Annotated in this window: 52 protein-coding genes, 4 pseudogenes and 1 riboswitch (2 of these 57 cut by a window edge); of the genes and pseudogenes, 32 read left to right on the top strand and 24 right to left on the bottom strand. The window is 58.7% G+C overall.

What is annotated here, in order from left to right:
• The 3 genes in view from ACOYW1_RS14815 to ACOYW1_RS14805 are tightly spaced (at most 31 nt apart) and all read right to left on the bottom strand, a layout consistent with a single transcriptional unit that may run on beyond the window.
• On the bottom strand, nucleotides 1–1243 hold the 5' portion of the coding sequence (locus tag ACOYW1_RS14815) for an FAD-dependent oxidoreductase (protein ID WP_482423396.1). It extends 71 nt beyond the left edge of the window; only the first 1243 of its 1314 coding nucleotides appear in the window; the start codon lies at nucleotides 1241–1243; the stop codon falls past the left edge of the window.
• A 31-nt stretch (nucleotides 1244–1274) separates the two neighbouring features.
• Nucleotides 1275–2228 carry a hypothetical protein gene (locus tag ACOYW1_RS14810; protein ID WP_482423395.1) on the bottom strand — a complete coding sequence of 318 codons (954 nt, stop codon included), beginning with the start codon at nucleotides 2226–2228 and terminating at the stop codon, nucleotides 1275–1277.
• A complete protein-coding gene (locus ACOYW1_RS14805) occupies nucleotides 2215–2871 on the bottom strand; it encodes a DUF6064 family protein (RefSeq protein WP_482423394.1) in 657 nt (218 codons plus the stop codon). The genes ACOYW1_RS14810 and ACOYW1_RS14805 overlap by 14 nt, the downstream gene beginning before the upstream one ends.
• 655 nt (nucleotides 2872–3526) lie before the next feature.
• Here ACOYW1_RS14805 and ACOYW1_RS14800 point away from each other — a divergent pair.
• Nucleotides 3527–4276, top strand: a complete 750-nt coding sequence (locus ACOYW1_RS14800; RefSeq protein WP_482423393.1) for a DUF4197 domain-containing protein — start codon at nucleotides 3527–3529, stop codon at nucleotides 4274–4276.
• A 126-nt stretch (nucleotides 4277–4402) separates the two neighbouring features.
• A complete protein-coding gene (locus ACOYW1_RS14795; RefSeq protein WP_482423392.1) occupies nucleotides 4403–4885 on the top strand; it encodes a hypothetical protein in 483 nt (160 codons plus the stop codon).
• 72 nt (nucleotides 4886–4957) lie between these two features.
• On the opposite strand, the gene ACOYW1_RS14790 is transcribed toward ACOYW1_RS14795, so the two are convergent.
• The 3 genes from ACOYW1_RS14790 to ACOYW1_RS14780 form a co-directional block, all read right to left on the bottom strand.
• Complete coding sequence (locus tag ACOYW1_RS14790; protein WP_482423391.1) at nucleotides 4958–5503, bottom strand: phosphoribosyltransferase family protein; 546 nt, start codon at nucleotides 5501–5503, stop codon at nucleotides 4958–4960.
• Nucleotides 5504–5583: 80 nt separating this feature from the next.
• Entirely contained in the window at nucleotides 5584–5970 is a 387-nt protein-coding gene (locus tag ACOYW1_RS14785) for a hypothetical protein (RefSeq protein ID WP_482423390.1), read from the bottom strand.
• Between the two features lie 56 nt (nucleotides 5971–6026).
• The gene (locus ACOYW1_RS14780; RefSeq protein ID WP_482423389.1) at nucleotides 6027–6830 is read right to left on the bottom strand and encodes a hypothetical protein; all 804 of its coding nucleotides are present in this window, start codon (nucleotides 6828–6830) and stop codon (nucleotides 6027–6029) included.
• A 112-nt stretch (nucleotides 6831–6942) separates the two neighbouring features.
• Nucleotides 6943–7041: riboswitch (purine riboswitch) on the bottom strand.
• Nucleotides 7042–7375: 334 nt separating this feature from the next.
• Here ACOYW1_RS14780 and pbpC point away from each other — a divergent pair.
• The 4 genes from pbpC (at nucleotide 7376) to ACOYW1_RS14760 (ending at nucleotide 12394) form a co-directional block, all read left to right on the top strand.
• Nucleotides 7376–9484 (top strand): penicillin-binding protein 1C, encoded by a 2109-nt coding sequence (gene pbpC, locus ACOYW1_RS14775; protein WP_482423388.1) that lies wholly within the window; start codon nucleotides 7376–7378, stop codon nucleotides 9482–9484.
• Nucleotides 9481–9732 (top strand): hypothetical protein, encoded by a 252-nt coding sequence (locus ACOYW1_RS14770; RefSeq protein ID WP_482423387.1) that lies wholly within the window; start codon nucleotides 9481–9483, stop codon nucleotides 9730–9732. Before pbpC ends, ACOYW1_RS14770 begins: the two co-directional genes overlap by 4 nt.
• A 126-nt stretch (nucleotides 9733–9858) precedes the next feature.
• Nucleotides 9859–11250 (top strand): alkaline phosphatase, encoded by a 1392-nt coding sequence (locus ACOYW1_RS14765; RefSeq protein WP_482423386.1) that lies wholly within the window; start codon nucleotides 9859–9861, stop codon nucleotides 11248–11250.
• A gap of 100 nt (nucleotides 11251–11350) precedes the next feature.
• Nucleotides 11351–12394: a CehA/McbA family metallohydrolase gene (locus ACOYW1_RS14760; RefSeq protein ID WP_482423385.1), complete on the top strand. Its 1044-nt coding sequence runs from the start codon at nucleotides 11351–11353 to the stop codon at nucleotides 12392–12394.
• Here ACOYW1_RS14760 and ACOYW1_RS14755 read toward each other — a convergent pair.
• The 3 genes and pseudogenes from ACOYW1_RS14755 to ACOYW1_RS14745 all read right to left on the bottom strand — a co-directional run.
• The gene (locus ACOYW1_RS14755) at nucleotides 12357–12770 is read right to left on the bottom strand and encodes a hypothetical protein (RefSeq protein ID WP_482423731.1); all 414 of its coding nucleotides are present in this window, start codon (nucleotides 12768–12770) and stop codon (nucleotides 12357–12359) included. The genes ACOYW1_RS14760 and ACOYW1_RS14755 overlap by 38 nt on opposite strands.
• A gap of 5 nt (nucleotides 12771–12775) precedes the next feature.
• Nucleotides 12776–13369, bottom strand: coding sequence for an MATE family efflux transporter (locus ACOYW1_RS14750; protein ID WP_482423384.1), 594 nt, complete (start codon nucleotides 13367–13369; stop codon nucleotides 12776–12778).
• A gap of 40 nt (nucleotides 13370–13409) precedes the next feature.
• Nucleotides 13410–13634 (bottom strand): annotated as a pseudogene (locus ACOYW1_RS14745) (MATE family efflux transporter); the annotation flags it as partial.
• A 688-nt stretch (nucleotides 13635–14322) separates the two neighbouring features.
• Here ACOYW1_RS14745 and ACOYW1_RS14740 point away from each other — a divergent pair.
• Nucleotides 14323–15632: pseudogene (locus ACOYW1_RS14740) on the top strand ((Fe-S)-binding protein).
• A 263-nt stretch (nucleotides 15633–15895) separates the two neighbouring features.
• Here ACOYW1_RS14740 and ACOYW1_RS14735 read toward each other — a convergent pair.
• Nucleotides 15896–16228, bottom strand: coding sequence for a hypothetical protein (locus tag ACOYW1_RS14735; RefSeq protein WP_482423383.1), 333 nt, complete (start codon nucleotides 16226–16228; stop codon nucleotides 15896–15898).
• On the opposite strand from ACOYW1_RS14735, the gene ACOYW1_RS14730 reads away from it, so the two are divergent.
• Both ACOYW1_RS14730 and ACOYW1_RS14725 read left to right on the top strand, forming a co-directional pair.
• On the top strand, nucleotides 16227–16511 hold the full coding sequence (locus ACOYW1_RS14730) for a DsrE family protein (RefSeq protein WP_482423730.1): 285 nt from the start codon (nucleotides 16227–16229) through the stop codon (nucleotides 16509–16511). The genes ACOYW1_RS14735 and ACOYW1_RS14730 overlap by 2 nt on opposite strands.
• Nucleotides 16512–16563: 52 nt before the next feature.
• Nucleotides 16564–17472 (top strand): Ntn hydrolase family protein, encoded by a 909-nt coding sequence (locus ACOYW1_RS14725; RefSeq protein WP_482423382.1) that lies wholly within the window; start codon nucleotides 16564–16566, stop codon nucleotides 17470–17472.
• Between the two features lie 129 nt (nucleotides 17473–17601).
• Here the strand turns inward: ACOYW1_RS14725 and ACOYW1_RS14720 are convergent, their stop codons facing one another.
• The 3 genes from ACOYW1_RS14720 to ACOYW1_RS14710 form a co-directional block, all read right to left on the bottom strand.
• The gene (locus ACOYW1_RS14720) at nucleotides 17602–19398 is read right to left on the bottom strand and encodes a hypothetical protein (RefSeq protein ID WP_482423381.1); all 1797 of its coding nucleotides are present in this window, start codon (nucleotides 19396–19398) and stop codon (nucleotides 17602–17604) included.
• A 1023-nt stretch (nucleotides 19399–20421) separates the two neighbouring features.
• Entirely contained in the window at nucleotides 20422–22035 is a 1614-nt protein-coding gene (locus ACOYW1_RS14715; protein ID WP_482423380.1) for a hypothetical protein, read from the bottom strand.
• 340 nt (nucleotides 22036–22375) lie between these two features.
• Nucleotides 22376–23893 (bottom strand): hypothetical protein, encoded by a 1518-nt coding sequence (locus ACOYW1_RS14710; RefSeq protein ID WP_482423379.1) that lies wholly within the window; start codon nucleotides 23891–23893, stop codon nucleotides 22376–22378.
• A gap of 839 nt (nucleotides 23894–24732) precedes the next feature.
• On the opposite strand from ACOYW1_RS14710, the gene ACOYW1_RS14705 reads away from it, so the two are divergent.
• Nucleotides 24733–25362 carry a methyltransferase family protein gene (locus tag ACOYW1_RS14705; protein ID WP_482423378.1) on the top strand — a complete coding sequence of 210 codons (630 nt, stop codon included), beginning with the start codon at nucleotides 24733–24735 and terminating at the stop codon, nucleotides 25360–25362.
• 128 nt (nucleotides 25363–25490) lie between these two features.
• Nucleotides 25491–25844 (top strand): DUF6125 family protein, encoded by a 354-nt coding sequence (locus ACOYW1_RS14700; protein ID WP_482423377.1) that lies wholly within the window; start codon nucleotides 25491–25493, stop codon nucleotides 25842–25844.
• Between the two features lie 200 nt (nucleotides 25845–26044).
• Here ACOYW1_RS14700 and ACOYW1_RS14695 read toward each other — a convergent pair whose 3' ends face one another.
• On the bottom strand, nucleotides 26045–26986 hold the full coding sequence (locus ACOYW1_RS14695) for a YceI family protein (RefSeq protein WP_482423376.1): 942 nt from the start codon (nucleotides 26984–26986) through the stop codon (nucleotides 26045–26047).
• Nucleotides 26987–27597: 611 nt separating this feature from the next.
• Here ACOYW1_RS14695 and ACOYW1_RS14690 point away from each other — a divergent pair.
• The 5 genes from ACOYW1_RS14690 (at nucleotide 27598) to ACOYW1_RS14670 (ending at nucleotide 36003) form a co-directional block, all read left to right on the top strand.
• A complete protein-coding gene (locus ACOYW1_RS14690) occupies nucleotides 27598–28767 on the top strand; it encodes an efflux RND transporter periplasmic adaptor subunit (protein WP_482423375.1) in 1170 nt (389 codons plus the stop codon).
• 176 nt (nucleotides 28768–28943) lie between these two features.
• The gene (locus tag ACOYW1_RS14685) at nucleotides 28944–31997 is read left to right on the top strand and encodes an efflux RND transporter permease subunit (protein WP_482423374.1); all 3054 of its coding nucleotides are present in this window, start codon (nucleotides 28944–28946) and stop codon (nucleotides 31995–31997) included.
• Between the two features lie 24 nt (nucleotides 31998–32021).
• Entirely contained in the window at nucleotides 32022–34001 is a 1980-nt protein-coding gene (locus ACOYW1_RS14680) for a TolC family protein (RefSeq protein ID WP_482423373.1), read from the top strand.
• Complete coding sequence (locus ACOYW1_RS14675; protein ID WP_482423372.1) at nucleotides 33944–34384, top strand: TolC family protein; 441 nt, start codon at nucleotides 33944–33946, stop codon at nucleotides 34382–34384. Before ACOYW1_RS14680 ends, ACOYW1_RS14675 begins: the two co-directional genes overlap by 58 nt.
• A gap of 23 nt (nucleotides 34385–34407) precedes the next feature.
• On the top strand, nucleotides 34408–36003 hold the full coding sequence (locus ACOYW1_RS14670) for a cation:proton antiporter domain-containing protein (RefSeq protein ID WP_482415882.1): 1596 nt from the start codon (nucleotides 34408–34410) through the stop codon (nucleotides 36001–36003).
• A 52-nt stretch (nucleotides 36004–36055) separates the two neighbouring features.
• Here ACOYW1_RS14670 and ACOYW1_RS14665 read toward each other — a convergent pair whose 3' ends face one another.
• The gene (locus tag ACOYW1_RS14665; RefSeq protein WP_482415883.1) at nucleotides 36056–36469 is read right to left on the bottom strand and encodes a winged helix-turn-helix transcriptional regulator; all 414 of its coding nucleotides are present in this window, start codon (nucleotides 36467–36469) and stop codon (nucleotides 36056–36058) included.
• A gap of 161 nt (nucleotides 36470–36630) precedes the next feature.
• Between ACOYW1_RS14665 and ACOYW1_RS14660 the strand changes: the two genes are divergently transcribed.
• Entirely contained in the window at nucleotides 36631–37269 is a 639-nt protein-coding gene (locus ACOYW1_RS14660; RefSeq protein WP_482423371.1) for a flavodoxin family protein, read from the top strand.
• Nucleotides 37270–37527: 258 nt separating this feature from the next.
• Here the strand turns inward: ACOYW1_RS14660 and ACOYW1_RS14655 are convergent, their stop codons facing one another.
• The 9 genes from ACOYW1_RS14655 to ACOYW1_RS14615 form a co-directional block, all read right to left on the bottom strand.
• Nucleotides 37528–38397 carry a DMT family transporter gene (locus tag ACOYW1_RS14655; RefSeq protein WP_482415885.1) on the bottom strand — a complete coding sequence of 290 codons (870 nt, stop codon included), beginning with the start codon at nucleotides 38395–38397 and terminating at the stop codon, nucleotides 37528–37530.
• 251 nt (nucleotides 38398–38648) lie between these two features.
• Nucleotides 38649–38969: a DoxX family protein gene (locus tag ACOYW1_RS14650; RefSeq protein ID WP_482423370.1), complete on the bottom strand. Its 321-nt coding sequence runs from the start codon at nucleotides 38967–38969 to the stop codon at nucleotides 38649–38651.
• A gap of 35 nt (nucleotides 38970–39004) precedes the next feature.
• Entirely contained in the window at nucleotides 39005–39223 is a 219-nt protein-coding gene (locus ACOYW1_RS14645) for a hypothetical protein (RefSeq protein WP_482423369.1), read from the bottom strand.
• Nucleotides 39220–39762, bottom strand: coding sequence for a 4Fe-4S binding protein (locus tag ACOYW1_RS14640; RefSeq protein ID WP_482423368.1), 543 nt, complete (start codon nucleotides 39760–39762; stop codon nucleotides 39220–39222). Before ACOYW1_RS14640 ends, ACOYW1_RS14645 begins: the two co-directional genes overlap by 4 nt.
• Before the next feature lie 18 nt (nucleotides 39763–39780).
• A complete protein-coding gene (locus ACOYW1_RS14635) occupies nucleotides 39781–40383 on the bottom strand; it encodes an FMN-binding protein (protein WP_482423367.1) in 603 nt (200 codons plus the stop codon).
• A 13-nt stretch (nucleotides 40384–40396) separates the two neighbouring features.
• Complete coding sequence (locus ACOYW1_RS14630; RefSeq protein ID WP_482423366.1) at nucleotides 40397–40639, bottom strand: hypothetical protein; 243 nt, start codon at nucleotides 40637–40639, stop codon at nucleotides 40397–40399.
• 116 nt (nucleotides 40640–40755) lie between these two features.
• Nucleotides 40756–41529, bottom strand: a complete 774-nt coding sequence (locus tag ACOYW1_RS14625; protein ID WP_482423365.1) for a 4Fe-4S dicluster domain-containing protein — start codon at nucleotides 41527–41529, stop codon at nucleotides 40756–40758.
• On the bottom strand, nucleotides 41480–42472 hold the full coding sequence (locus ACOYW1_RS14620; protein ID WP_482423364.1) for a hypothetical protein: 993 nt from the start codon (nucleotides 42470–42472) through the stop codon (nucleotides 41480–41482). Before ACOYW1_RS14620 ends, ACOYW1_RS14625 begins: the two co-directional genes overlap by 50 nt.
• Complete coding sequence (locus ACOYW1_RS14615; protein ID WP_482423363.1) at nucleotides 42462–43262, bottom strand: tetratricopeptide repeat protein; 801 nt, start codon at nucleotides 43260–43262, stop codon at nucleotides 42462–42464. The genes ACOYW1_RS14620 and ACOYW1_RS14615 overlap by 11 nt, the downstream gene beginning before the upstream one ends.
• A 374-nt stretch (nucleotides 43263–43636) precedes the next feature.
• Here ACOYW1_RS14615 and ACOYW1_RS14610 point away from each other — a divergent pair.
• The 15 genes and pseudogenes from ACOYW1_RS14610 to ACOYW1_RS14540 form a co-directional block, all read left to right on the top strand.
• Nucleotides 43637–44740: pseudogene (locus ACOYW1_RS14610) on the top strand (sigma-54 factor interaction domain-containing protein); the annotation flags it as partial.
• Between the two features lie 280 nt (nucleotides 44741–45020).
• Complete coding sequence (locus ACOYW1_RS14605; protein ID WP_482423729.1) at nucleotides 45021–45278, top strand: helix-turn-helix domain-containing protein; 258 nt, start codon at nucleotides 45021–45023, stop codon at nucleotides 45276–45278.
• Nucleotides 45279–45298: 20 nt separating this feature from the next.
• Nucleotides 45299–45523: a hypothetical protein gene (locus tag ACOYW1_RS14600; RefSeq protein WP_482415892.1), complete on the top strand. Its 225-nt coding sequence runs from the start codon at nucleotides 45299–45301 to the stop codon at nucleotides 45521–45523.
• A gap of 47 nt (nucleotides 45524–45570) precedes the next feature.
• Nucleotides 45571–46290 carry a TetR/AcrR family transcriptional regulator gene (locus ACOYW1_RS14595; RefSeq protein WP_482415893.1) on the top strand — a complete coding sequence of 240 codons (720 nt, stop codon included), beginning with the start codon at nucleotides 45571–45573 and terminating at the stop codon, nucleotides 46288–46290.
• Entirely contained in the window at nucleotides 46287–47447 is a 1161-nt protein-coding gene (gene sucC / locus ACOYW1_RS14590) for an ADP-forming succinate--CoA ligase subunit beta (RefSeq protein WP_482423362.1), read from the top strand. Before ACOYW1_RS14595 ends, sucC begins: the two co-directional genes overlap by 4 nt.
• A 27-nt stretch (nucleotides 47448–47474) precedes the next feature.
• Nucleotides 47475–48347 carry a succinate--CoA ligase subunit alpha gene (gene sucD / locus ACOYW1_RS14585; protein WP_482415895.1) on the top strand — a complete coding sequence of 291 codons (873 nt, stop codon included), beginning with the start codon at nucleotides 47475–47477 and terminating at the stop codon, nucleotides 48345–48347.
• Between the two features lie 55 nt (nucleotides 48348–48402).
• The gene (locus tag ACOYW1_RS14580) at nucleotides 48403–48684 is read left to right on the top strand and encodes a succinate dehydrogenase/fumarate reductase transmembrane subunit (protein ID WP_482423361.1); all 282 of its coding nucleotides are present in this window, start codon (nucleotides 48403–48405) and stop codon (nucleotides 48682–48684) included.
• Between the two features lie 38 nt (nucleotides 48685–48722).
• The gene (locus ACOYW1_RS14575) at nucleotides 48723–49037 is read left to right on the top strand and encodes a succinate dehydrogenase/fumarate reductase transmembrane subunit (protein WP_482423360.1); all 315 of its coding nucleotides are present in this window, start codon (nucleotides 48723–48725) and stop codon (nucleotides 49035–49037) included.
• A gap of 489 nt (nucleotides 49038–49526) precedes the next feature.
• Nucleotides 49527–51305: a fumarate reductase/succinate dehydrogenase flavoprotein subunit gene (locus tag ACOYW1_RS14570; protein ID WP_482423728.1), complete on the top strand. Its 1779-nt coding sequence runs from the start codon at nucleotides 49527–49529 to the stop codon at nucleotides 51303–51305.
• Nucleotides 51302–52021, top strand: coding sequence for a succinate dehydrogenase/fumarate reductase iron-sulfur subunit (locus ACOYW1_RS14565; RefSeq protein WP_482423359.1), 720 nt, complete (start codon nucleotides 51302–51304; stop codon nucleotides 52019–52021). Before ACOYW1_RS14570 ends, ACOYW1_RS14565 begins: the two co-directional genes overlap by 4 nt.
• Nucleotides 52022–52213: 192 nt before the next feature.
• Nucleotides 52214–52936 (top strand): annotated as a pseudogene (locus ACOYW1_RS14560) (NAD-dependent malic enzyme); the annotation flags it as partial.
• Nucleotides 52908–53936: an oxaloacetate-decarboxylating malate dehydrogenase gene (maeA, locus tag ACOYW1_RS14555; RefSeq protein WP_482423727.1), complete on the top strand. Its 1029-nt coding sequence runs from the start codon at nucleotides 52908–52910 to the stop codon at nucleotides 53934–53936. The pseudogene ACOYW1_RS14560 and the gene maeA, both read left to right, overlap by 29 nt.
• Before the next feature lie 404 nt (nucleotides 53937–54340).
• A complete protein-coding gene (locus ACOYW1_RS14550; RefSeq protein WP_482423358.1) occupies nucleotides 54341–55237 on the top strand; it encodes a DMT family transporter in 897 nt (298 codons plus the stop codon).
• 526 nt (nucleotides 55238–55763) lie between these two features.
• The gene (gene mutY / locus ACOYW1_RS14545; protein ID WP_482423357.1) at nucleotides 55764–56834 is read left to right on the top strand and encodes an A/G-specific adenine glycosylase; all 1071 of its coding nucleotides are present in this window, start codon (nucleotides 55764–55766) and stop codon (nucleotides 56832–56834) included.
• A gap of 36 nt (nucleotides 56835–56870) precedes the next feature.
• Nucleotides 56871–56937: the 5' end (the start) of a DNA-3-methyladenine glycosylase I gene (locus ACOYW1_RS14540; protein WP_482423356.1), read on the top strand. It continues 371 nt past the right edge of the window; 67 of the gene's 438 nt are visible here — the first part of the coding sequence; its start codon is at nucleotides 56871–56873; its stop codon lies beyond the right edge, outside the window.

Here is a 56937-nt window from a genome sequence, read left to right as displayed (position 1 = left end):
GGGCCTTTACCCGTGCTTCGACGGCCTTGGGATCGGTGGTGTAAAGGTCGAGGCGCTTCATGCGGTTGAAGTAGTTGCCCCCTGAGAAGGTGTACCGGTCGGTGAGCCCTTCCTTGGTGGTGCTTGCCTGGTTTTCGTGTCGGATCAAATCGCCGATGGCCAGGCCATCGGGCAGGGAGAGCAACGGGTGGCCCGTGGCCTGCTGCACACCGTTCCAGCCCGCGAGGCTTCCTGTTGCCATGGCCTCGGTGTGTCCCACGAAGAGCCCTGCCTTTTCCCCGGCGCAAAAGAGGTTGGAAACGTCCTGGGCCTGCAGTGCATTGTTCCGGTGCGTCCGTGCCAGGAAGCGTACCGAGTTGGAAGCACCTCCGGAAAATTCGTACATGGCCCGTTCAAGCCCCTTGATTTTCCGCAGCTTTTCCAGGGGAAAAAAGGGCATCATCATCTTGGCGCGGGATCCGGTGTCCAGGAGGATGAGGTTTTGCTTGAACTCAGGGATTGCATATTGCTTGCAGGCCTTGAGCTTGAGGATTCCCTCATCCACGAGGTGTTTCTCAAGGGGAAGGATGACCACCCCTTTGTCGTGCAGGCATTGCCGGATCTCCGGGCTCAGGGTGGCTTTGTTGAGCTCGCAGGAGCCGCTGAAGGACCCGTAGGCCTCGCCGTCCCGAAGCCCGACGCTCTCTTCGCACCCTGCCATGTGGCTGAGGCTGACCCGTGGGCCGAAGGAGGGGCATCGGAGCACACACATGGTGCATCCGTTTCCGTATCGGGCGCAATTTCCCATGGACCCGGCAGAGCCCGTGGTCTCGATGAAGACGTCTCCGTGGATGACCGACCCGTCGGCCAGGGAGACCGAGCGGATACGATCCGGTTCCTCCATGGAGACCCCCACGGCGCGGGCCACGAAGCGAAGCTCAACGCCTTTGTCTTTCAAGGCCTTCCGCACGGCAGGTTCGATTCTGGACGTGTCGTAGAGACTGGCATGGCAATGGCCCGGAAAATCAATGCCGACGTGTTGGGAGAGGGCATCGGTGAGATCAATGAGCTCCGGTGCGCCTAAGCACCTGAGCTCTTCTGCGGCGGTGAACCGTCCGTTGTTCCGCATGATTCCACCGGCGAGCCCGCACCCCAGGAGGAGGTCTGTTCGTTCCAACAGCACCACCTCGGCGCCGGCGTTCCGGGCGGCGATGGCCGCCGCGCATCCAGCCCACCCTCCACCGATGATAACTACCTTGGGCATAATACGATTCCTTTCCTCATTGAGTGCATTATCAAGGACAGGCGGTTCCTTCTTCCGCGACCTGCCTCGGGTCGAACTGCACCTTGCAGGACCTTACGGATTTGTCGCCCATGGTGACCAGGCAGCTTCCGCAGATCCCTTCGCCGCAGCAGAAGGTATGATTGTTGGAGACCGCAAGGCCTGCCCCGGGACAGTGGCGGTCCATAAAAGCAGTGACGAGTTCATGCTGGGGCGTGCTTCCGGCGCTGAAGGCAAAGGCGATGGACTCCTTGGCCGGCAGCTGTCCCATGGTGGTCTGGCCCTGACTTCCGTGAAGGGGGCCTTTCCGGACGATCACATCCTCGGGGAGGTACTCCGAAATAAAAAACGGGCCGGGCGTGTTGACCAGCAGGGTCACCTTGTTTCCGTGGGCCAGAAGGCGTTTGACCACAAGGGGGACCGAGGCCTGGGACATACCGCCGGTGACCACGAGGCAGCGGGCATCCCGGACGCTCTCCACAGCCCTGTTGCCCTGGAGGCCGTTCCAGTATGGTCCCCTCAGGAACAGGCGCATGGGGCTCCGTTCCAAAAGCCGTGTCTTCGGACCGGTGACATGGAAGGCCAGGGTCACCGTGCCTTCCATGATGTCCGACGCCACAATGGCCATGGGGGCATCGAAAAAGGAGCGTTCCGTCAGCCCCCTGACAAAGACGTAGCTTCCCGGGTGGTTGAGGGACCGCGCCATGGCACGGGAAACCGCGATTTTTTTCAGGTATATCCCGTTTTCAATACGTCGTGAGTCGGCGATATCGCAGAGCACGGTCTGCTTTCGCTTCACCGCCTTGGATCCGTTACGCAGGTATCTCTGGTAAATACACACCTTCGACCAGTTGCAGGCACACACCTCTTTGCCCTGGAGCAGGGTGCAGACCGTGCATTCTCCCACTTCGGCCAGGTAGCAGGGGCAGAACTCCGTGCCTGCGTCGATGCATTCAAACGGGTTCATGAAGGGGCTCCATGGCTGTCTTGCGGGTGGTGGCGCGGGTTTTTACGACATAGAGGCTGTAAAACCCCGAAGCGCACAGGACGATCTCTTCGTAGCATCCGAAGAGACCAAAACATTTCGGGATGTTGACAAAGGCCCAGACCAGAAGAAGGATGAAGATATCTCGGTCCATCCGGGGGGCCGCCGAAAAGAGTATGAGGGCGAATCCGGCCAGGGGACAGGGGAACATAGGGAGCACCACAAATCCATGGCCCAGGGCCATCCCGGCGAAGGGGAAGAGGTAGACACAAAGTAGAAGCACTCCGACAAGGACTTGGTGCAGCGGTGTATCGGGCAGTCGGTAGGAACATTTTCCGGTGACCAGCAGGTCGATAAGAAAGAGAAAAGAGATAACCAGGTACAAGGGACCTCCCACAAAGAGTGCCATGGGACTCTTTCCGCAGTAGAGAAGGAAACAGGCGATGCCGTTCCAGGCAAAGGCTGCGGCCAGAAAAGCCGTCATTCCCTTGTCCGATGCTTTTGACGGTTTCGCAAAAACTCCGTAAAGCGCGAAAAGGGAAAGCAGAATAAGAAGGATTTGCACGGGCAGTGTGTCTTCGTTGAATTTCCTCAAAATCGTCCAGAACATCTCAGTTTTGTTCACGTCTCCTCCGAATGCGTGGTGTGGCGGTTTCCGCAACCGGTGAGGGGGCTGCGGGTGAGCATAATGAACCCGATGTGGTCATGTGCTGGGTGTTGTTACTTTATTCAGGAAGGCTTAGGTATTGCAGGCTCTCCTCGGGTGCACTGGATTACATGATCATCTTGTTTCATCATGCAGGCAATCCACCCAAAGGATCTGCTGCTGTTAAGGTTCGCGTGCCCGACGGCAGCGATGTGTCTGGATATTTACCCGTCGTACAATTTTATGTCAACCCATAACTTTGCCGTTCCTAACATTTTTATAACTTCCATATGACTTCTCGCGATGCCAACAGAATGCCTGCCGGTCCAGGTCATTGTCGTGGCCGGTGTGCATCGTATCCTGTCATGCATTTGCGAATCCTTTGATGATGTTTTGTCAAGGTTGTTAAAAATCAGGACCTTCCATTTTATTTGCATGTTCCAAAGGGTGGAGGTCGTGATATATTAACAGCGCTGCAACCGGCTTTCGCATTCCTTGAGACCGGTACATGGTGTGCTTGATTTTTCAGCCGTTTTTCTTTTGTCGTCCCGCCGCGAAAGCCTTTGTTCCTCATTTGGTGTATATCGTCAATTCGCAGAAGGTTCTGGATACCTAAGATGAAAAGGAATGGCATATGAAAACACGTCGGATATCCATGGGAGTCGCCCTGTGCGTTGTTTTCGGGGCATTGGTCTGGGGGGACGCGGAAGGATCCTGGCTGGATAAGATCAATATCTTTAAGAAAGACAGTGGAGAAAATGCAGAGGTGGCTGAGGGCGAACCATCCACCGGTGAGATCGGCGATGCGTTCAAGGAGGCGCTTCGCATGGGCACCGAGAGTGTCGTGGGCCGTTTGGGCACCGTGGACGGGTTCAACGGGGATCCGGCTATCCATATCCCTTTGCCCGCGGAGCTTCAGGCGGTGAAATCCATGTTGGACAAAGCGGACATGGGGCACCTGGCCGATGATCTCGAACTCAAGCTAAACCGTGCGGCCGAAGCAGCCACCCCCAAGGCGAAGGCTCTTTTCTTCGATGCCATCGCCCAGATGACCTTTGAGGATGTCAAGGCGATCTACGAGGGACCGGACAATTCGGCGACCCTCTACTTTCAGGAGAAAATGACCCCTTCCCTCAAAGAGGAGATGGAGCCCGTGGTGGAGGAGACCCTGTCCCAGGTCGGCGCCATCCGGGTCTACGATCAGGTGATGGATCAATACACATCCATGCCGTATGTCCCGGATGTGAAGGCCGATCTCACCGATTATGCCCTGGATAAAGGCATCGACGGGATGTTTCACTACATTGCCATGGAAGAGGCTGAAATCAGGAAAGACCCGATGAAGCAGACCACCGCCTTATTGAAAAAGGTGTTCGGGGAGTGATGGTGATATCTGGTGAGATGTTTCTGTTTCGGTCGGTCTGTTTCATGGGTGAACGAGGTGCTCACCTGTGGTATGGTCGGAGTCGCGTTTTGACTTCTTCCCGTGAACCCGAACAGGCAGGTGAGCATGATCGAACCAGACCACACAAGAAAACTTGATTCCGGTTTTGCCTTGATCCTGATCATTTGGGGGGCCATTCTGACTTCCCTCGGTGTGTACCTGGGGGTAGGGCTGTTTATGGGGGATACCTTTACGGTGGCCCTCAGAGATGAGTTTCCCGTGGTGACCCTGCGCTATGTGCTGTTCGGCATGTCCGCAGCCACCCTTGCCGGGGTGCATGTGCTGCGCCGGTTTATGCTCGGGCACCCCGGGGGGAGCCCCTCTTCGGTTTCATCGGGCCAGCACCCTGCAGTGGCCCGATATGCCGTCATCGTGATTCTCTCCTCAGCCCTCCTTGAGAGCATCGGCATTTATGGCCTTGTGCTGTTTCTCACCGCCGGTGATTCCCTTTCCCTTTACCAGCTCCTGGGCCTGTCGGCGGTGGCCATGCTGGTGTATCGCCCCAGGAAGGCGGAACTCCTGGACCTTGCCCGGCGTATGGGCACATGACGTGACCCATTCTGGAGAGAGCCTCCGGACGCGCCGTTACCGGCATGGTCCGGAGGTTTTTTGTCAGCCGGGTTAGCCCACGGGAAACAACGGGAGTTTTTCCAAGAAGACGATATCCTCCCGGGATGCGGCATCGCCTTCGGCGAGGATGGCCGCTTTGACGGTGACGAGGCCCCCTGCTGCCTCCACGAGGCGGCTGATGGCTTCGATGGATTCCCCTGTGCTGATGACATCGTCGATGATGGCCACGCGTTTGCCTTTGATGGCCGCGGCATCCAGGGCGTCCAGGCAGAGGAGCTGCTTGCCCGTGGTTGTGATGGACTGCACCTCATCGATGACCGGATTCTCCATGTAGGCTTTCACGCTTTTTCTCGCAACGAAAAACCGCTTCATCCCCATGAGACGCGATACCTCGAAGACAAGGGGGATACCCTTGGCTTCGGCGGTGACAAGGACGTCTACCTCCGGGAGTTTTTCCATAAGAAGGGGCGCTGCAGCGCAGATGAGCTCGGTGTCACCCAAAACCACAAAGCTTGCGATGTTGAGGGTCTCGCTGACGGGGACGATGGGAAGCTCGCGGGTTACACCGGCCACTTCCAGGGTGTATGTTGTGTTCATGGGATGTCCTTAAAAAGGCTTAAAAAATGTAACTATTCAGGTCAAAAAAGCCTCCGGCGGCCCTGCCGGGGGCCAAACTTTTAAAAAGTTTGATAAACAGGTCTCAAGTAATCATTCATAGGCTCCGCCGAAACAATTCCGACATTTTTGCGGAGCTTTTTTTCAAAAAAGCGACCCGCCTGAGGCAAATGAATAGTTACAAAAAAATAAACGGCACGGGAAGGGACGCCGGATAAGCGGCTGTGCCGGAGCAGATGAAAAATCGGCAGCATCCGACTCAGCGGTGAGATACACTTCACAATGAGGCCCGCCATCATGCCCAGAAAAGGATCGGAGATGGCGGTGACCGTCATGGTCACCCCGCCCACGATGGCGTTTCCGCCGCCAAGGGCTGCGGAGGCGTTGATGGGTACGGTGACAATGGCTCCCAGCACAAAGAGGAATCCGGCGATGGATTCGCTGGGCACGTATTTCCCGATCTTGGGAAGAAACCCGGCAAAAAGGATGACAGCCATGAGGGTCATCATGAGTACCCCGGAAAAGACGGGGTGGGGGGCGCTGCCCGTGGCCGAGATGATGGCCTCCACCGGGCCGCCGCCGAACAGGGAAAGACGCCATGTCCTGGCGAGGGGCCGCGCAAGATGGCCAGGTGGTCCACGTTGACGCTGGCGCCTGCAATGTTGCCGGTGATCTTGCCGAAGGCGATGTTGGCCCCGATGTTGAGGCAGACCATGGCCAGGGCACCCCGGGCCACGGAGAGGTTCATCATGGGCACTTGAAAGGTAAAGCCCTCTTTTTCAACGGCGTTCATGTCCGATTTCTGCTTCAGGGACAGGGCCACGACGCTTGAGAGCACCACGGAGATGGTGATGGTGTAGACCAGGTCCTTGGTCATCATGTACGTGAGAAACCCTGAGGCAATGGAGCTGAACCCTACGGCTTTGTTCTTGGTGGCCATGCCGAAGGCCACCCGGGCGAGCATGATGCCGACGCCTGCCATCATGCCGTTTGTTATAGCAGGTCCCACAAAGGTAACGATTTTCTCCAGAAAGCCGAACACGCCGATGGTGGCCATGGCTGCTGCACCAAAGAAGATCATGGAGAGGCGTTCCCGCATGTTGTTGCCCATGGTCCCGGCAAGGGTGATGGTCTCGGCCTGGAAGGAAATGGGGGCCACGCAGCCGAAGAGAAGGCAGCCTCCGGCACCCACGATAAAGGCCAGGGCCGTGGGGATGGAGGCAAAGCCGAAGGAGAGGGCGAGCAGGCCCTGGGGGAGGCCGTTGAGAATGACGCTCAAAGCGGCCAGGATATCTTTGACATATTCCATTTTAAGAGACTCCTTATGCGGTTGTCATGCTCCTGAAATACATGCCGAACAAGGGGTCTCGCGAGGGCGCAGAAATACGGAAACAGATCACCCGGGACAACAGGGAGACCTGCGGTTTTTCTTGCACTCCCATAGTCGGATGGACGGCCTTCCGGTAGAGACTCCTGACCCATGTCATCAGGATTATATGGGGTGGTTGGTTGTGAAAGAGTGTGGATAGCAGAGCCTTTCAAGGAATACAATGGGGATTACTATATTTTGAAATAGCTGTGATGCTACAGGGAACCATGCCATTCGTTATGAATTTGGATGTTGTTTACGGAACCAAGACCGGCCAACAAAATAGAAAAGAAGGATGGCCTGGCTGTTGAGAAATGTTCATTGATTATCGGTTTGGGAAGACAAGGCCGGGACCCAGGGGACCCATGAAGGCGAATCCAACGGGTTGGGTCCCTGCCAAGGGAGGCTGACGGCAATGGCGGCGGCGGGCAGGGCCCGTCGCCCATGGAATTTATGGAGAAGATTCCATAAGGAAAGGGCAACCCATGTCACGTGTGCTTGGGATCATCAAGGGGAAGTGGGGGCCTGCCGTGCTGGGTTGCGCGGTGGCGCTGGTGGTCTGCCTGGACCTGGCCTTTCCGCCCGATGTTCCGGCGCCCGGGGAGGGCATGGCCGTGACGGTGGTGGACCGGGAAGGGAATCCCTTGCGGGTGTTTCCCGATGCCCGGGGGATCTGGCGGTACCCGGTGACGCCGGACGAGGTCTCTCCCCTCAGATCGCAGGCTCTGCTGGCATACGAGGATCGTTGGTTTTACCTCCACCCCGGCGTCAATCCCCTGGCCATGGGCCGGGCCCTTGCCGATGCCCTCCGGCACGGGCGCATTGTCTCGGGGGGCTCCACCCTCACCATGCAGGTGGCCCGGAATCTTCTACCGCAACCGCGACGGACCGTTTTTGGCAAGATCGGTCAGATGCTTCGCGCCCTTCAGCTGGAGCGACGCCTCACCAAGGAAGAGATTTTTACTTTGTACCTGAACCACGCCCCCTTTGGCGGCACCGTGGAAGGGGTGCAGGCCGCGTGCCTGACCTACCTGGGTAAACCCGCCGCAGAGTTGACCCACGCCGAGGCAGCCCTGCTTGCGGTGTTGCCCCAGGCTCCGTCCCGTTACCGGCCCGATCTTCATCCGGACCGGGCTGTGGCGGCCCGTAACAAGGTGGTCGGGCGTCTGGTGGGGTTCGGGCGCTGGGAAGCCTGGCAGGGGGACGAAGCCCGGGAAGAGCCCCTGGCCGTTCATCCATGGAACCCTCCGTTTCGGGCGCCGTTGCTGGCCCGTCGCCTGAGGCGCGCCTTCCCCGGACAGGGCGTGATCCGAACCCCCATCGATCCCTGCCTTCAGGCCGGGTTGAGAGACCTTGCGGCCAACTTGAAGGGCGAACTGCCTTCCGGGACCTCCCTGGCCTTCCTGGTGGTGGAAAACGAGACCGGTCTGGTACGGGGGTACAAGGGCTCCATGGATTTTTTTGACGATGAGCGCTTCGGTCATGTGGACATGGTGCGGGCTGTTCGGTCTCCGGGGTCCACCCTCAAGCCGTTTCTGTACGCCATGGCCCTTGACGACGGCCTGATCCATTCTGAAAGCCTGCTCATGGACAGCCCCCTGTCCATCGGCGGGTACACCCCTTTGAACTTTACCCGCCATTTTGCCGGGCCGGTGTCGGCCTCCGAGGCCCTGGTGCGGTCCCTGAACGTACCCGCCGTGGAACTTCTCCATCGTGTGGGGCCGGCGCGTTTCGACAGCCTCCTGCGCCAGGCGGGCATCCATTTGCGTTATCCCCCTGGCGGGGGGCCCAACCTCTCCATGGTATTGGGCGGGGTGGGTACCACCCTGGAAGAGCTGGTGGCAGGGTACTCGGCCTTTGGCCGGGGGGGCAGGGCCATCTACCCCGAGGGGCTCGCCCTTGCCGGCAGCCAGGAGACCCAGGTGCTCTCGGAAGGGGCGGCCTGGATTGTCCGTCACGTTTTGGAAACACCAGAGAGAACGCGGAACAGAAGGGGGCGGTTTGGTATGCGGCGAGGCCGTAAGCTGGCCTGGAAAACCGGGACGAGCTACGGATTCCGAGATGCCTGGGCCGTGGGGATGACCGAGTCCCATACCCTGGGTGTCTGGGTGGGACGGCCGGACGGCACGCCTCTTCCCGGTCACTATGGCGCTGTTACGGCTGTTCCTGTCCTTTTTCAGGTGGCCGACCGGCTTCCCTCGGCAGCCCCCGGGGGGGCTTCCATGCCCGAGAGTGTGTCCCGGGAATCCGTCTGCTGGCCCCTGGGCATTTTGTCGTCGGACACCGAGCCTGGCCACTGCCATGTCAAGCGGACGGCCTGGGTCCTCAACGACACCATTCCCCCGACCTTCGGGCCCTGCCAGGACGAGATGCTCATGGCCCCCAATCCCTTGATCGTCTCCGTGAACCCGGACACAGGAAAGGGGCTCTACGGGCCCTGCCTGGATCGCCGGCACATCCTACCCGGCACATTCCCACCCGCACCATTGCCAGGTGGCCTGCAGGAGCCCTGGCCTTTCTTCCCCCATGGATCCGGGACCGCAGCCGGTGCCCCGATCCCGATCTCTCCTGCCTTGAGGGGGAAGCCCCTTTGAGCGCGCCCATCATCATCCACGGTGCCAGGGACGGTGCTGTTTTCAAAGACCCCTTGAAACCCGGGCGTCCCCTCACCGTGGAGCCAGGCGGCAGCGGCCCCCTGCACTGGATGGTCGATCACACCTGGGTCTCCCGAAGCCGCCCGGGCGCAGCGGCCCGCATCACCTTTGCCACTCCCGGCAGGCACACCCTGACGGTGATGGACGCCTCGGGACAATACGCGGACCTCTCCGTGGTGGTGCAATAACCCGGATATTCCATGGGAAAAACACAACACAAATGAAGATATGACTTTCATGTAACCCAGCCTTAACACCGGGCAGGTAAAGAAAGGCAGCTGTCAAACAACAACCCGTATGTTTCAGGAGGAACCATGAAAATCCTTGGAAAGCAGGGCTGTTTTTTGTGTATTGCGTGTTTCATGATCGGGCTTTTTGTCCCACCGGCCTCGGCTGCAAAACATGTTATCCTGATGATCAGTGATGGTCAGGGCATGGGCACCGTCATGGCAACGGATTATTACAACGGCAACCGGGCCGTGTACGAGTCCTTTGAGACCAAGTACGCCATGACCACCTACAGTGCCCTGGGCACCTACGAGCCCGACCTGGGCTGGCGGCTGTTCGGCTCTCATCTTTTAAACCCCACGGATTCCGCGGCGGCTGCCACGGCCATGGCCACAGGGGTCAAGACCTACCCCGGCATGCTGGGAAAATCCCCTCTTTTCATCGATGTAAAAAACATCGTGGAGACCGCCTCCACCCAGGGCCTGGCAACAGGGGTGGTGACCTCCGTGGAGGTGAGCCACGCCACACCGGCGGGCATGGCGGCCCACAACATCTCCCGCAACAACTACGAAGAGATCGCAGCCCAGATGATCTACGGCAGCGAACTCGACGTGATCATGGGGGCGGGCCACCCCATGTACGACAACAACGGGAACCTGAAGTCCCATGACTGGGACTACGCGTACGTGGGCGGGGAAGCGGTCTACGCCGATCTTACCGATGAAGACGGGGCACGGGCCAAGGACGGGCGTTCCTGGGCCTTCATGGATGACAAATCTGATTTTGAAGCCCTGGCCCAGGGTTCCCTTTCTGCGGGCAAGGTGTTCGGGCTGGCCAGGGCCGCCACCACCCTTCAACAGGGGCGTTCCGGCGATTCCCAGGTGGTGGACCAAAGCAACCGGAATCCTTCCGTTCCCAGCCTTTCGAATATGGCCCTGGGGGCGCTTCGGGCTTTGTCCAACGACCCGGACGGCTTTTTCCTCATGGTGGAGGGCGGGGCCGTGGACTGGGCCAACCACAGCAATGAAAAGGGCCGTATGATCGAAGAACAGACCGCCTTCAACGCGGCCGTGGCCGAGGTGGTGGCCTGGGTGGATGAGAACAGCAACTGGGACGAAACCCTGCTCATCGTCACCGCCGACCATGAGTGCGGCTACCTCTGGGGAGCCGATGAGAGGGCCTTTGTCCCGGTGGGGGACAACGGTGCGGGCAACCTGCCGTCCATGGTGTTCCACGCCGACACCCAGCATAGGCCACCTGTTCCCTGTTATGTGAAGGGCACCGATGCCGGGCTGTTCCTCGATGGCCTGGTGGACGGCACGGACGCCTATTTTGCGGATCTCTTCTCCGGGTTCGATCCGGGATTCTCCGGCGACTTGATCGACAACACCGACCTGTTTCTCCTCATGAGCCAGTGGCTGGAAGGGGAGGATGAGGGCACCAACGGCACGGGCAGTGGTTTAAGGGGATCTGCATGACCCGCACAGCGACGGCAATGCCAACGGGCTGCCGCGGTTCTGGAGAGCGTTGAGAACAAACACCATTTTTTTGCCCTCACCGAACACGATTCGAACATGTTTGATCCCGAAGACCCCGGCCCGGGTACGGATGCCCACCCACTGGGAAGACCCGGATTACACCTCCGAGGAGACCGTGCTCCTCTACGGCGTGGAGTGGACCACCGGCAAGGGCCACGCCAATGCCTGGGCCGCAGCGCCCTTTGACTACACGCCCCTCTGGCACGCCAACACCGACGAGGATGCCGTGGCCGCGGTGTACGGGGCCCATGACGGGGAAGCCCTTTTCTCCATCAACCACCCCTCGGCCATTTTCTGCTGTCCCTGGGAGTATGATGTGGACAACGCCGTGGACACCATCGAGATCTGGAACAGCATGTACCGCATCCCCAACCTCAACGGCTGGTCCAGCCACCCGTTCTGGGATGCCGAACTCCTTAAAGGGCGCCGCATGACCGGTGTGGGGGGCTCGGACACCCACAAACTTGCCGAGTACGCCTCGGACCCCTTTGCAAAGATCGAGGCGGCCCTCTTCGGCCACGGAAACCCCACCACCTGGGTTTACGCCCAAGAGAAGACGGGAGACGCCATCCTTCGCAGCCTGAAAAACGGCCATGTCTCCCTGAGCTACGCCCCGGACGCCGAGCGCCTGGACCTGGTGGCCGACCGGGACGGCGACGGACACTTCGAGACCCTCATGGGGGATAACCTGGTCCAGGCCCCGGGCCGGGAGCTCTCCTTTCAGATCGATATCCGCAACCCGGCCCCGCCGGGCTGGTTTGCCGTGCCAAGGGTCAAAGAACTCACGGCCGAGAACCTGGTGAAGCTCGTGGCAGGGGAGGTGGATCTTCCCTCGCTGCTGGGGCTTTTGGCCGGAAAAGACACCTACCTTGTTGGTGTTCTGAATGGTATTCCCCACAGGGCCTGGATCGTCAGCGGCGGCTCCACCCGTGTGACCTTTACCGACACCCCGGCGTCAAGGGGCAGGACCTATTACCGCGCGGAACTCATGGGAACCCCCGACCTTCTTCTTTTCCAGCGCCTGCTCTACGGCCGGGTGAAGGCGGTCACCAACCCCATCTATGTGAATTTTCCGGCCCGGTAGGTGTTGCATCCGTGGCGGCGAACACCTGCCGCCGCAGGAGCAGCACACAGGACAAGCCTGCCGTGAGGTCCGAGAAGAGCTGGCTGGCGGCGATCCCGTTGATGCCGAGCCATCCGGGCAGGACCAGCAGCAACGGGATGAGGTAGATGCCCTGGCGGGCGAAAGAGACATACATGGCAAGCCTGACGTTGCCCTTGGACTGCTCGAAGATCATGGCGATGAGTTGAACCGGGACCATGGCGAAAAAGCCCATGTAGAGGGCAAGGGAGCCGGACAGAATTGTTGTTACGGCAGCCTCCGTTGAAAAAAGGGCCGCGATGGGCCTGGAAAAGATCAAAAAGAGAAGGGATGCAAAGGTTCCGTATCCCGTACCTATTTTGATCAGGGCGGAGAGAGAAGGTCTTTGATTTTTGCGGGGTCTGTGTCCACCACACAGGCCCCGATCAATGACTGGGAGCCGTTGGCAAGGCCCATGACGGGCAGGGTGGATACCGTGTAGAGCCTCAGGGCGATGCCGACCCCCGCCACGGCCTCTGCTCCGAAAACGGCGGCCTGTCGGTTGACCAGGACCACTGCCAGGACATTGATCACAAAAGCCATGAAGGTGGGGATACCGATGCTCAGGATGGTTGCGAAGATGCGGCGGTTTACGGCCCGGAGGGCTGGACGAATTCGGATTCGGCTTTTTTTGCTCGAAAAATACCAGATGTATGCTCCCACCGCGGGGATCTGGGCAAGCAAGGTGGCACAGGCTGCTCCGCGGATGCCCAGGTCCATCCAAAAAATGAAAATGGGATCGAAGAGGGCGTTGAGGGCAAAGGCAATGATCAACGTCACCATGGAAAACAGGGTGCCCCCCTGGCTTCGCGCGATGAAGCCGAAGATGGTGTTGGCAAGCACCAGGAGGAAGGCCACCAGGATAAGCCTGCCGTACGTGTAAAACAGGCCAAACTCCGGGGACGGTTCCCATGACACGGGCCACAAGGTCAAATTTCCAGAATATCACCCCAAGGTAGACCCCTCCGGCCAGAAACCCCAGCATCAGCCCGTTGGCAGCGGCTACATCTGCGTGGGCAAGGTCATTTCGCCCGATGCTTCGTGAGGTGATGGCCGCCGTGCCGATGCCGATGCTCTGGCCCAATGCGATGAGCACAAAGGTCAGGGGGTAGGTGAGGTTCACGGTTGCCAGCTCGGATACCCCCAGAAATCCCACGAAATACGCATTGAGGACCTGGTACATGGCCTGGATGATCAGGCCAAAGATGGTGGGGGCGGAGAGCACCAGGATTTTTGAGTAAAGACGATTCATGGCTCGGGCCTTGGTTTTTGTTGGTTGAAACACCGGTTTTTTCTGCGATGAGAGGGCCTTTGCAGGCAGGGATATGCGGTGAACGCATGTGTCGGGGTGAACTGGTTTGTTTATGTTCTCTCTGTATATCCTTGCCGGAAAGCCCCGTCCACAGGGGCTTTTGCTTATGTGGGCGTACGCGGGGTATCTTTCTGTCGCGGAGATGGCGGGCTGAACGGTGTTTGTCTGGGGGGAAGAACCGTGGTCGCGAAAAAAGACTGTGGCCTTGGCGTTCAGAGCTCAATTCGGATATCTCCTTGGATTTTGTCGCTGGCAAACCTTCCGTATTTACAGGGGATGGCGGGTTTGGTAGAGTTGGGGGTATGGCGTGTGTCTTTGGCATTTGGTGTATATCGGCTGTCTTCTCCTCTCATTCTCTGTCCGTCTCTGCCTTCATTTTCTCTCCTTTCACCGATTCCTGACTCCAGGTGATACCTGTGCGTGTCATCTTGTTGTCGGTATTCCAGCAGGGAGCATGCCGTCTGCCGGTTCCGGCCATGATCATGTGTCGCGTCATCTCTTGTGATGCGGGCCGGGCCTTCGCCCTTGTGAAAAAGCCATCAAGAAAGGAATAGAACTTATGAGTGAGAAACCTGTTAAATTGACAGGGGGGTCCAAGAGTCCCTTTAAGGACATGGTCATGAAGCTTCTCCCGAAGGGAGGCAATCTCAACTCCTGCCTGACCTGCGGGGTCTGCTCTTCGGGTTGCCCTGCCACGGGGCTGGATGACATGGATCCCAGGAAGTTTCTGCGCATGGCCGCCCTCGGCATGGATGAAGAGATCAAAGAGAGCCGATGGCCCTGGTTCTGCACCATGTGCATGCGGTGTGTGCATGCCTGCCCCATGGAGATCAATATCCCCCAGCTCGTCTTCAACGCGCGGAGGCTTCGTCCCCGGGAGGAGATGCCCAAGGGGATCCTGGGCTCCTGCGACATGGCCCTGGGCAAGCCCACCAACAGCGCCATGGGGTGCACCCAGGAGGATTTCGCCTTTGTGGTGGAGGACATCTTAGACGAGATCAAGGAGGAGTATCCCATCTGGGAAGAACGGAACCTTGAGGCCCCCATCGACAAGAAAGGGGCTGAGTATTTTATCAATCAGAACTCCAGGGAGCCCATGATCGAGCCCGAGGAGATGGGGCCCCTTTGGAAAATCCTGAACCTTGCCGGGGTGGACTGGACCTACGGCAGCTCCGGCTGGGCCGCCGAGAACTACTGCATGTTCATGGCCGACGACGCCGGGTGGAAAGAGCTCACCGAGCGCAGCGCCCGGCAGTGCGAGGAGCTGGAGTGCAAGACATTCTTGAACACAGAGTGAGGGCACATCACTTTTGCAGTCCTGGTAGGACTGGACAAATTCAAGATTCCTCACAACTTCAAGGTCGAGACCATGTACACCATGTATGCCCGGTGGATCCGGGAAGGAAAGCTCAAGCCGGATCCCAGCTGGAACGATGAGCTCAAGATTAAATTTACCCTTCAGGACCCTTGCCAGATCGTTCGGAAATCCTTTGGGGACCCTGCTGCCGATGACATGCGGTTTGTGGTGAAATCGTGCGTGGGGGAAGACAACTTTGTGGATATGTACCCCAATAAGTCCAACAACTTTTGTTGTGGCGGGGGAGGGGGGTTCCTGCAGTCCAGGAGCAGCGGCTTGCCTATGGCCAGATCAAGGACCTTCAGATCAAAAAGACACAGGCCACGTATTGCGTAACGGGCTGTCACAATTGCCACGCCCAGATTCATGAGCTGGGCGAGCACTTTGGGGGCGGGTATCACGCGGTCCATGCCTGGACCATCCTGGCCCTTGCCCTGGGCGTTCTCGGCAGCACCGAGCGGATCCACCTTGGGGAGGACCTGCAGGAGGTGAATCTTCCTGACCCGGGTTAGCCCGGCCGGGTTAGCTCGGATAGATAAGAAGTGAGAAGCACGCATGGCCGGAGGGATCACCTCCGGCCATGTTTTTTTGTGTCGGCTTTTTCTGGGGTTTGTTTAAATGTCGCAGGGTGTTATGGGATATTGTCCTTTCTTTTTGCTTCGTGGGGTATTAGAATTGTTGCGACGATTACCCAATGCCGATCTGTCGTGATCCGGCCCGGGATAAATTCCAGCTTGCCTTGTTTATGAAATCATCACAATTCCCTGTTTTTCTTTTAAACCGTTGTGGCATGCACACCGGTTTCCTCTGTTGTTGCCTGCCCTTCGGACATGACGATCTGTTTCAGCCCGGATAGTTCATGAGAAATCGACCAGGCCCTGAATATGGGCGTTCTGGATGCGTGGAATATCCGGCTCAGACTGCCAGCTTCCAAAAAACAAAGGAGGAACACATGAAAAAGCTCAGCGTGTTTTTGTCCACACTTCTGTTTGTCGGGTTGGCCTGGTTCGGTGTTGCATGCCAGGGCGTGCTGAGCTGCAGCACGGTGCTTCTCCACATCAGCCATGGTGCGGACGATCCCCCACAGGCTGCTGATGGCCTTGAACATGGCCAGCATCATGGCAGACGACAAGGATGTCCTTGTCTACTTCGACATCAAGGGTGTGGAGGCCGTTCTGCAGGATGCAGAAGAGGTGACCTTTTCCCATTTTCCGTCCTCGAAAGCTTCTCTGAAAACCCTCATGGACAAAAACGCGGTCCTCATGGCCTGCCCGGGGTGCCTCAAGGCGGCGGGCAAGAGCAAAGAGGACTTGCTCGACGGGGTCCGAGTTGCCGACAAGCAGACCTTTTTTACCTTTACCAAGGGGCGCATTGTGACCCTCGATTATTAGGAATGGCCGTTGCATCCTTTTGAAATGGGAGAAAACATGCGATGAAAGGGAGATGAAACTCAAAATCTCTCTTTTGTCGGTGTTGTTTGTTTTTTGCGGGGTGCCACTGGCGTGTGCGTGCACGGGGTTTGCCGTGTATGGCGAGCAGGTGGTTTACGGCATGAATTTTGACTATTTTGCCGTCCCTTTGAAGTTTCTCATCGAATCCCGTGGGGGCATGAGCGTGTTTCACCTGGCTTTTCTCTATGAGAAAACCCAGAACGACCCCATGTTTAGGGATTACTTCGCCAAAACCTGCGGCATGAACGAGAAAGGCCTTTTCTGCTCCTGCCAGGAGGTCGAACCTTATGTGACGGGGATCGAGAGCCTGGGGGAGGGGGACGCGTACATCGGCGACCAATACGATACCTTGGGATTCTGCTCCCGGGTGGCGGAGGTCCGGCACCTGATTCCCTCAAAAAGGTGGGTCCAGTTCACAGGGCCGTCGGTGCACAACCTTTTTGCCGATGTGGACGGTCATGCCATGGTTACGGAGACAGATAACAGAGAGCACGTCATCACCGAGATGGACGGGGATTTTCTGGTCATGGCCAATTTTTCCAATCACGCCATGGCCCGCAAGCCCCTTGCGGAGGTGGTGGGTGTCGGGGCGGAACGCTACCGCAGGGCCCATGCCTACCTGGCGGAGCATAAGCATGCCTTTGGCGTGTCCCGGGGCTTTGACCTGCTTAGGAAGACGGTGTGCGATGATCCGGGATGCAACACCCTGTGTTCCATGGTGTGCCTGCCCCGGGAAAAAACCATTTACCTGACCACGGACCCTGAGATGGAAAAGATCTGGAAGGTCTCCCTGGGGCGCAATCTGATGGAAACGGAAGGGGGGTTCGACAGGTATATCTGTCACTCCTTGGGGGCCGAAGGGATTCTGGCTTCGGAACTGGAGTCTGTTTCCGGTGCATGACACAGGCGCTGTCCTGCCCCGGATCTGTCACAACCGCTGCAATAATAATTTTGTTATTTTGTAATGAAACACACATGGCCCCGGGATGACTGTCCCGGGGCCATGTGTGTTTGTAAGGGAATGGTCGCTTCAGGCAAAGGCGTAGTTGGTACCGTGGAACTCGATGCGGGCCGCGCTGAGCCCCGAGAGGTCCAGGCCCGGGTTCAGGGCGGGGTCGATTTTGAACTGCCACTGGGTAAAGGGGCCAAGGGCAGCGTATTCGTTCGTTGCCTGGTCTGCACTTTGCTCCACGCCGAAGTTGGCGTCTTCAAAGATCTGTTTTGTTTTGAGGTTGTAGATGAACAGCTTGGTGACGGGTTCGTGGGTGAAGGTGAATCGGTTGTCGGCCTGGTCGTAGATCTCTTCCCCACCGGTGTGTGTGATGTGGATGCTCAAGGTGTCCTGATCTGTCTTGACGCCGTCGAGCCAGAGCCGCACCCGGGAGATGCGGACATCGCACATGCCCGCAAAGACGCTTTCGGCCTTGCCCGTGGTGAGGCTGGGGGCGGAAAGGGAGACCGTCATGAGGTTCAGGTATTGCAGCACCGAGCGTTCCCCCTGGCCCACCGTAACCATCAGCCCTTCCTGGCCGGGTTTGTCCGGGAAGTGCTGGGCGTTGGAGCCGAAATGCTCCAGGGCCTTGTCGGTTTTGGTCAGCAGGTCGCTTTTGGCTGCCAGCAGGGCGGAGGCGTCCAGGGAGGGCAGGTTGCCGGAAAAGGTGCTGCTGATGATCTGGGCGTCGGAGAGGGACCAGAACCTGTAGGCTTGCTGCGTCAGGTCCATGAACTCCATGATCTGCTGGCGGGCCGTGTAATAGGTCCGGGACATGAAGCTGACCATGTCGGGCAGGGCAGGGTCCATGGTGGAGAGGATCTTGTCGGTGTAGGTGGCGTCTTCGGCGGTGAGGCTGTCGATGAGCTGGTGGTTTTTCAGGGCCACGATGACCTGGGCGTTGTACTGGAGGATGTGGTTGTTTCTCTCCTGGACTTTTTGCACATAGGCGTCAAAGGCTTTTTTCAGCTCTTTGAGGTCATCGGGGAACTGGTCCTTGAAGTCGTTGAAAAATGTCTGGAACTGCTGCTCTTCGGCCATGAGCTTGGCCCCGCCCGGGTCGTCGGGTTGCAGGGTGCCGTCGTCCAGGGCGTCGTAGCCCTCCTGCAACCCCGCGACGCTGGAGGTTACCGTCTGGATTTCGTCCACCAGGTAGGCCTTGTTCACCGCAATGCCCCGGCTGTCCGTGACCTTGGACAGGGAGTTGTGCAGGAATTCGGCGCCCTGGGTCAGGGCCATGAACTTGGACTCCGGGGCAAAGGCCACCATGCTCAGGTTCTGGAGGAAGCTGTCGAAGTTGAAGTCAAAGTGGTCCTTGACCTTGGTTTCAAAAGCTTTCAGCAGGTCCGTTACCTTCTTTTTAAGCGTCGGCAGGATGCTCTGGTAGCTGTCGATGACCTCCGCCTGCTTGATAAGAAGGACTTTCAGCATCTGGATCTGGCTTTTGGCGTTGCTGACAAGGGCCTCGTTTTTCTGCCGGGTGGCAACCACGGATGAGATTTCCGCCTTTTTCTCTTTGAGCTTGGCAAAGTAGCCGTCGTAGGCGGTCTGGATGTGGCCGAAGTTGTCCATGAGCCCGTCCAGGGTCTGGAAGAGGCTGTCAAAGGAGACCAGGGGCACGTGGTCCGCGGCAAACCCGAAGAGGTCCTGGCCCTGCTTGATCTGCAACAGGGCGTTCACCGCCTGGGCATGGAGGCTCTGGAGCTGCTGCACTGACCCCAGGGCCCCGTATTCGGCCTCATGGGCCGTGTAATAGGCAACAAGGGCTTTGTTTTCCGGGCTGGTGTCGGCAAAGGGGGCGGTCTTTTCCTCAATCTGCTGAAAGAAAGTGTGCATGGTGTCGGTGACCCATAGAGGCGGGCCGCCGGGTCCATGGTCCAGTAGGTGAGCCTGGCCTTGTCCATGAGGCGGCTTACCTGGCTGGGGTGGACGAAGAATCCCGGAGCGGTGTGCCCCTTTTCCCGGTGATTGGGAAGCTGGGAGAGCTGACCGAAGGTGAAGAGGCTTTTATTGCCCGGTTTGCCTGACGTGCCGTTGGACCCCGGGGTTTTGCCCTGCCCGTAGGTGCCGTAGGCCCCCCCGTTGACCAGAAGGCTGCCGTGCAGGGCGTTGTCGAACTGGGCGTCCATGGCGGCCAGCTGCTGGCCCACGGCTTCAAGGGCCTGGGTGGAGTCGTCCAGGGTCTTGGCCCGGGCCGCCTTTGCGAGCAGGGGAATCAGGGCAGCCCACTGGGAGTCGGTTTTGTAGGCACCGATGATGGGGGTCAGGGCCACATGGCGCTCGGTGAGGCTGGTCAATGAGGCGACGGTTCGGAGCCGGTCCAGCAGGTCGCAGCAGCTCAGCCCCACAAGGACCTCAGCGGTACCGCCGTTGCCGCCATTGCCCCCGTCTCCCCCGTCGGTGTTGATCTTTCCCTGCTGGCCGTCGCCTCCGGCCCCACCCGCAACAGACACCTTGAAGTTCAACCGGTTGTCGGCCACGCTCTGGAGATAGAGGCGAAAGGTGCCTCCCGGTTCCCCCGGTCCTCCGGGTTGTCCTTTTTCATTGGGGTTCTGGTTCGGGGTGTCCGGGCTGGTACCGGACTTGCCGGAGAGGTCGAAGAGCCCCTGGCCGGTGGTGGTGAGGCTCTGAACGGAGACGAGGCTGTTTTTCAGCTTGACGGACTGGCTCAGGAGGCACCCCTGTCCGTAGAGATAGACATGGTCGTAGGCGGTGAGGTCGTCTCCGATGTCCGTGTCCTTGCCCAGGGTCACCTCGTCCAGCACGCTGATGATAAAGAGGTTGCCCCCCGACGCCAGGGTCTGGAAAGCCTCCTGGGGATTGGAGAGCAGGGTGGTGTCGGTTGTGGGATTGGTCATGTCATTTCCCCTCGAATACGTGGTCTTTAAGGGCCGCCTGACGCTCCGCCGCCTCCTTGCTTTTCTCCTCGGCCTCTTTCTGGGCGGCCTCGTTGGCTTTCTGCGCCTCTTCGGCCTTGGTGTATTTATCGTCTTCGGCCTTGAGCTTGTCCGTCAGGTCAGCCAGCTCCTGGGTCAGCTCCTCTTGGGTCTTTTTCAGGTCCGGGTCGTCGGGTTTGGACTTGAGCTTTTCCTCCACCTCTTTGAGCTGCTGGTTTTTGGTCTCCATGGAGGCGCTCGTCTCCTGCCGGGCCGTGCCCGCTTCGGCGATGGTGGCCTGGATGGTTCCCGCCTCCTGGGAAAGAAGGTGCTGCTTTTTCTCCAGAAGCACCTGGTCGGTGACCGTCTGAAGGTAGCCCGGGCCGCCTGAGACCTCTTCGGTCAATTTTGTCAGGCGCTCCTTGACCATCTGGGACTGGAAGAGGGTGGCCACGCCCGAGACCTGAATCCTGGTGACCAGGTCCGTAAAGCCCGGTTCCGGGGCGATGAGGCTTACGCCGGTCTTGGTAAGGGCCGAGGCCACCGAGTCCATGACGCCGTCCTGCATGGTTTTGTTCAGGTCGGCAACCGAGGTGTCAAAGGGCGTGTCCATGGCCGACAACTGGCGGTTCACCGAGTCGGCAACGGCCTTGTCCACGGTGGTGGGCTCAAAGGACCAGTCCACTTTCGCGGACATGTCCCGAACCGTTTTTTCCAGGGGAGAGAGGACCTCCAGCTGTTCGGGCAGGGGCACGAGTTTTTTGCTCTCGGGCTGGTCGAACTGTGCGTTGTAGGTGAGGTCGTCCATGGTGTAGGCCTGGCGGACTACGGGGCTGCCGCCTTCCAGGATCTGGTAGCCCGAGGCCCGGCCCTGGGGCTCCACGTCCAGTACCATCTGGCCCTGGTCGCAGCGGAAAATCGTGTTGAACCCGCCGATCTCCCGTGCTGAGGAAACCTGGATGCACGGCAGGTCAAAGGTTTCGAAGGCGGCGTTGCCCACGGCCCGGGTAAAGCTGTAGTCTTCGCCCAGATAGAGGTCTTCCAGGCTGCGCCCCTTGACGATGTCCGCCCCTTCCTTGAGCATGTTTTTGTAGTAGGGCTGGAGATGCATGGATCTGGTGAACCGGAGGTTCAGCCCGTCCTGGGGCTGGTTGAAGGTGTAGAGGAAGACGCTGCGGAGGTTGCCTGCTGTTTCCATCTTGGCTTCCGGGGCCTTACCCGCCTCGTAATGCATGTACTCCACCGGGGTCTGGGGATCCAGGGGCGTATCCGTGAGGGCCTGGGTCATGTAGTGCTTCATCTCGGCAAAGGTAAAGTCCTTGTCGAACAGGAACTCGTTGGAGGTATACAGGCCCTGGCTGCCGCCCCCTTTGCCGTCGGTACCGGTCCAGCGGTTGTTGTCTTTGCTTAAGGGCTGCCAGACCTTGAGCACCTCGTTCCACAACTGGGGCCGGTCTGCGATGTAGCTGCCGTAGCGATAGACAGCATCGCCTTTGGTAAACGAGACCGTGCGACTCGTGAGCGGGGTTTGCTTGAAGACGGTTTTGGCCATGTTGAACGCCAGATCATACAGCAACACTTCAATGGGTTTGGGCATGGGAATTCTCCTTAGCCCGGACATTGCATGAGAAAACAGCTGTCTCAAAAGGAAATCATATGATTTTAAGGCCTACAGCAAAAATGTTAACTATGCCACGTGCAACATGTAAATCAGCGCTTGCTGTTTGATTTTCTCATCCTTCGGGCGAGCCGGGTGCACTCATCTGCTGCGTTATCAGAGTCTTGAGGTAAAAAACCACATCTACAGCTCTGATGCCTTGCACATGAGCGAACCCGACTCGTGAAATATCCGGGCAGTGTTGGCGGCCCGGCCATGTGCCGGGCCCGTTGGGTTGAAGCCGCGTCCCGCCTCTGTTGATCTGCGGGGATGAGCAGGGCTATTTTGCGTTGACCTGTCCCACAAGCAGAAAGTCCTTGGGGGTTTTGACACCGGCCGAGGCATCAAAGTTGATCATTGTCTCGCCGGGGGCCAGCAGGTTTGTCTCCATGAGAAAGTTCAATCCCTTGAGGTCCAGGGAGAGGCTTTTGGGCATCTCAAGGTGGTCGTCCAGGTTGTCGTAGAACGATGGGTGGGACTCCATGCAGCCCACCAGGCGTTCCCAGAAGCTGCAGCTGTCGTTGCTCAGCCCGACGTGGATGTCTTTGGGTGTGATGGAGATGGAGGCGATGCTGATTTCGTCGGTGGTGGTGTCCAGGCTGATGGAGCCTCCATTCTGTTCATAGGAGAGGGTTACGTCCACCCCGCCCCAGTGGTTGGAGGAGGATTGGCCGAAGGAAGAGTTTTCGGACCAGGAGGTGTCGGCCGAGGCCTGCCAGTTCAGGGAGACGCTGCCGTCTGCGATCTGCATGCGAATGGGGTGGTCCTTGAAGTTGATGTCAAACCCTTTGTAGTAGTGGCTGCCGAAGAACCAGTGGCCCGAGTCGTTCTTGGCAAGGATCTCCAGGTCCTTGCTGACACTGCAGGCAATGCCCTTGGGCACCGATTCGTAGGCCACCGTAAAGCCCTCGTCCTGGAGCTGCTTGGTGATGTAGCTGGTGGTGAGGAGCTGGTAGCCCAGGATGAGGCTGGCGGTGAAGTTTTCCGGGATGGGGAGCATCTCTTTGGTGCCCGGTTGAAAGGAGGGGTTGCGGTTGCCCGGGGGGTTGCCGCTCTCCTTCACCTGGATGTAAAGGCTCAGAATGCCGGTTTCCCCGTCTCCTTCCGAGGCAAAGACAAAGGCTTTGGGCGTGAGCAGCACGCTGCCCTGGGAGGCTTTGTCGTTGTTTACCTGGGCCAGGGCGTAGTCGATCTCCGTGACATGGTAGGTAAAGTAGCTCTCCACGGCGTCGACGAACTGCGGGTTGATGATGGCCTTCAGGGATGGATCGGGCTCGGGCATGATCTTGAACTGGGTGCCCTTTTCATTGGCAAAGTGGAGGATTACGTGGCTCTGGCTGGTTTTGTCGTCGTCGAAGGTGACGATGTCTCCCTTGGATGAGACCTTTCCGGTATCCCCCGTGACCGCAGCCAGGGGGACATAGGCGTCCACGCTGTAGGTATTTTTGGGGAAATCGGCTGTCCTGAAAGGTTTCTCCTGGCCCTTCAGGTAGATGCTGTACGTTCCGCCGGTGATGAGCATGGTGAGGTTGGCCTGGTCTGAGCGGCCGGCGATGAATTTCAGGGTGGGTTTGCCGAGAAAGAGGTCGTATTTCACCGTAAAGGGCTCCCCTGTCAGGGGATCGTCCTCCTGGACATCGAAGTGCATCTCCGTGACGAGTTTCTTTTTTGCGTAGGCTGTGGCGAGAAAGTCGTTGAGCTGTTTCGTGGTGTAGGAACAGACCATGTCCCAGTTGTTGGTTGAGGAGCTGCCGTTCATGGCGTTGACCAGGTTATCCATTGTCGGGTAGGTACTCATGGAGCCTCCTGAGGATTGTGAGTTGGTGTTACGTAATGAACGTTTTATGACGACGATATGATGTTGATGAACTGTGCGATGTGGGTGTGTCTTGAATGGTAACTGTTTGTGACAGTATTTAATTTGGGCTTTTTAGAGCTGGGTATCTGCATCTGTACGACGTGGTGTCGCGATTTTTATAACATGACTGAGATGTAGGGCAGGGCGCCCATGCATCAAGTCCGAAGGATGAGAAAATCGATCAGAAATCGGAGGATTACATTTTGCATTTTAGAAATGTATACACTCTTCGCAGTAACCATACGTAATGACATCTAAAATTAGTTTTGGCATGGTCGCTTATTCATGAAATATCCGAGTAAGGCGTGTTGCTATTGGATAACAGAGGGCTGAGGTGTCCGTGGGATGAGGACAGTACGGTGAGCGTCTCAGCATTTTAATGCTTTGAACTATAGGGATTGTTTTGCTTTTTGCCAAGGGAAAAAAGTATCCTTGTCTTTCAGGCGACAAACGCTCCCGTTACCTTTCTTACCGTGTTTTTCCGATCCCACCGATTCGGCCTTGGAAGGCTCTGGCTTTAAGGGCCGTCTCCCACAGTGGTAAGCCCGGTTTTTTTGTTGAAACATGGCTGTGAATATCGTAATTTTATTCTCATATTTAAATACGTAGAATCAGTCTGTTGAGGTAGCCTGTCAGGCCCCACAGGCTTGTCAGCTGGGGCGAAGTCCCCTTTTTTGATTTGGTGTGTTGTTTTTTTAGTAAGGAGACGGTTGTTGTCGCAAAAATTGAACAAAGATGGCGTAAAGTATCTGTTGGCACCCGTTCGATGGAACATTCTCATGGGTGTTGTTTTTTTTCTTGTGGCCGGGCGATGGGATATTGCCAGGGCCTGGCTGGCCTTCGGCATTCATATTGTCGGAGCCGTTTTCGGGGGGTATTTGATGTTGCGGTTCGCACCGGAGCTGGCCAACCAGAGGGCGGAAGCCAGGGAAGGGACCAAGGGCTGGGACAAACTGATCCTCCTTTCCTACTTCCTGCTGTTGATCGTCTGTAGCCCCGTGGTGGCGGGGCTGGAGATCGGACGGTTCGGAGGCGTCCAGATGGAAGGGCTCAGTTGCGTTGCCGGGATCGCATTGTACCTTGGCTTTTTTCTGCTGTTTTACTGGGCCATGCTGGTCAATAAACACTTTGAAGGAACGGTCCGTATCCAGACGGATCGGGATCATAAAGTGGTTACGCGAGGCCCCTATGGCGTTGTCCGGCATCCCGGGTATGTGGCCATGGTGCTGGTTTGTCTGGCCGACCCCTTTATTATCGGTTCGAAGCTGGCGCTGATCCCCGGTGTCGTTGCCATTGCGGTAACGGTGCTCCGCACCTTCCTGGAGGACAGGATGCTTCAGGAAGAACTGGATGGGTATGCCGAGTACGCAACCAGGGTGAGGTACCGGCTGATTCCCGGGGCCTGGTAAGTCACTTTCGCGTGGCGAACCCGGGCTTTTATATCACTTTTCGTTTTTCGGAACCCTGGGGCGCACCGGGTGCAGTCCCAGGCCGTTATCATCTTCCATAGGTTCGCTTCGGGGGCAAAGGAGGCCATGTGAGATCCCTTGACGAGATGTCGACGAAGGATACGGTGGAGCTGCTCAACAAGTGCTGGATGACCCACGACGGCATGTGGTTTTTTCATTGCCTCAACACATTTGGGATTGAGGCAACAAACAAGCTTAACAAAGAGGCGATCAGGTCCCTTTCATCTGTTGAAATTAACCGGCTCAAACAGGTCCTGGGCATCAATGGACCGCTGGATCGCTGCGATGACTTTTTAACGTTTTTTAAGCATCCTCATATGGTACGATCCCTGACTTTATGCAGGTCCGTTTTGGTTACCCCGGTGAAAACACCCTCACATGGGCGTTTCCTCAAGGGGAGTGCTTTGCCTATAAGGGCGTAAAACGGCTGGGCGCCATCGACCGGTATGAATGCGGGGTGCTTTACAGAATCAAGTGCTGGCTTGACGAACTCGGCATTGCTACCGTCGTCGGCATCTGGAGCGCGGGTCGTCGACGCATCATCACGGATCATGCGCAGGGGAGATCCGGTTGTTTGTCTGAAGCGCTTGCAAGGTCTCCGACTGCAACTTCATTCCCCGACTTACGTCTGGCTTTTTTGTGCCACGATGCGGATCTCGAAGCTGATGGGATCGAAGACGAGGTGCATGCCCAGGTGCTCGAAAAATCGTGAAGAGCCGTAAAGAACATGCCACCGGGTTCTGTCCAGGTCGAAATGGGCCTCGGCAGCCAGGCGCCCCCCTTCCTCCGGAGTGACGGTGGCCGTAAAGGAGAGGGGGGCCGTGATTCCTTTCAGCTCGAGTTTTCCCTGGATGTCGCAGTTTGGGACGCTCAAGTACGGATCCGGCACAGGGGTCGTCTTTTCAATGGTAAACCGGGCCGAGGGAAAGCGGCTCGTGAAGAAGAAGTCATCGGACTTGAGGTGGGCCTCGAGGACCTCCTGCAGTTCGTCCCCTTCCAGATTGGTGTTGGCGATGGAGGCCATGTCGATCTCAAAGCTTCCTGTGACGGTCCCGCCTTCGGCCTTCAAAGTGCCCGAAGAAAGCCTCACCTCCCCGTGATGACGGTTTGACGGGTTCCTGCCGACCCACCGGATCGTGCTTTCGTCCGTGTCCACACCATAGGTCCCGTCGGCAATGAAAAGACGCGACGGCGGAGCATCTGCCATCTCCGGCGCCTCCCCCTCCAAAGGAAATCCTGCGGCGTTCCACGCCTCGATACCCCCGGACAGGACATGAAGGTTTCTGTACCCTTCGCTGTGAAGTTTTCGGGCGGCTGTGTCCGCGTCCAAGGAGCGGTGGCTGGAGCCGTAAAGGACGATAACGGCATCCGGGTCTTCGGTAACGGCGCGAACCTGCTCCAGGAAATTCACCTCAAACACCGATGCCCGGGCAGCCCGGGGAAGGCGGACCTTTGCAAAGTGGTCTTCGGTGAGGGTGTGAAGCAGGCAAAACAGCTTCTCGCCATCCATCCAGCGGGAGAGCGTTTCCGGTGACAAAACCTCGTAAGGGCGGGTGTCGGTCATGACGTCTCCTTGTCTCTGTTTCGTTTGTTACGATTCAGGTCGCCTTCTGTCGGTCGAAGCAGGGGGCAACGAGGGGCTGAACCGTTACGTATGGTGTTTTACGGCAAGGCGGTGTTGTACCTGGGATGGGGGTGTAATTGCCTTGAAATACCTTAAATGTTTGTAACTGAGACACGTTGTTGATATATTCATCGCATGATCTCATGATTGGGTCATCAATCTCTACCAACCATGGCGCCCCATGACGTTCGTCGCAATTCGGGGAGGGGTGTCGGGCCCGCGAATCGGGCTGCGGGGATAATCAGAGCGCGTTTCGTGGCTTGCCGATTCGCGCAGGTACTGATCGTCACCGACTCCTAAACGGCCCGCGATAACCTGCACGTCGACTTCAGGAACTGTTTGAAATCCCATATGTATTTTATATATCACACCCCCGGGGTCCCTGCACTCCGAAAAGGGTCTCTGCGGGTGGCGTGGTGCAGGTGCAGAGGGCCTGTTTCCGGGGCGTTTGCTAAACGATGATCTTTACACCCCATCGTTTACCTGTAGCGGATCCATCGTTTCGTTTTGAATAGCCGTTCGTAACTGATCAACATTAAAACGGGGACAATATGGAATCAAAAAAAAGAGACAGGGGCCTGGTATCTGGCCTGGCTCGGAGGGTGCCCCTGGGCACGGGGCTCATGGTTCTGGCGGCCGTTTTGTTGCTGTCCTGCGGCAGGAGGGGCGAGGAAGAGCCCGAGCCGGAGGTGGTGCGCCCGGCAAAACTCTTTCGCGTCTCGTCAGCTGTTGAGGAGAACCTCCGGGAGCTTCCGGGGAGGGTCAGGGCGAGCAGGCGGGCTGACCTTGCGTTTCAGGTGTCCGGTCCGTTGACCGCTTTTCCCGTTGAAGAAGGTGACCCCGTGAAAAGAGGTGCGGTGGTGGCGCGGATCCTTCCCAGGGATTTTAAGACAGCCCTTGCCACGGCCAAGGCCAACGAGCTGGAGGCCATGCATCAGTATAACCGTTACAAGGACCTCTACATCAAAAAGCAGGTCTCCAAGGCCGATTTTGACAGGGCCAAGCGGGAGTACGACGTGGCCAAGTCCGATGTGACCAACGCAGAGAACGCATTGAAGGATACCTATTTAAGGGCCCCCTTTACAGGGGTCATTGCCCGGCGGTACGTGGAGAATTTTCAGGAGGTTCGCGCCAAGGACCCCATTGTCAGCCTTCAGGACGTTTCGGAATTGGAGATAGTGGTGGATGTGCCCGAAACCCTCATGGCCAGGGTGCGGAACAAGTCCAAGGGGGCCGTTGTTGCCGAAGTGGAGTTTTCCGCCATGGCCGGTGTCAAGCATGACGTCACCCTCAAGGAATTTTCCACCGAAGCGGATGACCAGACCCAGACCTACCGTGTTGTCCTTGCCTTGCCGGCACCCAAGGGAGCCAACATTCTTCCCGGAATGACGGCCAAAGTGGTCGGAAAGAGTCAGTCCGCAGAAGAGGAAACTGAGGACAACGGCAGCGAGGAGGCGGTGGAAGGCCTGAAGGGCATAAAGGTGAAACAAGGCTTTCTCGTACCTGTCAATTCCGTCTTCGCAGATGAAGCCGGTCGCGAATTCGTTTGGGTTGTCGCTTCGGGCAACATGACTGTGGAGATGCGTGAAGTGAAGGTCGGCAGCGTGTCGGGGAGCAGCATTATTGTCCTTGAAGGGCTTGAAGCCGGTGAAACGATTGTCTCCGCCGGTGTCAATTACCTTCAGCCCGGAATGAAAGTCAGGGAAATGAAGGCCAACTAACCCGGCTCGCCCGGAGGGTGAGAAAATCGAGTCGAGAACTGAGGGTTACATTCTGAATTTCTTGAATAACGGGGCTTTTCATACTGACGCGCCAATCACAGCCTGATTGCTTTGATGTGATCGTTTTCTCATGAAATATCCGCTCATGAAATATCCGGGACAGGAGGCTGGTATTTATGAACATCGCAGAACTCTCCATCGAAAAAAAGACCGTCACACTGGTGATTTGTTTTTGTATTGTTGTGGGAGGTATCCTTGCCTATTCCGGGTTGGGGCGCCTGGAAGATCCAGAGTTTACAGTGAAAAATGCCGTTGTCCTCACCCCGTATCCCGGGGCCACCCCCATGGAGGTAGCCGACGAGGTCACGGATCGTATTGAGACGGCCATCCAGCAGATGCCCCAGCTTGATTATGTGGAGTCCACCTCCCGGGCCGGAGGGTCCATCGTGACGGTGACCATCAAGGATCAGTACGACAAACATACCCTTCCCCAGGTCTGGGACGAGCTGCGGCGCAAGGTGGGGGATATTCAGTCCCAGTTGCCTCCGGGGACCCATCCCTCCATTGTTAACGACAGCTTTGGCGACGTCTATGGTGTTCTCCTTGCTGTTACCGGAGAGGGATACTCCTACGAGGAGCTCAAGGAGTACATGAAGTTTCTGAGAAAAGAGCTCCTGCTGGTGCCGGGTGTGGCCAAGATTACCCTCTGGGGGCTACAAGACGAGGCGGTCTTTGTGGAGATTTCCCGCGCGCGCATCGCCCGCCTTGGCATCGGGCTGGACAGCATCTATTCCGCCTTGAAGGATCAGAACCTTGTGGTGGAGTCGGGTTCGGTGAAGGTGGGGCCCGAGTATATCCGGATCAACCCCACGGGCAGCTTTGACTCGGTTGAGGATATCGCCAACCTCCAGGTGAGGGATCCCGAATCGGATCGGGTCATTTATCTCAAGGATGTTGCCGACGTGAAGCGAGGGTACGTCACGCCCCCGTCCAGGGTACTCCATTTCAACGGAGCCCCGGCCATCTCCATCGGTATTTCCGTGGTACCGGGGGGCAACGTGGTCAACATGGGAGAGGCGGTTAAGGCACGACTTGCGGAGCTTGAAGACCAGAGGCCGGTGGGCATGGAGATGGGTGTCGTCAACTTCCAGTCCGATGATGTCTCCAAGGCGGTGAACGGGTTTGTGAGCAACTTTATCCAGGCTGTCCTTATTGTGGTGGTGGTGCTTCTGCTCTTTATGGGGCTTCGGAGCGGTCTTCTCATCGGTGTGGTCCTGGCCCTGACGGTTCTTGCTACCCTGGTGATCATGAAAGTACTGGCCATCAATCTGGAGAGGATCTCCCTGGGGGCCCTTGTCATCGCCCTGGGCATGCTGGTGGACAACGCCATTGTCATCACCGAGGGGATGCTTATACGCATTGAGTCGGGTATGAATCGCATCAAAGCGGCAAAGGAGGTGGTGGACCAGAACCTCTGGCCCCTGTTCGGTGCCACGGTCATTGCGGTGCTGGCCTTTGCGGCCATCGGTGTCTCCCAGGACTCCACCGGGGAGTACTGTCGCTCCCTGTTTCAGGTGATGCTCATCTCCCTCATGAGCAGCTGGGTCATCGGCATCACCATTACCCCGCTTTTCTGTACCATGTTTCTCAAGAGCAAGGTCAAGGACGGGGAAGAAAATACGGGAAAGGAACCGTATCAGGGCATAATTTTTGTGGGTTACAAAGCCTTTCTCACGTTATGCATCAGATGGCGATGGGTCACCGTGGTGGTCATGACCGGTTTGCTGTTTCTGGCCATCACCGGGTTCGGCATGCTGAAGAACAGCTTTTTCCCGGAATCCACGCGGCCGCAGTTCATGATCAACTACTGGCTCCCGGCAGGGACCGATATTCGCCAGACCACGGAAGACATCGCCAAGATTGAAAAGCGTCTTCTGGAGGACGAGCGGGTGGTCTCCACGGCGTCGTACATCGGCGAGGGTGCGCCCCGGTTCATGCTCACCTTTAACCCGGAGACCTCAAGGGACAAAGGCTTTGGCCTGATTCTCGTCTCCGTTAATGATTACAGGGTGATCGGGGACATTATTGAAGAGTACCTGGCCTATTTGAGCGATGAGTTTCCCGAGGCCCAGCCCATATTGGAGAAGTTCAAGCTCGGTCCGTCAAGCGGTGCCGTGGAGGTGCGGTTCAGCGGTCCGGACCCCGTTATCTTGAGGCAGCTCTCAAACCAGGCCAAGGAGATCCTGCTGGCCCACCCCAACACCTATGCGGTGAGGGACGACTGGCGGCAGCGGGTGAAGACCATCCGGCCCCAGTTCGACGATACCCGGGCCCGGCTGGCGGGCATTTCGCGATCCGATCTGGCCCGGGCCCTGGAGATGAACGTCATCGGGACCACCATGGGCATTTACCGGGAGGGTGATGAGCTGATCTCCATCATCGCGCGGCAGCCCGAAGAGGAGCGCCTGGACGTGGAAAATATCCGGAGCCTTCAGGTGTGGAGCCCGGCCACGCGGAAAACCGTTCCCGTGTATCAGGTGGTGTCCGATTTTACGACGGACTGGGAAGACTCCATGATCTATCGTCGGGACCGGAAGATGACCATCACCACCAAATGCGAGAACAAGCCCGGGATCCTGGCAAGCTCCATCTTAGGGGACGTCAAGACCAAGATCGAGGCCATTGAGATCCCTCCGGGGTTCTCCATGGAGTGGGGCGGTGAATTCGAAGACTCTGCCAAGGCAAGGGAGAAACTGGCCGGTTCCATGCCCGTCACCTTCATGCTGATGGTGCTCATCGTGATTATGCTTTTCAACTGCCTGAGACAGCCCCTGATCATCTGGCTCACCGTACCCCTTGCCATTATCGGGGTCTCCATGGGGCTCCTTATATTTGACCTGCCCTTTGATTTTATGGCCCTGCTGGGATTTTTGAGCCTTACGGGCATGATGATCAAGAGTGCCATTGTTCTCATTGATCAGATCAACATCGAGCTGGGCGGGGGCAAGGCCCCTTACATGGCGGTGGTGGATTCAGCGGTAAGCAGGATGAGGCCGGTGTGCATGGCTGCCATTACCACTGTTTTAGGCATGATTCCGCTGTTGCCGGATGTCTTCTTCAGGGCCATGGCCGTGACCATCATGGCCGGCCTCAGTTTTGCCACGCTTCTGACCCTCATCGTCGTTCCGGTTCTTTATGTCATCTTCTACAAGATCCCTTCCCAGGGATGAACCCTATATGCCGGGAGTTCAACCATGACACGTACATCCACCTGTTTCGCCATCATGCTGGTCACGCTGCTCACCCTGGCTTCCTCGGCAGTGGCCCTCACGGGGCTTCCCGTTGCCCGCATTGGGATCGTGACCGACGGGCCCTGGGCCAGGTATCCCGATTCTCTCGAGGTGTTCAAGGAGGAAATCATCACCCTGGCTGAAGGGGAGTTCGATATCCGCTTTCCGTCAAACCGAATCCTGGACGGGGGGTGGAACGCCGGGGCGGTTATCTCCGCCCTGGATACCCTCCTTGAGGCATCGGACGTGGATCTGGTCGTGGCCCTGGGGGTTGTGGCCAGTAACGAAGCCTGTCGCCGCAGGAACCTGAAAAAACCTGTTATCGCTCCTTTCATTATTGATGACAGGCTCCAGGATCTTCCCTTCAAGGATGGGACCAGCGGTGTGCGAAACCTCAACTACATCAACGTGCAGAAGAGTATCTCCAAGGAGATGAAGACCTTTACGGACATCGCACCGTTCAAAACCCTCACGGTTATTGCCGATCAGTTTGAAATCAATGCGCTTCAGGACATCACAAAGCATATAACGGCCTATGAGGAGGAGCACGGCCTTGGAATCAAGCTTATCGCTTATGACGTCAGCGCCGAGAAAACCTTGGAAAAGCTCACCCCTTCAACCGAAGCGGTGTTTGTGACCTCCCTGCTTCGCATGCCCCCGGACGAGTTTGAAAAACTGGTGGCGGGGTTCATCGACAGGATGCTGCCCAGCTTTTCCTTCTGGGGCATGGCCGATGTGGAGACCGGTATCCTGGCGACCATGACCCCCAAATCGAATATTCAGCACCTCTCCCGAAGCGTTGCCGTTAATGTCATGGAGGTGCTTCGCGGGAAAAACGCCGGGGATCTCCCTGTCTTCTTCAGCCGTGGGCAAAGCCTGACCATCAACTGGGCCACGGCAAAGGCCATTGAAGTCTATCCCAAATGGGACATCATCACCGGCGCGGAGCTTCTCAACAACACTGTCGAGGGCGTGGGAAGGCGTCTGACCCTTGAGGGGGCCGTTACCGAATCGGTGCGTGCCAACCTCGATTTGAAAGCACTGGACAGGGCCGTGGCCTCAGGCATGGAGGATGTTAAGAAATCACGGGCCGACCTGTTGCCGCAACTGGGGCTCGGATCAGAGGCCAGAATGATTGACGACGACAGGGCAAGGGCGGCCCAGGGCCAGAGGCCGGAAAAGACATGGTCCGGTTCCATAACCGGCAGCCAGGTCATTTATTCGGACAAGGCCTGGTCGGCCTATACGGTGTCGAAAGAAACCCAGAAAGCCCTTGAGGAAGATCGGGAGACCCTTAGGCTTGACATCATCAACAGCGCTGCCGTAGCCTACCTCAATGTGCTCAGGGCCGAGGCGGTCCTCAACATACAGACCGATAACCTCAAGCTGACCCGCGCCAACCTGGAGCGGGCCAAGGTCCGTGTTTCCGTTGGAGCGGCAGGCCCTGAAGAGGTGTACCGCTGGGAGAGTGAGCTGGCCAACCGTCTCCAGGACGCCTTGAATGCGGAATCCTCGCTTCTTGACGCCAGGAGTGAGATGAACCGCATCATGGACCGGCCTTTGACCGAGGGCTTTGCCCCTGCAGAGGCGGGGATCAGGGACCCGGTCTCCGTGGTGGGCGAACCCCGTATTTTTCCTTATCTCGAGACCCCCCGGAAGGTTCGTGTCCTGAGTGATTTTTTTCAGGAGGAGAGTCGGGTCAAGGCCCCGGAACTCAGGGCCATCGATGCCCAGATTGCAGCACGCATGCGGGTGCTGACTGCGGCCAAGAGAGAGTTCTGGCTCCCCACCTTTGAACTTGTCGGCAACGTCACCGAAGTCTTTGACAAAAGCGGTGACGGCGCTCGTCCCCCACCGCCGAAGTCCCGGATGATACCAACTGGACCGTGGGGGTCACAGCATCCCTGCCCCTGTTCAGCGGAGGCGAAAGATCGGCCGAATTGAGGCAGGCAAGGGAAGAGATCCAGCGGCTCGGCAGGGAGCGTGAGGCTGCGGCTGCACGCATCAGCCAGAGGGCTGTTGTGGCCATGAACCGCGTCCGGGCTTCCTATCCGGGGATACGCCTTTCCAGGGACGCGGCCGCATCCGCGGCCAACAACCTGCAGCTGGTGACGGACTCCTATGTCCGGGGCGTGCTGTCCATCATCGATCTGCTCGACGCCCAGAACCTTGCCCTTGTGGCCGAGCAGCAGGCAGCCAATGCCGTTTATGATTTTCTCACGGACCTCATGGAAGTGCAGCGATCCGTGGGCTCTTTTTTTCTTTACGCCGACGAGACCGAGCGAGATGTCTGGTTCGACCTGATTGAATCCTATTTCTCCCAGTGACTGTAAGATAAGGATTGAACTCCATGGACCCTGTTGTCCTTACCGTGGCCTTTGCGTTGGGCTATCTGATGTATCGCCTGGGGCTGCCTCCCCTGGTGGGTTTTTTAATGGCCGGGCTGTGCCTCAGCGGCGTGGGGTATACCTCCACCCCCATGCTTGAGGCCGCCTCGGATGTGGGCGTGACCCTGCTTTTGTTTACCATCGGCCTGAAGCTGAGGCTCAGGAACCTTGCAAAGCCGGAGGTGTGGGCCGGGGCGTCTCTGCACATGGCCCTCACCGTGGCGACCATGGGAGGGGCCCTGTTCTGCCTGGGGTACTCCGGGCTGCGTTTTTTTCTTGCAATCGACATGCAGACCGCGCTGCTCCTGGCCTTTGCCCTGAGCTTTTCCAGCACCGTCTTTGCCGTCAAGATCCTTGATGAGCAGGGGCGCATGGACTCCCTCAACGGCCGCACGGCCATCGGCGTGCTCGTGATTCAGGATATCCTGGCGGTCATCTACCTGACGGCGGCAACCGGTAAGGTGCCCTCTGTGATGGCCATTGGGGTCATTGCGCTTCTTCCCGTGGTGAGAAAGGCCTTTCTCCTGGTGATGGACCGCATCGGCCACGGGGAACTGATGGTGCTTTTCGGCCTGTTTGCCGCCCTCATCGCAGGGGCCCATACCTTTGACCTGGTTCGGTTGAAACCGGATTTAGGGGCCCTGATCCTGGGCATGCTCATGGCGCCGCACCCCCGGGCCAAGGAGATGGCAAACGCCTTGATGAGCATCAAGGACGTGCTGCTGGTGGGTTTTTTCCTTGATATCGGGCTGCGAGGCATTCCGGGGGCTGCGGGGTTTGCCGCCGTGGGCATCCTGGTGGCCCTGCTTCCCCTTAAGATGGCCCTCTATTTTCTGGTCTTCACCCGGTTTCGCTTAAAGGCCAGGACCTCCTTCATGACCATGGCAAACCTTTCCAATTACAGCGAGTTCGGCCTCATCGTCTGTTCCCTTGCCGCATCCGTGGGCAAGCTGGATCCCCGGTGGCTGGTGGTGATGGCCATTGCCCTGTCCGTCTCCTTTATCCTGGCATCGCCTTTGAATACTTACTCGGACCGGCTGTTTGACCGTCTGGCCGACATGTTGAAGCGGTGTGAGACCTGCGAGCGTCATCCCGAGGAAACCCCGTATGAGCGGAAATCGGCGGATATTGTCGTTATCGGTATGGGACGGACCGGGGTGGGGGCCTACGACTGGTTTCGGGGGAAGTACGGCGAGGTCGTTCTGGGGATCGATTACGACAAAGAGACCGTTGCAGGCCATGAAATGCAGGGACGGAGTATCGTCCAGGCCGATGTAACCGATCTCGATTTCTGGCGGCGCCTTCCCACTCCGGACGGGCGGGTGAGGCTTGTGGTGCTGGCCTTGAATAATTTTGAATCCACCCTTTCCGCCATTCAGAGATTCAAGCAGTTCGGATACACAGGTGCTCTGGCGGCCGTGGCCCGCTATGACGACGAGGTGGAGAGGTTGAAGGAGGCCGGGGCTGATGTGGCATTGAATGTCTTTGCCGAGGCCGGGGCTGGCCTTGCAGCCCATGCCGTGGGAAGCCTCGGGTCACCGGAGCAGGGACCGGCCTGATACGCTGAACGGCCCCTGTGACGGCTTATCGGGTGTGCTGCCTTTTTTATTCCTACAGGGCGAGCAACTCCGGGGGCTTGGCGCATTCAAACCCTTCATCTTCAAACAGGCCTTCGCCACCCAGGTGCTTCTCGTAGTCCACGCCCCACTGCCGCATGTGCTGGAGGATGGGGATGATGGTGTATCCCAGGGCGGTCAGCGAGTACTCGACCCTGGGGGGAACCTCCCGGTAGACTTCGCGATGCACGAGGCCGTCGGCTTCAAGTTCACGGAGCTGCTTGGTCAGCATGCGCTGGGTGATCTCCGGGATGCTGCGGGTCAGCTCCCCGAAACGCATGATCTGCTCCAGGGCCAGGTGATTGAGAATGATGGGCTTCCACTTGCCTCCGATGACAGAAAGTGTCAACTCGAAGTAGCATCGGTATGATTTTCCCTTAAGCTCTTTGATCCTGCAGGGTTCGGGCATGGTCGGTCTCCAAAGGTATCTTTTTTGTAAGTATGGCACAATAAATACCGTACTTGCGAAAACTGTTTCCCTTATGGATAGTGCACCTGTCAGGAACGGTCAAGGGATGTATCCCTTGATAACGTGAAACCATTGAGGAGGGGGCTTCGGTCGTCCCATCCATGAATCCACAAGGAGAGACAGCTATGTATGCCATTGCAGTCAACGGAAGCCCCAGAAAGGGTGGAAACACGGAAACGCTTTTAAATCATGCAATAGAGCCACTTAAAGCCGCGGGTTGGGAGACCGAGATGGTCCGTATCGGCGGGAAACCCATGCGGGGGTGCACCGCCTGCGGCTCCTGTTTTGAGAAGAAGGACGGCCTCTGCATCCTGAAAAAGGACAGCTTCAACGAGATCATGGCCAAAATGGTCCGGGCCGATGCCATTATCCTGGGCTCTCCCACCTATTTCACCGATGTGACGGCCGAACTCAAGGCCCTCCTCGATCGCTCCGGCATGGTGGCCCTGGCCAACGACAGGGCCTTCCGGGGAAAGATCGGGGTCGCGGTGGTGGCCGTACGACGGGGTGGCGCCACCCACGTCTTTGATACCATCAACCACATGTTCATGATGTCTCAGATGATCGTGCCCGGTTCCACCTACTGGAACCTTGGCCAGGGCCTGAACAAGGGCGACGTGCTGGAAGACGCCGAAGGGCTGGCCAACATGAAGAACCTGGGGGAGACCATTGCCTGGCTGGGGAAAGCGATGGCGCCTCATAAAGAGAGCTTCCCGCAGACCCTTGAATTTTTCGGGTAGGCAGTCAGCCTCTGAGTATTGGCCAACTTATCTGGAAACAGACGAAACTCCGAGACCTGCAGGGAGCACTCCGTGCACCAAAATGGCGGCCTTCCACCCTTCTCTGATACCCCATAACGCAAAGAGTTTTGGTTCCCCGGGCATGGTGCAGAGAGTTCACCCTACGGGCCGAGGGCCTCACAGCACGATGTCATTGAGAATAGACCATGATCTGTTGAAACCATTCAGCTTTCTCGTCCCGTTTGATCCGCCACGCGTTTACCGCTCCGGCGCCAGGATGGTGAGGAGCACCCCGGTGAGGATGAGGACGCTGCCCCCGTATCCCAGGACCCCCAGGGTCTCGTTCCAGAGAAGCCAGGCAAAGAAGGTGGCCACCACGGGTTCCAGGGTGGCGGTGAGGACGGCTCGGGTGGGGGCCAGGGTGCGCAGCCCCAGGTAGTAGAAGCTGTTGGCGCTGTAAGAGAAGAAGGCCAGGAGCAGGAGCTGGAACCAGATGACGGGCGTTTTGGGGGTGAACTCCACAAAGGGGAGAAGGCCCAGGATACCCGTGGGAAGGATCCAGAAGAAGAGGGTATACGGGGCGTAGGTGCCCGAAAACATCTTGCCGATGATGTAGTAGAGGGAGTAGCAGATCCCTGCGGTGAGCCCCCAGAGCACGGCCGTGGCAATGGACTCACCGGCCATGGGGCCGCCGTCGAGGCAGATGCCCCAGACCCCTGCCACGGCAAGGGCCATGGCGATGCTCTTGATCAGGGTCATGCGTTCCCCGAAGAGAAAAAAGGAGAAGAGAGCGACCCAGAAGGGAGCGGTGTAGAGCAGCACCGAGGCCAGGGCTGCCCCGCCTTTGTCGATGGCCATCATGTTGGCGGCGTAGAAAAGGGAGATGCCCACGAAGCCGAAGGCAAAGAGGACGGGCAGGTCTTTTTTCTTTGCCGCCATCTGTCGTTTGGCGGCGGCATGGGTACCGAACATAATCCAGGTCAGAAGGGCTCGGAAAAAGCCCGCCTCAATGGGAGAGACCCCGGCGGCAAAAAGGTACCGGGAGACCGGGCCCAGGAGTCCCCAGAGGAGGGCGGCTCCAAAGATAAACAGATAGCCTTTGAGGCTGGGTGAGGTGAGCTTGGGCACGGGGGGCTCCTTTGTCTGGATCTGATGCGGACCCGCGTCAGCGGATAAGACCAACGTGTCGCCATGGGCAGAGCCGTGACGCGAGATCAAGCTTTACGGCCCTTTGTGTGCCATGTCAAGGGCTGTCCGGGAAAGACCCAGGGTTAACGCATTTAAAAAATCAGTTGCCTCCGGCAGGGCCGCCGGAGGCAAAAATCTAAATGCGGTAACTCTGAAGGAAGACCCCTGCAAAAGGGGAGCTGTCCTTATGGTTACAAGGTCCCGGCCATGATCACGGCGCCCAGGATGAGCACCACCAGGGCAGGGGCGCTCTGGGTCGGCTTATGCCGGGCTTTGACGTGGGCGGCCACGGCACCGATCATGGTCACGACCAGAAGAGCCGATGCCGCCAGGGTGAGGGCCTCTATCTGAAGGCCCATGGCGAGGCACACCTCCAGGCCGCCGATGAGGGGCATGGCATGCTTGGGCAGGCCGAACTCTTTGAACTGATCGGCCAGGGGCTTTGCGCCCAGTAGTTTTGCAACACCGGCCATGAGGATCAGGGCGGAGGTGATGAGTTTGACGATGGTCATGGGTCGTCTCCTGTGACGGGGCGTGACGGATCCGGCTATCCGTCCTTGTTCCCTTCATTGGCCTTGAGAATGCTCTCAAGGCTGATCTGTTTTTTGTTGGTTTCCGGTTTGGCCTGTGTGTCGGTGCTTCGGACATAGAGCACGAAGCCCGCCTTTTTTCCTGCGGCCTCTTCCCATTTGGGAACCAGTTCCAGAAGGCTTGCGGCCAGAAAGGCCAGAAATAGGATTGCCGTTGCAATGCGTCGAAAAGTCATGGGGCCTCCTTGGGGCGTACATCCTGTATGGCGCGACGGCGCCATTGGCTGCGGACAAACCCGATATAGTCAAACAGAGCAGTGACCGGGCAAAAGAGTCGGCACCAGGGGCGCTTGACCATAAGGGAGCCGATGACCACGGCCAGGGTCATGGCAAAGAGGGCATCGGAGCCGGTGAAGTTAAAGGCCATGCCAAAGGGCTCGAAGCTCGCCTGGGAAGGGTTCCGGAAAAAAAGGGCGGCGCAAAGGGCTGCAAGGGCCACAAGCCGTGCCGACCAGGTCATCCATGGGGTCCGCCTGGGTGGTGAGCAGCCCGTCATGCGTCCCAGCCCTTCCTGAACCGCGCCAAAGGGACAGAGGATGGCGCAGTAAAGGTTTTTGCGGGTGAGGAGAAAGACCGCAACCGCTAAGGCCAGGCAGACCAGGGCTGCGTAGGAGGCAAGGCCCTGCGCCCAGCCCCCGGAGATGAGCAGGTGCACGGTGGCAAGGGAAAACTGGGTGCTGTAGAGGACACCCAAGAGCAGGGTCGAGACCGTCAACAGGGCGGCGCGGCCGTACTAGGGGAAGCGGCGTCCGGCCACGAAAAGGGCGCAGCCGAAGAGCAGCACGATCACCATGCTTTTTATGAGCTCTTTTGGGTTCACCGGGCCGGGGGCGCCTTGGGCGGTCATGGGCTTACCCGTGCGGGCGGCGGTAATGCGGGCTGCTGCTTCCCTGAGCCCTTCCAGGATCGCCGTGGAGGAGATGGTGGCCCCGGAGACAGCGTCGACGTCGGGAAGCGTGTCCAGCCTGCTGCCCGGAAAGGGATCGAGGAGCCCGCTTTCCACCACCTTGGCCAGGTAGGTGGTGGTGTCGGTGCTGTTGAGGATGGCTACATGTCGGATGGTTCCTTTTTCATCGGCTGCCAGGGCAACCTTCAGGGGGCCTCCGTAGCTTGGGCGGCTTGCCAGGGCGATATGCAAGGGGGCCTCCGGCGCGTTGCGTTGGTCTGCCCGATACAGCTGGTCGCTTACCTGTGAGATGTTTGTGAGTGTGTTCGAGATGTTCCGGATGTGCGCCGTGGCAGACTCCTGGAGCCTGGCCCTCCCCCCGGCCCAGGCCAGGATCAGGACCAGGAGGGAGAGGATGGCGGCTGCACGTTCCATGTGCTGTTTTTGCATGAACAGGTGTTCCTTATGCCTTTTTCTTGAAAACAAAGAGCTTGAGCATCACCGTGCCTGCGATGATGTGGGGGAGCCCCAGAAAGCCGATGAAATAAAATCCGGCCCTGCTTTCGTATTCTCCGGCCAGGGTGAAGCCGCCGGCAACCACGGCGCAGAAAGAGAGAAAGCAGCCGTACATGAGCAGGGTCTGCCACCAGGGGACCTGTCTTCCGCTTTCTTTCAGCCAGGTGTTGGCGCTTAAGATGATGATCACCGGACCGCCCCCATGACCATCCAGAAGAGGTAGTTGAGTATTGTTGATCCGGGAAACATCGTTTTTTTCCTTTCAGGATTTTGGTGCGTCGTTTGGTTGCCAGCCGAAAGCAGCCCCTATGGAAAGCGGCCTGCCTTCGGTCGATGTTGACGTCCTTCGCGGCATTGCCAGGTCCGTTCGATTTCAAAGAAGTCGTCGCTTCGCATCCACCAGGGCGCTTTGTGGTAGTTGGCCTCTTTGCCGCCGTCCCAGTCCGACTTGAACTCTTCGGCTTCGGGGTACTTGAAGAAGTTGGTCTGCATGGCAAGGAGACCCTTGGAGACCAGATGGGTGGGGTCCCGGGGTTCCAGCTCCCTGGAGATGGTGTGTATCCAGGTGTTCTTGCGGGAGTATGGGCACAGACCGATGCAGACCCGGCACCCGAGGCCGTCGCTGGTGGGACCGCTGCACCACTGGAGGTGGCACTTCTCTTCATCCAGGCGCCAGCGCTTGAAGCCCCGTATGACGGTTTCCGGCCTGTCGCTCTTGGAGATGGCCCCGGAGGGGCAGGCCTCCGCGCAGATTTTGCATTGCATGCAGAAGTCGGCCATGCGCACGCTGATGGGCTTGTCGTATTCAAACTCGATGTCGGTGATGACGGCGGCGGGTCGGAAGTTGGCCCCGAGCTCCGGCACCATGACCACACCGGCCCGGCTGTATTCGCCCAATCCCGCGAGCTGGACATACGGGCTCATCATCACCTCGTAGTGATGGCCCGGGAACTGGGCACGGGCGGGGTAGCCCAGCTCCTGGATAAACCGCTCCAGAAGGCCGGAAGCACACCGGGATCGAAAATAGGCGTCAAAGGAGGTGGAGTACCCCACGGCGGCGTACGTGCTGTCCCAGTACATGGGGACTCCGAAGACGATGATGCTCTTCCAGTGCCCGGGGACCTTGTCGCCCCAGCTGTCGTGGCCCTGGTTGGGCATGCCGCGCATGAGTCCCTTGAACATGAAGCGGGGGGTCCAGGTCTCCTGCCATCCCCACCAGGGACATGCCGTACATGTGGGCCATGCGCTTGATGAGCTTGGTGGCGTGCTTGGGGGACTTGAACTTCAGGGGCTCCTTTCGCCAGATATGGCGGTAGTCCCACTCCTCCGGGGGCACGGGGACGCCGGTCTGCTCGTATTTTTCCGCGGGGTCTTCGGGAACCGTGGAGCCGTATCGGTTGTACATGCCGGTGTCCCGGAAGGAGGCGTTGTAGGCGTCGGCAATGGCGTAGCGCCTGTGCTTGCCCGCCTTCCACGCTTCGGCCCGGATGACGCTGTTTTCAAGGGCCTTCATCATGGTCTCGAACTCTTCCTTGGGCCGGTTGCGGTAATAGTCTCCCACCGGGCCGGGCAGGGCTTTGAGGCCCTTGTCGGGCGTCCAGGTGCCCTCCTTGATGTAGCCCATGATGACCGCTTTGCGCTGGAAGAGATACTCGGTCCAGTCGGGGCGCTCCACCTTGCCCACGGGCTTGAAGAAGGTGGGCAGGTCTGTTCTGAAGGGCTCGCGGTTGAAGAACATGTCACCGCCCTGGTAGGTGCGGTTGTAGCCTGTGTAGGCGTCGTCGGAGCGGCCGATGGCAAAACCGGCGGCACCGGCGCCCCCCACCGAAGCCACGGCTGCGGTGAGGCCGCCTATTTTAAGGAAGCCGCGGCGTGAAAAACCGCCCGGCTCTTTTTCGGACGGCTCCTTGCCTTTTGGGGGCGGGGCAGCTTCCTCGGTCTCTTCCGGCTCCAGGTACTCCGGTTTGGCGGTGAAGTTGGCCGGATCGTTGATGATTTTAAGGGCATCTTTTTCATTGGGCATGGGATTGGCTCCTTCCGTCCTGTGGACGGTCTTTATGGAAAGGCTCCTGTGGATCCAGGGCGCTTTTGAAATCGGGAAAATGGTCGAGGACGCATCGGACATAGGGGGGCGCTTTGTCGGGCTCCGTTTCCATGAGGACTCTGGCCCGGTTCACCAGGAATTCCCGTGCGTCAAAGTCGATGAGGGCCATGTCGATATGGCTTTGGGCCGCCTCAACGGGCTGGCCCAGTGCCAGCAGGGCGTCTCCTTTCACCCGCAGGGCCGTGAGCTCCGGCCCGAAGGCTTCGAGCATGTGCTCGCACAGGCAGATGGCCTCTTCGTGCCGGCCTGCGTGGAACAGGCAGATGGCAAGCCCCCGGCTGGACTCCGGGTGGTCGGGATTCAGGGCTGAGGCCTTGTGAAAGTAGGGGAGAGCAGCATCGGGTTTTTCCAGGTGGAGAAGGCATTCCCCTGCCCAGAAATGGGCCCCGGCATAGTCGGGGGACAGGACCACGGCCCGCTCAAACAGGGGCAGGGCTTCGGCCACCCGGCCGGTCAATGCATGGCAGAGGGCAGCGTTGTAGGTGGCTCCCCCATGGTCGGGCTCTTTTTTAAGGATGGCCTCGTATCTTTCCAAGGCTGCTTCAAATTCTTCCTCATACAGGGCGATGTTGCCCCGGTTGTATGCGGCCCTGAGGTTTTCCGGGTCAAGGGAGACGGCGGTGTCAAGGTGCGTGCGGGCTTTGCACATCTCTTCCTTTTGAAGCCAGGACAGGCCCATCTCGTTGTGGAGCCTTGCCAGCAGGCGCATGCTGGCTGCTATTTGTCTGCGGGATCTCTAAATTAGTTTCTCCAGAAAAACCCGGAGCGATTCAGGGGGCTCTGTGCGTTTGAGTTTCCCTATGGCCTTTTCTATAGCCTCTTCCGACCATGGGGACGATATCAGGGAAGGGCGGTTATGTTGCATGTCCGTTGACATGGGTGTCTCCTTGACTGGCGTGTGTGTGGAATGCGGCAACTCGACCGGTTTTTTAGGGATAGCAAGGGGTGTGCCAAAACGCAGTGGCTTGAAATGACAGGGAATGTGGATTCGAGGGGGATGTTGCGTTGGTAAATAAGGTAATTTTGGTCTATATTTGTCTTATAAGATGAAAAATTACTTTATTCGGTAATACGAGGTGCCCCATGCCCGCCCCTTCCCCCACAGATGATCTGCGTTTTTTTCAGGAGACCGTCTCCCATCTCTCCGGAAGCCTTGAACTGGCCGACTCCATGGTGTCGGTCTTTAATCACCTTGCGGACAATTTCCCCCTGGAGGGGATCTCCCTGCACCAGTATTCCCAGGGGCTCAATGCCTTAAAATTGCTTTTTCTCGTGCGTGAAGGCCGCTTCGATTACGTGGAGACCCTGGTGGACCTCACCCCCCGGGAAGGGGCGATGATGATCCATTTCGAGCAGGCCGGGGACGTCATCCTGGAACGGAAAATAAGCCGGGACGGGGGGGCCGCAAAGCACGCCCAGGCCCTGGGGCACCTGCTGCCCGTCAAGCCCCGGGCGTACCTTGTGGGGATCCTTACGTCCGGTAATGAAACCGTGGGGCATCTCTGCTTTATCGGTAAGGAGGGAAAACTGCTCTGCAGACGTGAGCGAGATTCCGCCTGCTTCTCCACCCCCTTGCCCTGGCCATGTGATCTGCTCCGGTTTCAGCGAGTGGCGTTTCAGGAACGGCTCAATGAGGAGAAGCGCGGGCTGGAAAGGGCTCTGGAGCAGCTTCGGGACAATCGCATCGTCGGGGGTCTCGGCGGCCTGGGCAGCGTTATGGAGGTGGTTCGACGCCTGGAAGGAAGGGAGGTGCCGGTGCTCATCTTGGGGGAGACCGGTACCGGCAAGGAGCTCATCGCCGAAGAGGTGCAGCGGATCTCACCGCGTCGAAACGCGCCCTTTGTGAAGGTCAACTGTGGTGCCATCCCCGAGGGGCTCATGGACGGGGAGCTGTTCGGGTACGAAAAGGGGGCCTTTACCGGGGCCACCCGGAGTCGGCCCGGGTTTTTTGAGCAGGCCCACGGCGGCACCCTCTTTCTGGACGAGGTGGGCGAGCTGCCCCCTCAGGTTCAGGTGCGGCTCCTGCGGGTTCTCCAGAACGGGGTGGTGGAGCGGTTGGGGGGAAAGGACTCCATCTCTGTGGATGTGCGCATCATTGCCGCAACCCATCGCAATCTTGAGGCGATGATGAAGCAGGGGGCGTTCCGTGAGGACCTCTACTACCGCCTCTTTGTGTTCCCCGTTACGGTTCCTCCGCTGCGGGAGCGCAAACAGGACCTCGAAGCCCTGGTGTACCATTTTATCGAAAAGATACGCCGGAGTGCCCCAGAGCCCCTCCCTTGCACCGCGGGCCATAGATGCGCTGATGCAGTATGCCTGGCCGGGCAACGTGCGGGAGTTGGAAAATCTTGTGGAGCGGGCCATGACCCTGTGGCCCGTGGGGCCCCTCTACCTGGATCGGTTGTTACCCCGGGAGCCGGCGTTGTACCAGGAAACGCGGGAGAACCTGTCGGAGCTGGAGCGGATAGTGGAGGAGAAGGTCGCCGCCTGCTTTGAAAAACAGAGGCCGGGTACACAGATCCGTGAAACGAAAAGCGCTGCTTCGGCACATCCTCTCCAGACCCTTGATGAGGCGACACGAAAATGCATCGAGGCGGCCCTCTCCCACTGCAGGGGGAAAGTCCACGGCCCCGCAGGCGCCGCCGCCGTTCTGGGCATCAATCCCAGTACCCTGAGAAATAAAATGGCCAAGCTGGAAATCCGGGCCGACGCCTGGAAGCCGTAGGGCTTTCCGCTTACGGAACCATGGATGTTGAGCAGCGGGGAACTCTTGACGATTCATTGCGGCTTAAGGCCTTGATTGTGCTGTTTATATTTGATTGTAAAAAGGTTGACATTGAAAAAACGCTCATGGTATCCATGACTGAGCGCTCGTTCAGGAAACCGGTCGTTGCTGCCCTCATTTCCTCTCCGTTTTATCCTGAATCCTCTGCCTGTTTGTCCCGGTTTTTCTTTGCAGTGCTGTTCTGAACGTTTATCACCCGCGAATATCCAACGTCTCCGATTCCGGAGGGAGCATGGCCCGTAAACGTCCCGATGAAGCCGGTGTGGTCTCCCAGGTGAAAAACCCGGAGCTGGTCCATACCCGCCGTCGCCAGATTGTGGATGCTTCCGTTCATCTTTTCATCGAAAAGGGGTTCCACAAAACACCCACCCGCCGGATTGCAGAAGCCGTTGGCTTTTCCATCGGATCCCTCTACGAATACGTCTCATCCAAGGACGATGTCCTTTACCTTGTCTGTGACGCCATCCACGACGAAATAGAAACGGGCATCCATCGCGACATAGCGCGGGAGAAACGGGGAATCGACGGTCTTGAGGCCGCCATCGGGGTATACATCCGGGTATGCGATACCATGGCCGATCACCTTCAGCTGATCTACCAGGAGACCGCGTCCCTTTCCAAAAAGTGGCGGCGCCGTGTTCTGGAAAGCGAGGTGCGCATCACCAATATCTTTGTGGAGCGCATTGAGCAGGCCGTGGACGAGGGGACTCTGTCTCCCATGGAGCCCTCCTCCGTGGAGCTTCTGGCCCACACCATCATGGTCATTGGCCATATGTGGGCCTTCAGGCGATGGTTTTTAAAGGGGCGCTACACCCTTGAAGGGTACATCGCTTTTCAAACCCGCTTTATCCTGGCTGCGGCGCGAGAGGGCGGGGCGCCCTCGGCAGGGAGCGGCACAGGGCCTGACCAATATGCGGGCAACCCACCTTCTATGCATTGGAGACAACCATGAAGATCCATGAATACCAGGCAAAGGAACTCTTCAGGGCCCATGGCATCGCCGTCCCTGACGGGGCGGTGGCACGAACACCGGGAGAAGCGGCCTTCCGGGCGGTGAGCATGGGAGACTGGCCTGTGGTGGTTAAGGCGCAGATCCATGCGGGGGGGCGCGGCAAGGCCGGGGGGGTGAAGCTGGTGAACTCGGCCGACGAGGCGGAATCGGTGGCCAAGGGCCTTCTGGGCTCCACCCTGGTGACACACCAGACCGGCCCCGAGGGCAAGGAGGTGCACACCCTTCTGGTGGAAGAGGGGCTGGACATCGCCCGGGAGCTTTACCTGGGCATTGTGCCGGATCGTGCCACCGGCGATATCGTGATCATGGCAAGTTCCGAAGGGGGCATGGAGATCGAGGAGGTAGCGGAGAAGAGCCCGGAAAAGATCATCAAGGTGCGCGTGGGGCCCCTTGCCGGGCTGTGGCCCGGCCACCTGCGCCGGGTGACCTTTGGTCTGGGCCTGGAAGGGCGCGAAGCCAAAGCTGTTTCCGCCCTTGTTCAAAAACTGTTCGGATTTTTCGAGACCAAGGATTGCTCCCTGGTGGAGATCAATCCCCTGATCCTCACAGGAGACGGCGAGGCCGTGGCCCTGGACGCCAAGGTGGATTTTGACGACAACGCCCTGTATCGCCATGCAGAGATTTCCGCCTTACGGGACGTCACCGAAGAGTCCCCCCTGGAGGTGGAGGCCTCCCGCCATCGCCTTAATTATATCAGCTTAGACGGCAACATCGGCAATATCGTCAACGGAGCGGGCCTTGCCATGGCCACCATGGACCTCATCAAGATGGCCGGGGCAGAGCCCGCCAACTTCCTTGACGTGGGGGGCGGGGCCACCAGCGAGATGGTGGAGAACGCCTTTCGCATCCTGTTGAAAGACGACAAGGTCAAAGGGGTCCTCATCAATATTTTCGGGGGCATCCTGCGTTGCGACATCTTTGCTCGGGGTGTGGTGGAGGCCGCATCCAAAACCGGCATCAGCGTCCCTGTGGTGGTCCGCATGGAAGGGACGAATGTGGAGGAGGGCCGACGCATCCTTAAAGAATCCGGCCTCGACCTCCAGACTGCCGTTGACCTGAAAGACGCCACGGAGAAGATCGCCGCCATCGTGGCGTGATCGGATCCTGCGGGAAAGGAGTGAGCTGTGAGCATCTTCGTCGATAAATCCACGCGATTGCTGGTCCAGGGCATCACCGGGCGTGAGGGCAGTTTTCATACCGGTCAGTGCAAGGCTTACGGAACCCAGGTGGTGGCCGGGGTCACCCCGGGCAAGGGCGGGCAGACCCATGAGGGGACCCCGGTGTTCAACACCGTGACCGAGGCCATGGCGGAAACCGGTGCCAATGCAGGCATGATCTTTGTGCCCCCGCCCTTTGCCGCCGACGCCATCGTGGAGGCTGCCGAGGCAGGCCTGGAACTGATTGTCTGCATCACCGAAGGTATCCCCGTGCTGGACATGGCCCGGGTGAAAAAGGTGATTGATGGGACGGGCGTGCGCCTCATCGGTCCCAACTGCCCGGGTATCATCACCCCGGGGGAGTGCAAGATCGGCATCATGCCGGGGCCCATGCACCGGCCCGGTGGCCCGGCCGGGGTGGTGTCCCGCTCCGGGACCCTTACCTATGAGGTGGTCCATCAGCTTTCCAACCAGGGCATCGGCCAGACCACCTGTGTGGGCATCGGCGGGGACCCGGTGAACGGTACCTCCTTTGTGGATGTCCTCAAGGCCTTTGAGGCCGATCACGAGACAAAGGGAGTGGTCATGGTGGGCGAAATCGGCGGTACCGCCGAAGAGGAGGCCGCCGAGTTTATCCGGGACCACATGACCAAGCCCGTGGTGGGGTTCATCGCAGGGCTTACCGCGCCTCCGGGCAGGCGCATGGGCCACGCAGGGGCCATCATCAGCGGCAACAGCGGCACGGCCCAGGCCAAGGTGGAGGCCATGACCTCCTGCGGTGTCCACGTGTGCGAAAACCTGGGCCGCCTGGGGGAGACCTGCTGGGAAGTGTTCGGGTAGGGAGTTCCGCCTGCACGGCGGGTGGGCTCCATGGGAATCATAACCGGAGGCACACATGATGGATCTGATCGGACGAATCGCAACACCTGTGGGGAAAAAGATGCTCATGGGGATCACCGGGCTGGGGTTTTGCGGGTTCCTGGTGGTGCACCTGGCAGGCAACTTCACCCTGTTCCGGGGTGCAGATGCCTTTGCCGAGTACACGGAGAGGCTCCACTCCCTGGGATTCTTGCTCAAGGCGTCCGAGTTTGTACTGCTCGTGATGGCCCTGGCCCATGTTCTCACCGGGGTGGTGCTGGCCCTTGAGAACCGGCGGGCACGCCCTGGTATCAGGTAACCGGCCGTCACGGTGGCCGAACCCTGGGCTCGGCCACCATGATCTACACAGGGCTTTTGGCCCTGGCGTTCATTGTCCTTCACCTCATCGGATTCAAGTTCTCCCCTCCGTCCGGGGCGTCACGCTACCCTGTGGTGGTGGAGACCTTCTCCCGCCTCACCTACGTGGGGGCCTACCTTGTGGGTATTCTGGCCATTTCGTTTCATGTGAGCCACGGCTTCTGGAGCGCGTTCCAGAGCCTGGGGGCAAACGGCGAGGGCAGCACCCCCTGGCTGATGCGGTGCGCAACCTGGCTGGCCGTGGGGGTGGGGATAGGATTCGGGTCAATTCCTCTTGTGTTTTTTTTGTTGTAAGGGCGATGGAAGCAAAGTCCGTCAGAACGCCTGGGTAAAATCGTGAGGAAGACCACTTCGAACGATGAAACCAGCTTCTATGGCGAGATGGGTGCCCTTCACCTTGCAGCCGGAGTTATTCCGGTTAAAGTCAAACGAATCCCAGACGTTCTGCATCGTGTTTTAAGAAGAATGAAATGGGCTGCTCCTGCAAAGACGGTTGCCACATGTCACACATCACGCGAATGCCCCCATAACGCAGGCAGAATGGTTGCCTTCATGCATTCGCCATAGGGCTTCCAGGTGCCCCACATGGCCGCCGGAGGCTGCTTTTTGTTGCCTGAATAATGACCTTTTTTGACCCAAGGAGATGGTTTATGGCTCTTGACGCAAAGATTCCGGGCGGGCCTCTGGAGGAGAAGTGGGACCGGCATCGTTTTGAGATGAAGCTCGTGAACCCCGCCAACAAGCGCAAGTACAGTGTCATTGTGCTTGGCACCGGCCTTGCCGGTGCCTCGGCTTCCCACCCTGGCGGAGCTGGGCTACCGGGTGAAGACCTTCTGCCTTCAGGACAGCCCGAGGCGGGCCCACAGCATCGCGGCCCAGGGGGGGATCAACGCGGCCAAGAACTACCAGAACGACGGGGACAGCGTGCGCCGTCTCTTCTACGACACCATCAAGGGCGGGGATTTCAGGGCCCGGGAGGCCAACGTCTACCGCCTGGCCCAGGTCAGCTGCAACATCATCGATCAGTGCGTGGCCCAGGGGGTTCCCTTTGCCCGGGAGTACGGGGGGCACCTGGCCAATCGCTCCTTTGGCGGGGCCCAGGTATCGCGAACCTTTTATGCCCGGGGCCAGACCGGCCAGCAGCTTCTCCTGGGGGCCTACGGCGCGTTGTCCCGGCAGGTGGCGGACGGGGGCGTGAGCCTTTTTACCCGGCGGGAGATGGTGGAACTGGTTGTGGAGGACGGCCGCGCCGCAGGGATCATCGCCCGGAACCTCGTCACCGGGGAGCTGGAACGCCACGCCGCCGATGCCGTGGTCATGGCCACCGGGGGCTACGGAAATGTCTATTATCTCTCCACCAACGCCATGAGCTGCAACGTGTCGGCGGCCATGATCGCCTACCGCAAGGGGGCCTTGTTTGCCAACCCCTGCTTTACCCAGATCCATCCCACCTGCATTCCGGTCCACGGCCAGTGGCAGTCCAAGCTGACCCTCATGAGTGAGAGCCTGAGAAACGACGGCAGGGTGTGGGTGCCCAGGAAAAAAGGGGATACGCGCAGCCCCAGCTCCATCCCCGAATCGGATCGGGACTACTATCTGGAGCGCAAATACCCTGCCTTCGGGAACCTGGTTCCCAGGGACGTGGCTTCCCGAAGTGCAAAAGAACAGTGCGATGCGGGCCTGGGCGTCGGGGAGACGGGATACGCCGTCTACCTCGATTTCCGGGATGCCATAAAGCGGGACGGAGAGGAGGTGATCAAGCGCAAGTACGGCAATCTCTTCTCCATGTACCAGCGCATCACCGACGAGGACCCGTACGGCACGCCCATGCGCATCTACCCGGCGTCCCACTACGCCATGGGCGGGCTCTGGGTGGATTACAACCTCATGAGCACCATCCCCGGCCTTTTTGTGCTGGGGGAGGCCAACTTTTCCGACCACGGGGCCAACCGGCTCGGGGCCAGTGCCCTGATGCAGGGACTGGCCGACGGGTATTTTATTATCCCCTACACCCTGGGGGGCTACCTGGCGGATCGTCCCTTCGGGGCCCACACGGAATCATCGGATGCCTTCATAGAGGCGGAATCCGCGGCAAAGGCCCGCATCGAGGGGCTTCTGGTATCCACGGGCAAGCGGACCTGCGATGACATCCACAGGGAGCTGGGTCGCATCGTCTGGGAGCATTGCGGCATGGCCCGCACCAACGAGGGCCTGGACGCGGCCCTTTCCGACGTGGAGGCCCTGGAGGCGGTTTTCCGGCAGGATCGCGCCATGGTGGGCACGGCGGATACCTTCAACCAGAACCTTGAAAAAGCCATGCGGGTCTCTGATTTCCTTTCCTTTTCCAAAGTAATGGTTGCCGATGCCAGGGCCCGCCAGGAGTCCTGCGGCAGTCACTTCAACGAGGCCTTTCAGACCGAAGACCACGAGGCCTTGCGAGACGACACCTCATATGCCCATGTGGCGGCTTGGCGACACCGCGGCGAGGACGAAGAGCCGGAGAAGGTGGTGGAGGATTTGAGCTTTGAAAACGTCACCCTGAGCCAAAGGAGCTACAAATGACCGACACCATCGGGTTGACCCTGAAGATCTGGAAACAGGACGGTCCCGGTTCTGGCGGCCACCTGGAGACCTACGAGGTGAGGGACATCTCCACGGACGCATCCTTTCTTGAGATGCTCGACATCCTCAACGAGCGGCTGGTGAGGGCAGGGGAAGAGCCCGTGGCCTTTGACCACGACTGCCGGGAAGGGATCTGCGGCACCTGCGGGGCAGTTGTTAACGGCAAAGCCCACGGCCCCCTGAAGGAGACCACCCTGTGCCAGCTCCACATGCGCCACTTTGAAGACGGCGATGTGGTGGTCATCGAACCCTGGCGATCCCGGGCCTTTACCGTCATCAAGGACCTGGTGGTGGACCGCGGGGCCCTGGACGCCATTATCCAGGCCGGGGGCTACATCTCGGTGAACACCGGGGGCGCCCCGGACGCCAACGCCGTGGCCGTCTCCCAGGAGCAGGCCGAGCTGGCCATGGACGCCGCCGAGTGCATCGGGTTGCAAGTGTCGCGGCTGCCTGCCCAGACGGCGCGGCCATGCTGTTCACCAGCGCCAGGGTCTCCCACCTGTCCACCCTTCCCCAGGGAAAGCCCGAGGCCAAAAAACGGGTGGAGTCCATGGTGGCCTGCATGTCCGAGCAGGGGTTCGGCAACTGCGGCAACGAGCGGGAGTGTGAGGCGGCCTGTCCCAAGGGCATCTCCATTTCCCATATCTCGAAGCTGAATCGCGAATTCTTGAAATCGTTTTTTAAGTGATTGATTGTGTGTGTCGTGCTCACCCTGACAACTGGTTGAAATTTAAGTCGAAGACTCTATTCATCCTGCAGGGTTCATGATATAGAGGTTCGGATGCGGCCAGAGAAACAAGGCAAACAAAGTCAGGGACTCGGATAGCAATGAAGGGGGTAGACGACACATGGGTATTTACGATTTACAGTTTGACGACTACGGCAACACCAGGGCCCTTAAGGTCAACGCCAAAGGCAACGCGGTTCTGTTCCACAACTACACCAACAAAGGGGTGGCCTTCTCCGATGAGGAGCGCGAATTATTTGAAATCAGCGGGCTGGTTCCCCCTGAAGTCAAAAGCCTCTCCCAGCAGGTCTTGAACGCCCAGGATATCATCCGGGAGAAGATTAGCGACTTTGAGAAGTTCATCTACATCCGGTCCCTTTTCGACCGAAACGCCACCCTCGCCCACGCCCTCCTTGCAAGCGACATCACCCGATACATGTCCATTGTGTACACGCCCACGGTGGGGATCGTCTGCCAGCGGTTCTCGTCCATGTTCCGCCAGGGCAACGGCCTCCATTTCTATCCCGGCAACATCGACGATGCCGAAAAGATCCTGCGCCGTTACGAGCGTGCGGATATCCGTGTGGCTGTTGTTACCGACAACCAGGGCATCCTGGGCATTGGCGACCAGGGGGCAGGGGGCCAGGCCATCTGCCTCGGCAAACTCATGCTCTATACCCAGGGGGCCGGTATTGCGCCCTGGCACTGCCTGCCCATATCCCTGGACGTGGGCACGGACAACGAGAAGCTCCTCAACGACCCCAAATACATCGGCTGGCACCACAAGCGCCTCACCGGGGACGAGTACTTCGACTTTGTGGAGAAGTTCGCCAAAGCCTTTAAAAAAGTGTTCCCCAACGCTCTGTGCCAGTGGGAAGACTTCTCCAAGCAGAACGCTTTCATGTGCAACCTATGTAAACGATCTTATCAGCTTCAACGACGATATCCAGGGTACCGGTTCCGTCACCCTGGCAGGCATCCTGGCTGCCATGAAGATCAAGAACGAGGGCTTAAAAGAACAAATTTACCTGATCCACGGCGCAGGGGCAGGCGGCGTGGGCATTGCCGAGCAGATCGAGGCGGCCTTGGTGGAAGAGGGCATGGCCGTTGCCGATGCCCGTGCCCGTATCTACACCCTGGACTCCCGCGGCCTGGTCACCACGGACCGCAGCCTCGACCCGTATAAAGAAAAATTCGCCAAGGACCCCGGGGCGCTCCCCTGGTTCAACAGCTCAGAAGACGGCGCCCTTGAAAACGTCATTGAAAAGGCGGGGGTCACCGTTCTTATTGGAACCTCCGGCCAGCACGGCTGCTTCACCCAAGAGGTGGTGACCAAGGTCCTGGCCAACACCGAGCGTCCCATCATCCTTCCTTTGAGCAACCCCACGGCCAATACCGAGGCCATTCCCGAGGACATCTACAACTGGACCGACGGCAAAGCCCTCGTGGCCACGGGCAGCCCCTTTGACCCGGTGAGTCACGGCGGCTCCGAATATCGCGTGGGCCAGTGCAACAACGTCTTCATCTTCCCCGGGGTGGGCCTGGGCGTCATCGCCTCCGGGGCCACCACGGTGCTCCCCAGCTTTTTCACGGCCGCCGCCCATGCCGCAGCAGACTGCGTCGGCAACGAAGACCTATCCCGCGGCGCCCTGTTCCCCACCGTGGACAGGCTCCAGGAGGTGACCCTCAAAGTGGCCAAAGCCGTGGGACGCGCCGCCATCCGCGAAGGCGTCGCCCGAAAATGCGCCTTCAGCTCCTTTGATCACGGCATGGATCCCGAACGCCTGGACGAAGCCGTGGACAACATGATCTGGAAACCGGTCTACCTTCCCTTGGAGGCCTAAAATTTAGGAAGCGTAAATATAGGAGAGGCCTTCTATGCTCAAAGTCGCCGGAAAAAGCAAGCCTCCGGCGGCGAGGTGGAGCCACCTCGAAAGCTTATTGCGCTTGCGCATTTTCCTTCGTTCCTCAGGAAAATGCGCAAGCGCCTTCGGTTCGGGCTTCGCCCGATACATAAGCTGATGGTTTGTACGAGTTGTCCCACAAACCTTGAAAATATAGGGCGCGTTGCTGTAACTCATTAATTATCGGGATTAATCGCTCTGGCTCTGCTTGTTGCGCCGTATCCCGATGACATGGGTTGAGCGTGATACCCAGACACGGGCGCAGCCCGTAAGCAAATGCGGAGGGCGAGGAACGAGCCCCGAAGCATTTGCGAAGGAGGGGCCGTGTCGGGTATAACAGGGCCATGAATGAAACCCACGCATCCAACGCAGGAAAGGAACTCATGGCTTCGGGCATGTCCCGGGATTATATGCTGATCCATACGGCCACGCTGCTCTTCGGACTGGCCGGGCTTTTTGGGAAGCTGGTGCACCTTTCCCCCGTGGCCATTGTGTTCGGACGGGTGTTTTTTGCCGCGCTCTTCCTGGGACCAGTGATTCTCCTGGCCGGACGTCCCCTGCGTCTTGCTTCCACGCGGGATTACCTGCTGATGGCCCTTCAGGGCCTTATCCTGGCGGTTCACTGGGGCACGTTTTTTCGGTCCATCCAGGTGTCGTCCGTTGCCGTCGGCTTGCTGACCTTTGCCACCTTTCCTGTGTTCACAACACTTCTGGAACCCCTTTTTGACAGTAACTCTTTTCGGTGGCGAACCCTTGCCCCGGCCTTGTGGACCCTTGCCGGGGTGTTTCTCGTGGTGCCCCGCTTTCATCCGGGAGAGCCTGTGTTCGAGGGGGCACTCTGGGGCCTGGCCTCGGGTCTGACCTTTGCCGTGCTCTCCCTTCTCAATCGCCGGTTTGGAAAGAGGTACCACGGCGCTGTGGTCTCCTTCTGGCAGGATGCCGCCGCTGTGCTGGTTCTCCTGCCCGTTTCTTTTCCCTCAATTCCCACGGCAACCGATCTCGGGTACCTCCTGCTTCTGGGAGTTCTGTTTACCGGGGTCTCCCACACCCTGTTTATCCAGGGCATGAAAACCGTGTCGGCCCGAAGGGCAAGCATCATCGCGTCCCTGGAGCCAGTGTACGGCATCACAGCCGCCTGCCTCCTCCTGGGCGAAGTGCCCACGGCGCGGTCCCTTGCGGGTGGGGCCATGATCCTGGCAGCTGCCCTGTGGGTGACACTGCGCAAGGTGAAGGCACCTTGAAACCTTAGGGCAAATGCATGGGGGTTCACATCATGCGGACGTTTTCGAGGCATTTCTATGGAGTGTGACATATGGCAACCGCTTTTGCAGGAAAGGGCTGTTTCATTGGTCCTTCTTGGATGAAGTTTGGGCCGCCCCTTCAAAATAACAGAGATAAATCGACCGAAACGGAGCGCCGCACTCCGGTGCGGCATTTTAGTCCGTCGTTACCCGTGCCGCACAGGAGTGCGGCGCTCCAGGGGACAAGGGGGAATTCCCCACCCTCGCCGCCGGAGGCAGTGCGGTTAAATCGGCAATGGGCAAGTAGCGACAACGTACCCTCTGATTTCGAAGCTTGTGAGCCAGCCCGCACAAACCATTAGCGTTTATGTCGGGCGTAGCCCGAGCCGAAGGCCATTGCGCTTTGCCCTGAGGAACGAAGGGCAAAGCGCAATGGCAATCAGCTTTCGAGGTGGCTCACCTCGCCGCCGGAGGCTTGCTTTTTCACAGCAACGTTGACCATAGACCTGCAACATCAAGGAGGCATATGACAGACATACTGGACGCGGGGCTTCTGCTCTTGTGGTACGACATCCACAAGCGGATCCTGCCGTGGCGGCAGACTAGGGATCCTTATCGGATCTGGCTCTCCGAGGTGATGCTTCAGCAGACCCAGGTGGCCACGGTGATACCGTATTACAACCGGTTCACCGATGCCTTTCCCGACGCCACGGCCCTTGCTGACGCCCAGGACGACCGGGTGCTCAAGATGTGGGAGGGGCTCGGTTATTACAACCGCTGCCACAACCTGCTGAAGGCCATGCGGAAGGTGCGGGATGAGCATGGGGGCAGGGTGCCGGATACGCCGGAGGCTTTTTCCAGCTTGCCTGGAGTGGGGCCATACACCTGTGCGGCGGTCCAGAGCATTGCCTTCGGGCATTCCCTGGCAGCCGTGGACGGCAACGTCAACCGGGTGGTGACCCGTCTTTTCGCCCTTGACGGGGTGGTCACTTCGGCTGGAGTGAAACGGGCCATTCAGGATGCGGTGGACTCGACTGTGCCGGAAACGCGGCCTGGTGATTTCAACCAGGCCATGATGGAGCTCGGGGCCACGGTCTGCACGCCCAGGCGACCCGATTGCTCCCGGTGCCCTTTGAAGTCCGGTTGCAAAGCACGGGCGTTGGGCAGGCAGGAGGCTTTTCCCGTCAAGGGAGCCAAAAAGGCGGTCCCTCTTTACCCTGTGGCCCTGGCCGTGGTGGTGAAGGACGGAAAAATCCTGGTGCAGAAGCGCCCGGCCAAAGGTCATCTTGCCGGGATGTGGGAGTTCCCCGGGGGGCGGGTCCTGGCAGGGGAAACCCACGAAGATGCCCTGGGGCGGTGCCTCATGGATGAGCTGGGGGTGGTTCCGACTGTGGGAAAACTGGTGGGAAGCGTGACCCACGCCTATTCGCATTTTCGGGTGCAGCTTTATCTCTATCTGGCAGAGGTTGGCGGAGGCTCGCCAACGCCGAAAAAGGGGCAGCCCGTGGACTGGATTACGACGGAGGACCTGGATCGCCTTGCCTTTCCCACAGCCAATAGAAAATTGTTTCCACTGTTGGTGGAGGCGTTGGGATAATCCTGGCAACATGAAACGTTTAAGGAAGGATAGTTGATGACAGACGAACGATGCCCCTGGTGCGGTGACACCCCTATTTACGTGGCCTATCACGACGACGAGT

This window comes from Desulfoluna sp. CYM3A (genome assembly GCF_056829965.1).
The sequence above is the reverse complement of the archived record's forward strand: the minus strand, read 5'-3'. Positions and strand labels throughout refer to the sequence as shown.

Excerpts from the sequence above, each read along its gene's own strand:
- ACOYW1_RS14810 (WP_482423395.1), bottom strand. The coding sequence starts at position 2,228 with ATGAACCCGTTTGAATGCATCGACGCAGGCACGGAGTTCTGCCCCTGC.
- ACOYW1_RS14800 (WP_482423393.1), top strand. The coding sequence starts at position 3,527 with ATGAAAACACGTCGGATATCCATGGGAGTCGCCCTGTGCGTTGTTTTC.
- ACOYW1_RS14795 (WP_482423392.1), top strand. The coding sequence starts at position 4,403 with ATGATCGAACCAGACCACACAAGAAAACTTGATTCCGGTTTTGCCTTG.
- ACOYW1_RS14790 (WP_482423391.1), bottom strand. The coding sequence starts at position 5,503 with ATGAACACAACATACACCCTGGAAGTGGCCGGTGTAACCCGCGAGCTT.
- ACOYW1_RS14780 (WP_482423389.1), bottom strand. The coding sequence starts at position 6,830 with ATGGAATATGTCAAAGATATCCTGGCCGCTTTGAGCGTCATTCTCAAC.
- pbpC (WP_482423388.1), top strand. The coding sequence starts at position 7,376 with ATGTCACGTGTGCTTGGGATCATCAAGGGGAAGTGGGGGCCTGCCGTG.
- ACOYW1_RS14765 (WP_482423386.1), top strand. The coding sequence starts at position 9,859 with ATGAAAATCCTTGGAAAGCAGGGCTGTTTTTTGTGTATTGCGTGTTTC.
- ACOYW1_RS14730 (WP_482423730.1), top strand. The coding sequence starts at position 16,227 with ATGGCCAGCATCATGGCAGACGACAAGGATGTCCTTGTCTACTTCGAC.
- ACOYW1_RS14735 (WP_482423383.1), bottom strand. The coding sequence starts at position 16,228 with ATGTTCAAGGCCATCAGCAGCCTGTGGGGGATCGTCCGCACCATGGCT.
- ACOYW1_RS14725 (WP_482423382.1), top strand. The coding sequence starts at position 16,564 with ATGAAACTCAAAATCTCTCTTTTGTCGGTGTTGTTTGTTTTTTGCGGG.
- ACOYW1_RS14720 (WP_482423381.1), bottom strand. The coding sequence starts at position 19,398 with ATGCACACTTTCTTTCAGCAGATTGAGGAAAAGACCGCCCCCTTTGCC.
- ACOYW1_RS14715 (WP_482423380.1), bottom strand. The coding sequence starts at position 22,035 with ATGCCCAAACCCATTGAAGTGTTGCTGTATGATCTGGCGTTCAACATG.
- ACOYW1_RS14710 (WP_482423379.1), bottom strand. The coding sequence starts at position 23,893 with ATGAGTACCTACCCGACAATGGATAACCTGGTCAACGCCATGAACGGC.
- ACOYW1_RS14705 (WP_482423378.1), top strand. The coding sequence starts at position 24,733 with ATGGGTGTTGTTTTTTTTCTTGTGGCCGGGCGATGGGATATTGCCAGG.
- ACOYW1_RS14695 (WP_482423376.1), bottom strand. The coding sequence starts at position 26,986 with ATGACCGACACCCGCCCTTACGAGGTTTTGTCACCGGAAACGCTCTCC.
- ACOYW1_RS14690 (WP_482423375.1), top strand. The coding sequence starts at position 27,598 with ATGGAATCAAAAAAAAGAGACAGGGGCCTGGTATCTGGCCTGGCTCGG.
- ACOYW1_RS14685 (WP_482423374.1), top strand. The coding sequence starts at position 28,944 with ATGAACATCGCAGAACTCTCCATCGAAAAAAAGACCGTCACACTGGTG.
- ACOYW1_RS14680 (WP_482423373.1), top strand. The coding sequence starts at position 32,022 with ATGACACGTACATCCACCTGTTTCGCCATCATGCTGGTCACGCTGCTC.
- ACOYW1_RS14670 (WP_482415882.1), top strand. The coding sequence starts at position 34,408 with ATGGACCCTGTTGTCCTTACCGTGGCCTTTGCGTTGGGCTATCTGATG.
- ACOYW1_RS14665 (WP_482415883.1), bottom strand. The coding sequence starts at position 36,469 with ATGCCCGAACCCTGCAGGATCAAAGAGCTTAAGGGAAAATCATACCGA.
- ACOYW1_RS14660 (WP_482423371.1), top strand. The coding sequence starts at position 36,631 with ATGAATCCACAAGGAGAGACAGCTATGTATGCCATTGCAGTCAACGGA.
- ACOYW1_RS14650 (WP_482423370.1), bottom strand. The coding sequence starts at position 38,969 with ATGACCATCGTCAAACTCATCACCTCCGCCCTGATCCTCATGGCCGGT.
- ACOYW1_RS14645 (WP_482423369.1), bottom strand. The coding sequence starts at position 39,223 with ATGACTTTTCGACGCATTGCAACGGCAATCCTATTTCTGGCCTTTCTG.
- ACOYW1_RS14635 (WP_482423367.1), bottom strand. The coding sequence starts at position 40,383 with ATGCAAAAACAGCACATGGAACGTGCAGCCGCCATCCTCTCCCTCCTG.
- ACOYW1_RS14625 (WP_482423365.1), bottom strand. The coding sequence starts at position 41,529 with ATGTACTGGGACAGCACGTACGCCGCCGTGGGGTACTCCACCTCCTTT.
- ACOYW1_RS14620 (WP_482423364.1), bottom strand. The coding sequence starts at position 42,472 with ATGCCCAATGAAAAAGATGCCCTTAAAATCATCAACGATCCGGCCAAC.
- ACOYW1_RS14615 (WP_482423363.1), bottom strand. The coding sequence starts at position 43,262 with ATGCGCCTGCTGGCAAGGCTCCACAACGAGATGGGCCTGTCCTGGCTT.
- ACOYW1_RS14600 (WP_482415892.1), top strand. The coding sequence starts at position 45,299 with ATGGATGTTGAGCAGCGGGGAACTCTTGACGATTCATTGCGGCTTAAG.
- ACOYW1_RS14595 (WP_482415893.1), top strand. The coding sequence starts at position 45,571 with ATGGCCCGTAAACGTCCCGATGAAGCCGGTGTGGTCTCCCAGGTGAAA.
- sucC (WP_482423362.1), top strand. The coding sequence starts at position 46,287 with ATGAAGATCCATGAATACCAGGCAAAGGAACTCTTCAGGGCCCATGGC.
- ACOYW1_RS14580 (WP_482423361.1), top strand. The coding sequence starts at position 48,403 with ATGATGGATCTGATCGGACGAATCGCAACACCTGTGGGGAAAAAGATG.
- ACOYW1_RS14575 (WP_482423360.1), top strand. The coding sequence starts at position 48,723 with ATGATCTACACAGGGCTTTTGGCCCTGGCGTTCATTGTCCTTCACCTC.
- ACOYW1_RS14565 (WP_482423359.1), top strand. The coding sequence starts at position 51,302 with ATGACCGACACCATCGGGTTGACCCTGAAGATCTGGAAACAGGACGGT.
- ACOYW1_RS14550 (WP_482423358.1), top strand. The coding sequence starts at position 54,341 with ATGAATGAAACCCACGCATCCAACGCAGGAAAGGAACTCATGGCTTCG.
- mutY (WP_482423357.1), top strand. The coding sequence starts at position 55,764 with ATGACAGACATACTGGACGCGGGGCTTCTGCTCTTGTGGTACGACATC.